Annotated in this window: 53 protein-coding genes and 1 tRNA gene (1 of these 54 running past the window's edge); 26 read left to right on the forward strand and 28 right to left on the reverse strand. The window is 42.5% G+C overall.

Going from position 1 to position 57,671, the window contains the following annotated elements:
- Nucleotides 1-581: 581 nt before the first annotated feature.
- Nucleotides 582-1,451, forward strand: coding sequence for a nucleotidyltransferase domain-containing protein (locus tag QT327_RS07010; protein WP_289552440.1), 870 nt, complete (start codon nt 582-584; stop codon nt 1,449-1,451).
- Between the two features lie 2 nt (nt 1,452-1,453).
- Here the strand turns inward: QT327_RS07010 and QT327_RS07015 are convergent, their stop codons facing one another.
- The gene (locus QT327_RS07015) at nt 1,454-1,699 is read right to left on the reverse strand and encodes a helix-turn-helix domain-containing protein (protein ID WP_289552441.1); all 246 of its coding nucleotides are present in this window, start codon (nt 1,697-1,699) and stop codon (nt 1,454-1,456) included.
- Between the two features lie 407 nt (nt 1,700-2,106).
- Here QT327_RS07015 and QT327_RS07020 point away from each other — a divergent pair, with 407 nt between their 5' ends.
- The 3 genes from QT327_RS07020 to QT327_RS07030 all read left to right on the forward strand — a co-directional run bounded on the left by QT327_RS07020 (nt 2,107) and on the right by QT327_RS07030 (nt 8,091).
- Nucleotides 2,107-3,534: a TlpA family protein disulfide reductase gene (locus tag QT327_RS07020; RefSeq protein WP_289552442.1), complete on the forward strand. Its 1,428-nt coding sequence runs from the start codon at nt 2,107-2,109 to the stop codon at nt 3,532-3,534.
- A 111-nt stretch (nt 3,535-3,645) separates the two neighbouring features.
- Nucleotides 3,646-6,714, forward strand: a complete 3,069-nt coding sequence (locus QT327_RS07025) for a SusC/RagA family TonB-linked outer membrane protein (RefSeq protein WP_013663474.1) — start codon at nt 3,646-3,648, stop codon at nt 6,712-6,714.
- 12 nt (nt 6,715-6,726) lie between these two features.
- On the forward strand, nt 6,727-8,091 hold the full coding sequence (locus tag QT327_RS07030; RefSeq protein WP_013663473.1) for a RagB/SusD family nutrient uptake outer membrane protein: 1,365 nt from the start codon (nt 6,727-6,729) through the stop codon (nt 8,089-8,091).
- Nucleotides 8,092-8,144: 53 nt separating this feature from the next.
- On the opposite strand, the gene QT327_RS07035 is transcribed toward QT327_RS07030, so the two are convergent.
- The gene (locus QT327_RS07035; RefSeq protein WP_013663472.1) at nt 8,145-8,480 is read right to left on the reverse strand and encodes a hypothetical protein; all 336 of its coding nucleotides are present in this window, start codon (nt 8,478-8,480) and stop codon (nt 8,145-8,147) included.
- Between the two features lie 502 nt (nt 8,481-8,982).
- Here QT327_RS07035 and QT327_RS07040 point away from each other — a divergent pair.
- Genes QT327_RS07040 through QT327_RS07050 form a run of 3 tightly spaced genes read left to right on the forward strand, consistent with a single transcriptional unit; the run spans nt 8,983 to nt 12,178 of the window.
- Entirely contained in the window at nt 8,983-9,552 is a 570-nt protein-coding gene (locus QT327_RS07040) for an RNA polymerase sigma factor (protein WP_013663471.1), read from the forward strand.
- A 24-nt stretch (nt 9,553-9,576) separates the two neighbouring features.
- Entirely contained in the window at nt 9,577-10,917 is a 1,341-nt protein-coding gene (locus QT327_RS07045; RefSeq protein WP_013663470.1) for a FecR domain-containing protein, read from the forward strand.
- A gap of 52 nt (nt 10,918-10,969) precedes the next feature.
- A complete protein-coding gene (locus QT327_RS07050; protein WP_013663469.1) occupies nt 10,970-12,178 on the forward strand; it encodes a hypothetical protein in 1,209 nt (402 codons plus the stop codon).
- 322 nt (nt 12,179-12,500) lie between these two features.
- Here QT327_RS07050 and QT327_RS07055 read toward each other — a convergent pair whose 3' ends face one another.
- The 11 genes from QT327_RS07055 to QT327_RS07105 all read right to left on the reverse strand — a co-directional run bounded on the left by QT327_RS07055 (nt 12,501) and on the right by QT327_RS07105 (nt 21,513).
- Nucleotides 12,501-12,671: a hypothetical protein gene (locus tag QT327_RS07055; protein ID WP_157622160.1), complete on the reverse strand. Its 171-nt coding sequence runs from the start codon at nt 12,669-12,671 to the stop codon at nt 12,501-12,503.
- Between the two features lie 349 nt (nt 12,672-13,020).
- A complete protein-coding gene (locus tag QT327_RS07060; RefSeq protein ID WP_289552443.1) occupies nt 13,021-14,256 on the reverse strand; it encodes a DUF418 domain-containing protein in 1,236 nt (411 codons plus the stop codon).
- A gap of 149 nt (nt 14,257-14,405) precedes the next feature.
- Entirely contained in the window at nt 14,406-14,882 is a 477-nt protein-coding gene (locus QT327_RS07065; RefSeq protein WP_041387001.1) for a nuclear transport factor 2 family protein, read from the reverse strand.
- A gap of 479 nt (nt 14,883-15,361) precedes the next feature.
- A complete protein-coding gene (locus QT327_RS07070; RefSeq protein WP_289552444.1) occupies nt 15,362-15,517 on the reverse strand; it encodes a molybdenum cofactor biosynthesis protein MoaE in 156 nt (51 codons plus the stop codon).
- A complete protein-coding gene (locus QT327_RS07075; RefSeq protein ID WP_289552445.1) occupies nt 15,453-15,803 on the reverse strand; it encodes a molybdenum cofactor biosynthesis protein MoaE in 351 nt (116 codons plus the stop codon). The genes QT327_RS07070 and QT327_RS07075 overlap by 65 nt, the downstream gene beginning before the upstream one ends.
- Nucleotides 15,804-15,805: 2 nt before the next feature.
- On the reverse strand, nt 15,806-16,009 hold the full coding sequence (locus QT327_RS07080) for a MoaD/ThiS family protein (protein WP_289552446.1): 204 nt from the start codon (nt 16,007-16,009) through the stop codon (nt 15,806-15,808).
- A complete protein-coding gene (locus QT327_RS07085; RefSeq protein ID WP_013663463.1) occupies nt 16,006-16,509 on the reverse strand; it encodes a hypothetical protein in 504 nt (167 codons plus the stop codon). Before QT327_RS07085 ends, QT327_RS07080 begins: the two co-directional genes overlap by 4 nt.
- 22 nt (nt 16,510-16,531) lie before the next feature.
- The gene (locus tag QT327_RS07090) at nt 16,532-17,260 is read right to left on the reverse strand and encodes a sulfite exporter TauE/SafE family protein (RefSeq protein ID WP_289552447.1); all 729 of its coding nucleotides are present in this window, start codon (nt 17,258-17,260) and stop codon (nt 16,532-16,534) included.
- 3 nt (nt 17,261-17,263) lie between these two features.
- On the reverse strand, nt 17,264-19,261 hold the full coding sequence (locus QT327_RS07095; RefSeq protein WP_289552448.1) for a TonB-dependent receptor plug domain-containing protein: 1,998 nt from the start codon (nt 19,259-19,261) through the stop codon (nt 17,264-17,266).
- 132 nt (nt 19,262-19,393) lie between these two features.
- Nucleotides 19,394-20,383 carry a GTP 3',8-cyclase MoaA gene (gene moaA / locus QT327_RS07100; RefSeq protein WP_289552450.1) on the reverse strand — a complete coding sequence of 330 codons (990 nt, stop codon included), beginning with the start codon at nt 20,381-20,383 and terminating at the stop codon, nt 19,394-19,396.
- Nucleotides 20,380-21,513, reverse strand: a complete 1,134-nt coding sequence (locus QT327_RS07105; RefSeq protein WP_289552451.1) for an XdhC family protein — start codon at nt 21,511-21,513, stop codon at nt 20,380-20,382. Before QT327_RS07105 ends, moaA begins: the two co-directional genes overlap by 4 nt.
- 488 nt (nt 21,514-22,001) lie before the next feature.
- Here QT327_RS07105 and QT327_RS07110 point away from each other — a divergent pair, with 488 nt between their 5' ends.
- From QT327_RS07110 to QT327_RS07125, 4 genes are read left to right on the forward strand one after another with little or no spacing between them, the layout of a single operon-like run.
- Nucleotides 22,002-22,457 carry a (2Fe-2S)-binding protein gene (locus QT327_RS07110; RefSeq protein WP_289552453.1) on the forward strand — a complete coding sequence of 152 codons (456 nt, stop codon included), beginning with the start codon at nt 22,002-22,004 and terminating at the stop codon, nt 22,455-22,457.
- Nucleotides 22,458-22,475: 18 nt separating this feature from the next.
- A complete protein-coding gene (locus tag QT327_RS07115) occupies nt 22,476-24,734 on the forward strand; it encodes a xanthine dehydrogenase family protein molybdopterin-binding subunit (RefSeq protein ID WP_289552454.1) in 2,259 nt (752 codons plus the stop codon).
- A gap of 46 nt (nt 24,735-24,780) precedes the next feature.
- Nucleotides 24,781-25,233 carry a nuclear transport factor 2 family protein gene (locus QT327_RS07120; protein ID WP_289552455.1) on the forward strand — a complete coding sequence of 151 codons (453 nt, stop codon included), beginning with the start codon at nt 24,781-24,783 and terminating at the stop codon, nt 25,231-25,233.
- Between the two features lie 40 nt (nt 25,234-25,273).
- The gene (locus QT327_RS07125; protein ID WP_289552456.1) at nt 25,274-25,723 is read left to right on the forward strand and encodes a nuclear transport factor 2 family protein; all 450 of its coding nucleotides are present in this window, start codon (nt 25,274-25,276) and stop codon (nt 25,721-25,723) included.
- Nucleotides 25,724-25,817: 94 nt separating this feature from the next.
- On the opposite strand, the gene QT327_RS07130 is transcribed toward QT327_RS07125, so the two are convergent.
- From QT327_RS07130 to QT327_RS07145, 4 genes are all read right to left on the reverse strand, one after another.
- Nucleotides 25,818-26,747 carry a helix-turn-helix domain-containing protein gene (locus tag QT327_RS07130; RefSeq protein WP_289552457.1) on the reverse strand — a complete coding sequence of 310 codons (930 nt, stop codon included), beginning with the start codon at nt 26,745-26,747 and terminating at the stop codon, nt 25,818-25,820.
- Between the two features lie 132 nt (nt 26,748-26,879).
- Entirely contained in the window at nt 26,880-27,632 is a 753-nt protein-coding gene (locus QT327_RS07135) for a LytR/AlgR family response regulator transcription factor (protein ID WP_289552458.1), read from the reverse strand.
- A gap of 7 nt (nt 27,633-27,639) precedes the next feature.
- Nucleotides 27,640-28,626, reverse strand: a complete 987-nt coding sequence (locus QT327_RS07140; RefSeq protein ID WP_289552460.1) for a sensor histidine kinase — start codon at nt 28,624-28,626, stop codon at nt 27,640-27,642.
- Nucleotides 28,627-28,770: 144 nt separating this feature from the next.
- Nucleotides 28,771-29,664 (reverse strand): helix-turn-helix domain-containing protein, encoded by an 894-nt coding sequence (locus QT327_RS07145; protein ID WP_289552461.1) that lies wholly within the window; start codon nt 29,662-29,664, stop codon nt 28,771-28,773.
- 164 nt (nt 29,665-29,828) lie between these two features.
- Between QT327_RS07145 and QT327_RS07150 the strand changes: the two genes are divergently transcribed.
- From QT327_RS07150 to QT327_RS07190, 9 genes are all read left to right on the forward strand, one after another.
- Complete coding sequence (locus QT327_RS07150; protein WP_289552462.1) at nt 29,829-30,680, forward strand: aldo/keto reductase; 852 nt, start codon at nt 29,829-29,831, stop codon at nt 30,678-30,680.
- Between the two features lie 19 nt (nt 30,681-30,699).
- A complete protein-coding gene (locus QT327_RS07155) occupies nt 30,700-31,683 on the forward strand; it encodes an aldo/keto reductase (RefSeq protein ID WP_289552464.1) in 984 nt (327 codons plus the stop codon).
- Nucleotides 31,684-31,694: 11 nt separating this feature from the next.
- The gene (locus tag QT327_RS07160; RefSeq protein ID WP_289552466.1) at nt 31,695-32,807 is read left to right on the forward strand and encodes an alpha/beta hydrolase; all 1,113 of its coding nucleotides are present in this window, start codon (nt 31,695-31,697) and stop codon (nt 32,805-32,807) included.
- 56 nt (nt 32,808-32,863) lie between these two features.
- Nucleotides 32,864-33,514 carry a flavodoxin gene (locus tag QT327_RS07165; RefSeq protein WP_289552468.1) on the forward strand — a complete coding sequence of 217 codons (651 nt, stop codon included), beginning with the start codon at nt 32,864-32,866 and terminating at the stop codon, nt 33,512-33,514.
- 13 nt (nt 33,515-33,527) lie between these two features.
- A complete protein-coding gene (locus tag QT327_RS07170) occupies nt 33,528-34,172 on the forward strand; it encodes an NAD(P)H-binding protein (protein ID WP_289552469.1) in 645 nt (214 codons plus the stop codon).
- A gap of 64 nt (nt 34,173-34,236) precedes the next feature.
- A complete protein-coding gene (locus tag QT327_RS07175) occupies nt 34,237-35,850 on the forward strand; it encodes a carboxylesterase/lipase family protein (protein ID WP_289552470.1) in 1,614 nt (537 codons plus the stop codon).
- 284 nt (nt 35,851-36,134) lie between these two features.
- Nucleotides 36,135-36,857 carry a carboxymuconolactone decarboxylase family protein gene (locus tag QT327_RS07180; RefSeq protein ID WP_289552472.1) on the forward strand — a complete coding sequence of 241 codons (723 nt, stop codon included), beginning with the start codon at nt 36,135-36,137 and terminating at the stop codon, nt 36,855-36,857.
- 5 nt (nt 36,858-36,862) lie between these two features.
- On the forward strand, nt 36,863-37,924 hold the full coding sequence (locus QT327_RS07185) for an alpha/beta hydrolase (protein ID WP_289552473.1): 1,062 nt from the start codon (nt 36,863-36,865) through the stop codon (nt 37,922-37,924).
- 10 nt (nt 37,925-37,934) lie between these two features.
- Nucleotides 37,935-38,423: a (R)-mandelonitrile lyase gene (locus tag QT327_RS07190; RefSeq protein ID WP_013663442.1), complete on the forward strand. Its 489-nt coding sequence runs from the start codon at nt 37,935-37,937 to the stop codon at nt 38,421-38,423.
- Between the two features lie 340 nt (nt 38,424-38,763).
- On the opposite strand, the gene QT327_RS07195 is transcribed toward QT327_RS07190, so the two are convergent.
- On the reverse strand, nt 38,764-39,297 hold the full coding sequence (locus QT327_RS07195; protein WP_289552474.1) for a hypothetical protein: 534 nt from the start codon (nt 39,295-39,297) through the stop codon (nt 38,764-38,766).
- A gap of 523 nt (nt 39,298-39,820) precedes the next feature.
- Here QT327_RS07195 and QT327_RS07200 point away from each other — a divergent pair.
- The 3 genes from QT327_RS07200 to QT327_RS07210 all read left to right on the forward strand — a co-directional run bounded on the left by QT327_RS07200 (nt 39,821) and on the right by QT327_RS07210 (nt 41,578).
- Complete coding sequence (locus QT327_RS07200) at nt 39,821-39,985, forward strand: hypothetical protein (protein WP_198140301.1); 165 nt, start codon at nt 39,821-39,823, stop codon at nt 39,983-39,985.
- Nucleotides 39,986-40,013: 28 nt separating this feature from the next.
- Entirely contained in the window at nt 40,014-40,223 is a 210-nt protein-coding gene (locus tag QT327_RS07205) for a recombinase family protein (protein WP_289552475.1), read from the forward strand.
- A gap of 68 nt (nt 40,224-40,291) precedes the next feature.
- A complete protein-coding gene (locus tag QT327_RS07210) occupies nt 40,292-41,578 on the forward strand; it encodes a recombinase family protein (RefSeq protein WP_289554414.1) in 1,287 nt (428 codons plus the stop codon).
- Here QT327_RS07210 and QT327_RS07215 read toward each other — a convergent pair.
- The 8 genes from QT327_RS07215 to panB form a co-directional block, all read right to left on the reverse strand.
- Nucleotides 41,541-41,613, reverse strand: a tRNA-Glu gene (locus tag QT327_RS07215). The genes QT327_RS07210 and QT327_RS07215 overlap by 38 nt on opposite strands.
- A 139-nt stretch (nt 41,614-41,752) precedes the next feature.
- Nucleotides 41,753-45,601 carry a malto-oligosyltrehalose synthase gene (gene treY / locus QT327_RS07220; protein WP_289552476.1) on the reverse strand — a complete coding sequence of 1,283 codons (3,849 nt, stop codon included), beginning with the start codon at nt 45,599-45,601 and terminating at the stop codon, nt 41,753-41,755.
- Nucleotides 45,522-45,980 (reverse strand): alpha-amylase family glycosyl hydrolase, encoded by a 459-nt coding sequence (locus QT327_RS07225; RefSeq protein WP_289552477.1) that lies wholly within the window; start codon nt 45,978-45,980, stop codon nt 45,522-45,524. Before QT327_RS07225 ends, treY begins: the two co-directional genes overlap by 80 nt.
- Before the next feature lies 1 nt (nt 45,981).
- Nucleotides 45,982-47,811 (reverse strand): malto-oligosyltrehalose trehalohydrolase, encoded by a 1,830-nt coding sequence (treZ, locus tag QT327_RS07230; protein ID WP_289552478.1) that lies wholly within the window; start codon nt 47,809-47,811, stop codon nt 45,982-45,984.
- Between the two features lie 15 nt (nt 47,812-47,826).
- Nucleotides 47,827-49,752, reverse strand: coding sequence for a glycogen debranching protein GlgX (gene glgX, locus QT327_RS07235; protein ID WP_289552480.1), 1,926 nt, complete (start codon nt 49,750-49,752; stop codon nt 47,827-47,829).
- Nucleotides 49,749-49,952 (reverse strand): hypothetical protein, encoded by a 204-nt coding sequence (locus QT327_RS07240; protein ID WP_289552482.1) that lies wholly within the window; start codon nt 49,950-49,952, stop codon nt 49,749-49,751. The genes glgX and QT327_RS07240 overlap by 4 nt, the downstream gene beginning before the upstream one ends.
- A gap of 259 nt (nt 49,953-50,211) precedes the next feature.
- The gene (locus QT327_RS07245; protein WP_289552484.1) at nt 50,212-51,690 is read right to left on the reverse strand and encodes a S10 family peptidase; all 1,479 of its coding nucleotides are present in this window, start codon (nt 51,688-51,690) and stop codon (nt 50,212-50,214) included.
- A 113-nt stretch (nt 51,691-51,803) separates the two neighbouring features.
- A complete protein-coding gene (gene panB, locus QT327_RS07250; protein WP_013663630.1) occupies nt 51,804-52,619 on the reverse strand; it encodes a 3-methyl-2-oxobutanoate hydroxymethyltransferase in 816 nt (271 codons plus the stop codon).
- A gap of 58 nt (nt 52,620-52,677) precedes the next feature.
- On the opposite strand from panB, the gene QT327_RS07255 reads away from it, so the two are divergent.
- Nucleotides 52,678-53,334: a metal-dependent transcriptional regulator gene (locus tag QT327_RS07255; RefSeq protein WP_013663631.1), complete on the forward strand. Its 657-nt coding sequence runs from the start codon at nt 52,678-52,680 to the stop codon at nt 53,332-53,334.
- A gap of 16 nt (nt 53,335-53,350) precedes the next feature.
- Nucleotides 53,351-53,800: an SsrA-binding protein gene (smpB, locus tag QT327_RS07260; RefSeq protein ID WP_013663632.1), complete on the forward strand. Its 450-nt coding sequence runs from the start codon at nt 53,351-53,353 to the stop codon at nt 53,798-53,800.
- A 48-nt stretch (nt 53,801-53,848) separates the two neighbouring features.
- Here the strand turns inward: smpB and QT327_RS07265 are convergent, their stop codons facing one another.
- A complete protein-coding gene (locus tag QT327_RS07265; protein ID WP_130857893.1) occupies nt 53,849-54,505 on the reverse strand; it encodes a protein-L-isoaspartate(D-aspartate) O-methyltransferase in 657 nt (218 codons plus the stop codon).
- A gap of 159 nt (nt 54,506-54,664) precedes the next feature.
- Here QT327_RS07265 and QT327_RS07270 point away from each other — a divergent pair, with 159 nt between their 5' ends.
- Complete coding sequence (locus tag QT327_RS07270; RefSeq protein WP_130857892.1) at nt 54,665-55,396, forward strand: hypothetical protein; 732 nt, start codon at nt 54,665-54,667, stop codon at nt 55,394-55,396.
- Here QT327_RS07270 and priA read toward each other — a convergent pair.
- Nucleotides 55,393-57,671, reverse strand: the 3' portion of a protein-coding gene (gene priA, locus QT327_RS07275; RefSeq protein ID WP_289552486.1) for a replication restart helicase PriA. 211 nt of this gene lie beyond the right edge of the window; only the last 2,279 of its 2,490 coding nucleotides appear in the window; the start codon falls outside the window, past its right edge; it ends in the stop codon at nt 55,393-55,395. The two genes, QT327_RS07270 and priA, sit on opposite strands and share 4 nt — an antisense overlap.

A 57,671-nucleotide genomic window follows, 5' to 3' on the forward strand; every position in this document is an offset into this window, starting at 1 on the left:
GCGTTATGGTTAAAGCACAACTGCTCTGCAAAAACATGTCGGCTTTTAATCATATCGTACTTCAAACGTTTAATGAGTTTTTCCGTTTCCCCTGCAAGATGAAGCCAAAAGCTAAATGTTATGATACTTTAGCTACCCCATTCGCTTTCGTAAACTGCTTTCTTTTCAGATAGCCTAACGCAAAACGATGATGTATATTCCAAAAGCGGTGCTATCTCTTCGGGAAAAAGCTGATGTATCAGCTTGGCTTTATCCGTGTTTGTTAATTCATCTATCGATTTCATATAAAACCGCGCCCTTAGTACGGTTGCGCCTCCGCTTAAGTTAAAACATTAATTCAATGCAGCTGCACCCGCCTGTGCAAAGCTATTGCAAAGATTAAAGGCCGTTGGTGTCTGTTGCTGGGAAATTCCCCACATAAGGGACTTTAGTTTGTTTTCTCCATCACTGTAATTTTGCACGTTCTGAAAACAACTGCTCACAGCAATCACCAAAGCATAAAATGCTTATATAACGCCTAGAACAACAGTAGATGGCTAGATTATTTCCAAGCCTGCTACTAAATTCTTAAATTTGTTATTATGAAGAAAAAACTACCCGACAACCTACCTGAAGCCAAAAAGACAGAAATCGCCCAAATAGTAGAAGTAATTAAGGAGTTTGTCAATCCCGACAAAATCGTTCTTTATGGAAGTTATGCGACCGGCAAGTATGTAGAGCAAGTATACATCAAGGAAGGTATCAGGTATTTTTACATCAGTGATTACGATTTAATAGTCATTACCGATAAAACAGAAATAAAGGAATATGAGTTGGCCAATGAGCTGGAAAAGCGGCTAAAAACTAAGCCCGATATCAATTTCTTTATGTATGACATCAAATACCTCAACAATGGGCTAAAAACAGGAAATTACTTCTTCATACCTGTCTATAAATATGGTGTCCTGTTGTATGATGCAGGAAAAACAAAATTGGTTAAACCAGGACCGCTATCGAAAGAACAGATATATAAAAACGCTAAATCTTACTATGATTTTTGGGTTATTAATAGTCAACGGTTTTACAAGCATGCTCAAGTAGAATTAGCTGACGCATTAAAAGGCGAGACAAGACCGAGCTTAGTGTTATGGTTCTTATTCCAAACGATCGAATCCTTGTACAGCACTTTATTATTGGTTTTCATGGGCGATAAACCAAAACTGCACAACCTCAATAAATATAGACGTTCTGTTTCATCGCTTTCAGAAGAATTGAATGCTATCTTTCCTGACATAAAAGATAGCTACGAAAGAAGATTATTTGATCTTCTTAACCGAGCGTATATCGGCGGAAAATATAAGATGGACTTTGAAGTGGATATTGAAGATGTACAGGAACTGAATATAAGAATTGCTAAGATGATTGAAATAACTAAAAAGATATGCATGCAGCGCATCCAAGAATTAGAATAATTTTATTCTTCAAAAGAAACCAATTCTGACAGACTTATTCCAAGCGCTTTAGCCAATGCTTTCAATGTAAGTAAAGAAGGTGCTGTTCGCCCTTTCTCAATGCGGTGGATTTGACTGTGATCTACTTCAGCTAACTGTTCCAATATTCTCAAGCTGATTTTACTTCCGATTCTTACCTTTTGCCCCTCACGGATTGCTTTGAGATGCTTTCCAAAGGCTTTTAAAAATTTCTCCTCCTCTTGAGTCATATACAAAAAGAATATTTAATTAAAAATTTTATGTAGGACTATTTGCGTACATAAATCGTTTGCATATATTTACACCGTACTATTGACATACTCCTCTCTGAGCCTAAAGAACAAGAAACAGTAATTGGAGATATGTCTATTAAAAACCTTATATGGACCAAATTGGGTGTGGGTTTTAGTTTATTCACTCGGGCCGGTTCTTTAGTGCTCAGTAATGAGGACAATAAACCTGCACCTACTTTTGGTTCGCTTAACCGCTCTTTTTGCTTTCCATTCCGGATAAAAGGTTTTTGTGATCTTTTCGTTTTAATTATATCGGCGCCCGAATAGATTTGGCTTGATAAAAAAACATCTCTATATATCATGTTGTAATTCTGTTACTATTCCCATCAACTTAACTAAAGAAAATGAACCTAGATTTCATAAAGGAATTGTTATGCCTTTTTCATTCTAACCATATTGTAAAATTAAGCGAGAAATCTCCTACAAAATATAGACGTCGAACTGCTTTAAGCATTTCGCTCTCCACCTTCTTGTTCTGTGTTTGTTTGGCCCACGCCAGGCAGCAGGGATTAGGCGCCCCTGCTGCCAACGGCGTGGCTTTATCCGCAGATTCTATTACGCCTTTGCAAATAGGAGATACCATCCCTGACGCTTTATGGAATCTACCTTTACAAGTGGTGAACCATCCCCAGGGCAAGGAAACAATAAAGCTTGCAGACTACAGCGACAAGTTAATCATACTGGATTTCTGGGCTACCTGGTGCGGTAGCTGTATCAAAAATTTCCCAAAATTAGCTGCTTTGCAAAATGACAACGAGAAACACGTAAAGACACTATTAGTTAACAGCAGATCTACAAGAGATACCCGAAATAAGGCAGAGCAGTTTTTATCCAAACGCCAGAAGGAATATAACCTGACATCCATCGTTGCGGATACCGTTCTTAAAAAGCTGTTCCCGCACCGCTCGATACCTCACTATGTATGGATAAATGGAGGAAGGTACCTTGCTGCAACTAACGGCGAAGATCTAACCGATGGGAATGTTCAAAACACGTTTGACGGTAAAGATATACAGACATCGTACGTACCTGAAACCGAGTATAACATCCGTCAGCCTTTGTTTGAAAACGGCAACGGAGGGGAAGCACCTAAATATATATACAAGTCGATCTTGGCCCCATTTGTCAACGGACTGAAAAGCTCGTTTAGTACGGATAGAGATAACAAACGATTGATATCAAGAGTAGCATTTACAAATGCCCGTCTTTCGATGATATATTCATACGCTTACCCTGAAATTCAAAATCTGTCAAAAGCTAGGTTGGTTATTGACGTTGAAAATCCCGAACCGTTTGAAAGCGGCAATACTTCACTAAATTGGAAGCATAAAAATCTATATAACTACGAGGCGCAGTTTCCACCTACTTCGGAACAAAATGCGAAGAAAATCGTCCGGCACGACTTACAAAAATTCTTTGGATACATCCTTCGATCAGAAAACAGGGTACTGGATTGCTGGGTGGTTAAATCCGGTAACGGTTCCATCGCGACCGATTTTCCGAACAACCTGAAAAGTGAAACAAATTTATACGACAATGATGGGACAGATATTTATTTCAACAACTACCCACTTTCCAATTTACTAAACGAATTGGAAAGGTTGTATGGCCAACCATTTTTGGATGAAACGGGAATCGGCACACCGGTAAAACTCAATCTGCCAGCCGACCTTCTTCAAAAGCACGAAGTTCAGACAAGTCTTTTAAAGCAGGGCATCATATTGACCAAAGAGAAGCGTGAGCTACCGGTGGTTATTTTATCAGATAATTAAACTAAACCTAAATGAACCGTCCACGTTTAAAATTTCATTTTCATCACACAGGGGAATGTAAATTTTAAACATGGTAAGCTCCATCTGACCGATGGATAAAATTATTTACAGATGAAATATATATACCTATTAATAATAACTCTTTTACCTGTTGCAGCTTATTGCCAGCAGGTGAAAGGCCGTGTTTACAACACCGAAGGAGAGACGTTACCCGATATTTCCATTCGCGTTAAAGGTTCCGGCGCTGAAACAAAGACGGATTCACAGGGGAATTTTATAGTTAATGTACCAAACTCGAATAACATGCTCCTATTTTCGGGGATCGGCTACCAACCACTGGAGGCAAAGGCCCTATTCGGGATCGACATGCAGATCCATCTGAACCCAGATATAAGCATTCTGGATGAAGTACAGGTCATTGCCTATGGAACAACGACCAAGCGATATAATCTTGGATCTGTGACAACAGTGAAATCCGAAGATATAAGGAAACAGCCTGTAACCAATCCATTGGCAGCATTACAGGGAAGGGTTCCCGGGTTAGCGGTAACCAGTACAAGTGGTTTACCCGGTTCAAACTATAATCTGCAGATAAGGGGGCAGAATACTTTAAACAGTACACTGGCATCGGTAGTCCCGATAGACAACCCCCTATTTATCATTGACGGTGTCCCTTTTTCACCACAGAACCGCAATGTCAACCAATTGGCATCCGTTCAGTCTCCCGGGAACAGTGTTGTGTCCAACAATCCCTACGGAGGTTTCAGCCCATTCAACAGTATCAATCCCTCAGATATTGAAAGCATTGAAGTACTGCGGGATGCCGATGCAACAGCGATTTATGGATCAAGGGGCGGTAACGGCGTCATACTGATTACGACAAAAAAAGGAAAAACCGGTAAAACAGATTTTCAGATGGATTTATCACACGGAATAAGCTCTGTTGGCGAAACCATGCGCATGATGAATACACAGGAATATCTTATGATGAGAAAAGAAGCCATCGCCAATGGCGGTCTTGAGCCAAATCTGACACAGGACAGCGAGGGGTATGCTCCCGATCTTTTACTTTTTGATCCGAATAAAGAAACCGACTGGAAAGAATATTTTTTGGGAAACAACGCAAAAAATACGATTGCAAACCTATCTCTGTCGGGAGGAACAACGAATACACAATTCAGGATCGGAGCAGGATTTAACCGGAATACGTATGTATATCCGGGAGACTTTGGGGATCGCAGGGCCAACTTTCTGGTGAATCTGAATCACGCATCCAACGACAAAAGATTCCGCATACAGTTTTCTTCCAATTATTCTTACTACAAGAATAATTCATCCGGGAACCGGAACCTCCTTGAGGCTTTTAAGCTTGATCCAAATTATCCCGATCTTTTAGATGACAACGGTAACCTTGTCTGGACATACAGAGGAATACCCCTTGGAAGGGGCGGAACACTGGCCAATCCCCTAAGTTATCTGAAAAACAAATATCATGTACGGAACAACAATCTGACAGGTAACCTGCAATTCAGTTATGAGATTATAAGCGGATTGAAAGCCGGAGCCAGTTTTGGTTACAATACGCTATATACTGACGAATATTCAGGGACCCCCAAAGCTGCAATCAATCCCATTCTCAATACGCAGGCTTCCGCAAATTTTGGCAAAAACAACTTCAGTACATGGATTATAGAACCACAGATCGAATATCAAAAAAGCATCCATAGACATTCTTTTAATTTTCTCGTAGGTTCAACACTCCAGAGAGACATAAATGAACGGACGATGATTACGGGCACGGGCTATATAAATGATAATCTTATAGAATCTATCTCGACAGCGACGACGAGAAATGCTTCCGACGGATTTAATGAATACAAATATGCAGCAATGTTTTCAAGACTTCATTATAGATTTGATAACAGGTATTTGCTCAGCCTTAATGCTAGACGTGACGGCTCAAGCAGATTTGGCCCCGGTAGACAATTCGGAAACTTTGGTTCCATAGCATTAGGCTGGCTATTCAGTGAGGAAAACATTTTTAAAGACAAATTGCAATTTCTTTCTTATGGTAAGCTACGGGGATCGTATGGCGTAACCGGAAGTGATGCCACTTCAGATTATCAATATCTATCAAGGTGGCAGACGACATTGTATACATACGATGGCACTTTAGGCTACATTCCGCAAAATCTTTTCAACCCGTCGTTAAGTTGGGCTTCAACAAAGAAGTTTGAAGCAGCCCTCGAGCTAGGGTTCGTACAAGATAGAATCTTCCTGACCACCACCTATTACAAAAACAGGTCAGAAGACCAATTGGTGTCATATAATTTACCTACTATGACCGGGTTCTTTAACATCGCCGCAAATTGGGAGGCTAAGGTTCAAAATTCGGGAATAGAATTGCTATTACAATCCACCAATGTCAAAAACGGTCAATTTACCTGGTCTTCCTCCTTTAATCTTTCCATTCCCAAAAATAAATTACTGTCATTTCCCGGTCTCGAATCGTCGAGCTATCTCACAAGGTACGTTTTAGGACAGTCCCTGAATACCGTTTTGGGCTTTAAATATGCGGGAGTAAGCGAAGAAACGGGAGTGTTCCGGTTTTATGATGCGGAAGGAAATGTCACCGATTCTCCGAGGCGGCCTTCTTCAGGAAAACTGAATGATTATCAAAATCTGGGAGATCTTGATCCGGAGTTCTTTGGCGGTTTTCTCAATAGTTTCTCCTACCGCAATTTTCAGTTTGATATATTCCTGGAGTTCAGGAAACAAATGGGCGTTAACTATATGCAGCAGGTGTATAGCTATCTTCCCGGTAGTCAGATGAATCTTCCCGCCGTTCTTTTGGACAGATGGCAATCTCCCGGAGACCGGGCGACCCATCAAAAGTATTCTACGCAATATACCGATGTGTACAATGCGGCGAGCAATTTTGTACGTTCAGATGGAGCCTACTCCGACGCTTCCTACATAAGATTTAAAACGATTTCTCTGTCTTATAACTTACACAATGAATTGTTGCAGCGTATCAAGGTTAAAAATCTGCGTATTTTCTGTAATGCCCAGAACCTCTTTACCATAACAGACTACTTGGGAAATGATCCTGAGACGCAAAGCATATACGCCGTTCCCACCCTTAAAACCGTGGTTCTGGGACTTCAATTAAACCTTTAAAATCAAATCGCCATGAAAAATTCGCTCTCATATGTTATAGTTCCTTTCATCTTAATCTTTACGTCCTGTCAAAAATTTGTGGAAATTGATCTGCCAAAGAATCAGATTGCTACCGCGTATGTATTTGAAGATAGCGTGAATACCAATGCAGCAATAGCGGGAATATACGTGGACATGTTGCAGGCATTCAACCTGGGATTTAGTTCAGGTGGAATTACAGCTTTTACCGGACTATCTTCCGATGAACTGTATCACACCGCAAACAACCAGAACCAGGAATTTTACGCCGTGAATATATTACCGACAAATACTACAAATCTAAATTTATGGACATCCGCTTATAAGTTTATCTATGAGGCAAACGCCTGCATAGAGGGAATACGGAACAGTAACACGTTACCGGAAAACCAAAAGAACCTGTTTCTGGGCGAAGCATTGACAATCCGTGCTTTTTTATATTTCAATCTTACCAACCTATATGGTGCAGTTCCTCTGATTCTGACCACGGATTACGGGAAAAACAGATTGTTGTCCCGAACAGATGAGCATGAGGTATACTCACAGCTGATCGCAGATTTACAGTCCGCGAAGTCATTATTGCCAAAGACCTCCAACTATAATAATACAAGGGCAGGGCACTACGCTGCCTCGGCTTTGCTGGCAAGAGCCTATCTCTATACCAAAAACTACGATGCTGCCAGGGAGGAAGCAAGCTATGTGATCAATTCACAGCGATACGCTATAGAGGCTGATCTGGACGATGTTTTTAAAGTTGGCAGTAAGGAAATTCTTTGGGGATTTGCTCCGGTATATCCGGGCAGGGAAACATGGGAAGGATATTATTTTGTCCCCACTTCCACAACCGCGGTTCCGACTTATGTCATCACGGATGAATTGCTTAATTCTTTTGATGATAACGATCTCAGGAAGCATAATTGGATGCGGATCAATACAAATAGTGGAACCGACTATCCAATACCGTATAAATATAAATTGAACGCAATGCAGACATCGGTAAGTGAAAGGTACAGTGTGCTGCGCTTGGCAGAGCAATATCTAATACGGGCCGAAGCCTATGCTTACCTAAATGAAATTTCCCCTGCCGAAGATGATGTTAACATAATTAAAGGTAGAGCCGGTTTACTTCCGGTGTCCGGGAATATACAATCCGGACTGATCGATCTGATACAGCAGGAAAGAAGACGCGAAATGATGTGTGAGTGGGGGCATCGCTGGTTTGATCTTAAACGGACCGGATTGATAGATGAAACGTTAGCGCCGATAAAGCCAAATTGGAGGCCTACGGCTCGACTATTCCCTATACCCCAGACAGAAATAGACAATAATCCGAATCTGAGCCAGAATAACGGTTACTGAATCGGAACGATTATCAGGCAGGAAGTTATTTCACCACCTTCCTGCCTGATAACTTAATTTTTCAAACTCGCTACACTCTCAGGCATCTGTGAACCGATGATTTGATTCGACGAATTTACCTGATCATCGGTAAACCCTGAAATGCATTGATACTCAGCCCCTCCACACCCTGTTCCGGGTGGCGGAGTCGGACTTTGCCCTATATAGGTCACGTCCGCTTGAGTAAGCGGTTGATCAGGCTCCCTTTCGGTGTTTACCTGAAACCAATGTAGGTCCTCTTGCCTGTTCTCAACCTTACCTTCACTTTTATTAATAAAAGCAAATGACATTGTGACTAACCCGGTTAGTACGAACAATGATAAAACTGAACCAATCAGTAGTTTTTTCATCTTTTTAAATTGTTTTTTAGCGATGATGAAGCTATCAGATTTATTCATTCCCCTGCGTGGCTTGAATAAATCATGATGGTTTCATCTTTTTAATTTTTAAAGAGTTTTTATATAGTCTTTTGGCCGACCAGCCCTCGGCGGTCCCTCCCTTTGGGGGTGCCGCCTCGATGTAATTTCCCTGATTGCTAATTCATCCTTTCCGGATTATCTCACCTGTTTTAGGCAACATTCAGGCAAAATAAGGCCACCCTTCCACGGAATTACCTATGGTGTTCGATGAAATCGGCTAATTTTTCCTGAACTGTCTAAAAAATTATAATGTTTTTGTTTTTTTATGTAGGTTTGTATTATTCCATCAATACAAAACCTTTCTCTTTATATCTAACTTGCATAGAAGCGGGTTTGGTACCATATAAATTTTAATTTTTTTCATATAAAACTGAAAACCAAGTGGATAAAATTCGTTGATTGGTGTTTCAGGCCATCCCAAATCGATGAGCGCATGGGAGCTAAACGCAGATATAACGATGTTGAACTTTTCAGGCAACTGGTGAACCGACCGGACACGGCGCTTGAGGCCATTTACAGCCGTTATGGCGGCTTGCTGGCTACCTACCTGCGGAATTTCATCCGTAACGACGATGACCTGATAAAGGATGTGATTTCAGAGGCATTGGTGGTGGTCTGGAAAAAACGGGAGGAAGCCGCGGGAAAGAAGAAACCCCTGGAATGGATGATGCGCGTGGCACATAACATCGCCCTGTACAGGATAAGGGAGGAAACCAGACGTGGCACCGAAACGCTGGATGGGGATGCCGGAGTGGCAGATGCAAACCGTGCCGACAGCGAACTGGAAGGCAGGGAGCTGGACAGGCTTATCCGACAGGCCGCCGATACGCTGACACCGAAAGAGCGACTGGTCTTCCTGCAGGTCAAGATGGACGGCATGACCAACAGGGAAGTGATGGAGCGGAACGGTATGGCCGAACAGACGGTAAAGAATCTATTGGTCCGGGCATTGAAGAAGATCCGCAGGAGGCTGAAGGGAGTACTGGGCATAATTTTTATTTGAGGGATTATTATAAAAGGAAATGACATGATTCACGATCCGGAATATGTGAAAGAACTGATAAAGAAGCAGGTGGAGGGTACGCTCACACCGGTGGAGGCCGAGCGGCTGAAAGGCGCACGGAAGATCTACGACGACGGGGAATTCCTCCGGATGGCGGGCGAGGTGCTGACGGCACTCGAGGGAAAACTGTCGGAGGACCCCCTGAAGGAATGGAAACCCGACTTTGAAGCGATACGTTCAGGTGCCTGTCGCAGTTATGGAAAGGGCAACGGAAGGCTGATGGTATCGCTGAGACTGGGAGGTATAGCCGCGGCCGCAGTATTGCTGGTTATGCTGATTGCCTATCTTGGCCGTGACAGACAGCCAGATTTTTATCTGTCTGCGGGTGAATGCGGAGATGTGCCACCGGATAAGGAAATCCCCGCATCCGAATTTGCCTGCACGGTACGTTGGGGCGACTCCTCCGGAAGACGGGTCGGTAGTAAGGACAGCGGGCAGATCATCCGTTTAGGACAAATAGCCGTCATCAAGGACAGTGAAGGGATAATCAAGTTGATGCAGTCCCCAAATGCCCCGGCCGCCGACACGGGCATCCTTGATATCTCTGTGGTTACCGGATCCAGACAGCAATGTATCGTGGAGCTGCCGGACGGTGTACGCATACGGCTGAATGCGGGGTCGAAGCTGCACTTTCCGCTCTCCCATGCTGACGGCGAGCCTCAACGGGTGAAGCTGATGGGCGAGGCCTACGTGAAGGTCCCACTGAGGGATGGAAGGGTACGGTCCGTCATGGAAACGTTCAACAGCCTGATAGAGTGCGGCAATGGGGACTTTAGCGTCATGGCAGTGAAGGGCTATACCAGAACGGTACTCATGGGCGGCAAGCTATCGCTAAGGAGCCGAACGGAAAAACGGCAGCTCGAACTGGATTGCTATGGCGCACTGGGCATCGTGGCAAGCTACCGGCGCATGGCTACGACCGTTCCAACAGACTCCCTGACCTATTCACCGCATGGCAATCCGGACAGAGAACTGACCTGGACAAAGGCAGTACGTACATACAGGGATGTACCCTTGCGGCAATTTGTGGCCGAGGCGAGCCGCTGGCAGGGTTTCCGTGTGGAAAACATCTACTGCATCCCGGCTGATGTGCGCATCAGCATATCGGTATGCTACAAGGCTCCGGTGAACGAGGTGCTGGCAGCAATACAGGAGGAAGGTGTGACGATGTATGAACGGGAAGGAATGGTAAGCTTCTGCAGGCCGAAAAAAGAAAACCATGCAGCATTGGCAGAGGTTTCCAGTCGGGCAAAAATTGCATGCTGTACCGTGCGTAAAGACGACCGCCGAGGATACAACAGGTAGTTCTGCCGATCGGGCCCGGGGGCATCCACATAAACATTCATACTGAAGTGATATGAAAAGAAAAGGGAGGAAAAAGCCGTTAGCCAGGGATACAAAGTTGACACAACGGAAAGCATTCTATGTACGTATCCGTACCATCTCCGAAAAGATGGTAGGCGCGGGTTACTTTGACCTATTTCCCGAAAGAAGTCTACGCCTGATGTCTGCCCGCCGATACCCGCCCATCAAAGTCGTGCTGGATGGTAGACGGGTAATGACAGATGAGGAAGCCCTGAGATACAGGCGCTCTCTGGTGGAACTGTTTTCCAACAGGTACGTGGAGACATTCATGGGCGAGCGCATTAGCTATACCCGATTCCTCACCGATGCGTTGGTCCTCATCCACCATGTACAGTATGGCATAGACAACAGGTTCAGGGGCGCATCAGCACTGATACGGGCTTTCGGCCCTTATTTCACGAATGGCGATTGGTACAGACGGCGGAAAGAGGAGGCATTGCAGCTGATGGGCTTGGCAGACCTGCAGTTGTACGACTTTTACCGCGGGACGGTCAGGAGCCGCGCCGATGGCATGGCCGTGATAAGTCCCGGCCAGCGAAATGTTATCCGTGTGTACCGTCTGCCGCATCAGACCGGCCTGCTGAACATTGACGGGAGGAAGAGAGTGATTACCAAACTTGGTATCCCTAGTCAAAAGGAGATAAGGGTCTTCGACTGGCCTTTGCTACGTCCAAGTGATTTGGGTTTTGAGGGGATAAATGACAGCGTGGCCATGCCCCTCTATGCGCAGCAGCATGCGTTCAATCGCTTCAAGGAGCGTACTTCTTTCCCATCCGGCTATGTGCTGACAATTTTCACAAACCTGTTCACGAACGGTAAACCGCATTTCCGGCATTATGAAGGCCGTTCTCTGCTGGAATGTTACATCGGCAAACATAAAGTGGGCTATTTCGTCATCACGCCTCATGACGGCAGGTGGGTGGTGCGCACCTTCCTGTTCCTCACCAATGACGGTACTCCAGAAGGCCGTAAGCTAGCGGACCTCACCAACTGGCAGCGTATGGACAGAAAGTACCTGATGGTAGACAGGATGGATGCATTCCTTGCCTACGATATTTCGGGCGACGCAGGATTGCGTAAGCTGTTCGTCAAGGCAGGCTGTGGGTCCCTGCTTCGATTTGCAGACGAATTGACTGCCCTAGCAGGAATAACGCCCGAAAGTGCTAATTACATTTATAAGTACATGATCAGGATGACGTGACTTTTGAAAGGTTATTATCTTTGGGAGCTATTAAATGAACAGGATACCGTAAAACACAAAAAGCCTACAAATCAAATGATCGTACGCTTTTTATTCTGCTTATAGGTACGGGTGGTTTTAAGAGCAAAAAAAGCCCGTTCTGCCTTTACGAGTTCCGAGTAAAGTCCCCGGCCTCAAGGACGGCAAAGATGTTTTCGTATACGAAAATACATCTTTGCTGCCCACCCACGTGGGCCATAACTGACCTACCGGAACGTAGTCTAAACTTGAATTATCTGTTAATGGATTGTTTTATCTAAACCTATTTGGTCATACCTCAATTTCAGTAAAGAGGATCAATGTCTTCTACTCCTTTGGTTGGATGGCGCGGAATAAACGAACGTAATAATTGCCTGATATCTGTTCGGGTATTTCGCACAGGTTTAATGTTTAGCTGTAAGCTCTTTTGAAACTCGGGTGCTTTTGTAAGCTTTTTTCTTATAGTCTTCTTCATGGTTTGACGATAACTTCTGTCAAAGTTGAAAAAGGTTTATTAAGCTGTTTGACAACTTATTGGGGAGTGGTTAAAGATTTAATGCAGATCTAGCGAGTTATCACTTTTAACTGATACACATTCGAGTGTTTGATTGATAAGTGAGCTGTTTAGCTTTGACTCATACCTAATTTTTTGCCTTGTAAGTTCTTGATTAGTATGTTTAACCATTGGAAAGTGTCGACATTATAGCAAAAGGATATATATTATATACCATGATACATTTCGTACAAGCTCTGGAATAAATAAAAAAGCCCCCAAGCTACAGATAACTTGAGGGATATGTCTTGTAAAAACTTCCTAATTCATTTTACTTACGAAATGGTTGCATCTTTAAGTAAGTTGCCGAACGTAAGAACCACTCTAACGGACCATATAAATAATTTTTGAGCCAATACGTACTAAATATCAACTGGAAAATGTATAACACTACGCCTAATAAAAATAATTCAGTCATTCCCCAAGTTTGGAAAATGGGTCCAAATGCCCACATCGAAAATATCAGACATCCGATAACGCTCTGCATTTCATAATTTGTCAACCCCATGCGCCCATAAGGTGAAAAGACATCCAGGTATTTACTGAAATGCCTATTTTGATATAAAAGAGTGAACCCTGTAACTATTGCTCCTGAAAAGGCAACTATTTTTAGATCATTCAACGTCATTACGGTTAGTCCGGAAAAAATGCTTTCCGCTTCACCGTTCATTAACGAACGAAAATTCAAATCGGGAAGTAGACCGACAACAAAGCTTATCAGCACTATAGTAATTACAAAGGCTGAAAAAAGCAAAGCGACTTTTCTTTTCGGTTGCACTCGCTCAAAAAAACCTAAACGACCGACAACCAGGCCGATTATGAACAATGCCAATGTGATATACCCTCGCCCAAATAAACCGAATTGATAATTTAACTTTCCTTGTAACCCTCGAGTAAAATTGTGCTTTATCGAATTAATGAAAGATGGCTTGTTGGCCTCTGCATCGATCTGAGCAGCTTGGCGTTGCCTAATTTCTTGCCGAGGATTTTCTGTCTGTTCTGTTTTCAGGAAAGTGTTGTAACTGACCTGCATAATCCGCGGCGTCCCAAGAAGTAATAAAGCTGCAATCGCGATCAAAATCCACGATTTTACACGGTAGAGCAGAACCAAAATTGCTCCGAAAACGGCGTAAAGAGAGATGATCTCGCCGCTGTAAAAGCAATTGCCGATTAATCCTATGACCAACATGACAACCATCCTCCAAATGAAGCGTCCCCTGAAGTCAATTCCCTTTTTAGCTGCACGATCGAGTTGAATAAAAAAACTCAACCCGAATAAAAAAGCAAAAATATTTATGAACCTACCCATGATAACATTTTGCCCAATCCACTGTACTGTTTCGTCAATGGCTGGGAATAGTGGTTTGCGAGCATCGGGAGAGAATGAGAAAATACTGAACTGTTGAAGCATGTGCATCAGTATCACGCCCAATAAAGAAAAACCCCTTAGCGCATCAAGTAATGTAACCCGGCTTAATGGGGTCGACAATGTTTTGTTTTGCTCCATATTAATGTGTTATGCTTGATTTATCTATTTTAATTTTTAATGGAATACACTTCCGGGCAATGCCCGGAATAAACCATAATGCCCAATCCCAATTTGATTTAACATTCGCGTGAGACGGTTATGCAAATAAGTTGCGTAACCGAAAGGCTTTAGACAGGACTAATCTGAAAAAGGATGAGTTTCCAGTCGTTACTAGATTTTTTGTATACTTCAGTGACGTATTTAATTTCCGACTCCTTCCGACCTAGAAAGTTAAACTCAACCTTAGTTAGCAGCGTTGAAATATTATCAACGATTTGGATATCAGTTTCTAGAATGTTTATGTGCTTGTATCGAATATTTCCGTTTTTTATGGCATCGAGCTGACCTGCTTTATCCATTCTTATTTCTGGTTGCCTGGAAACAATGTTCTCATCAAATAGTACATGGAGCGAGTCAATTTGCCTGTCCATCATCCACTTCCATTTTTTTTCGGATAGCGAAAGGATTTCATCCCTTTGGTCTGACACCGTTTCCTGTCTAATTTTAGCATTTCCAAGCGAATAACAAAAAGATAGCAAAAGGATGATGCATAGTGTGCCGAAAAATAAGCTGACCTTTCCATTTTGTTGTGTATATAAACCCATATAGACAAAAGTAGATGATACCCCACTACAAAAAGTACCATCATTACAGGATCTGCTACCATTATTACTGATGCTCGAATTATGAGAAGGGAAAAATGGAGTTTAACTTTAAGATATTTAGCTGCGTTTCTTGAAAAAACCACTGCATGCATTACTTTTTTACAGTAGTCGAAGTTTTTCGAATTAGTTTAATCGCTATCCTTACCCAAGGAGATTTGTGAAAAGTCACCATTGCCGTGTCGGACCGTTCCACCTATTCGGCAACGGTCAGCAGGCTGCATGTGCTAATAGTGATGGGTTTAAGTGGCTTAGACGGACGTTCTTCCGTATGGTTCAGCCTAGGGAGATTCACAAACAAAGAAGAGATCGCTAAAACTATTGAAGCCGTCGAGCGTACGGCAAACCGATTGAGAACGACTCTTTAGCTTACACAGGAGGTTTCCCCCGATTTAAAAGATCAGTACCACCATTCCTTCATATTACTTATTTACTTTCCACTGATGCGTGTCGTTCTCAAAAATTTCCTTCCCCCAGATGGGCAGCTCCGTTTTTACGCAGTCGACGAGCTCTTCACATGCTGCGATCGCCGCTTTCCGATGGCTGGAAGAAACGAATACAAAAAAAGCATATTTCACCAACCTGCACTGTGCCGGTACTATGATATACATGCATACAGGTCAACGGATATTTTTCAAAGATGGCTTCCCTGATTTCCGACATTTTAGTGAAGGCAAGGTCTTCATAGGTCGTGTATTCAATTGCACGGATCGTCTTGCCGTCGATCTGATCGGCCCTAATCTGTCCGAGGAAGATGCTGTGTGCGCCGATATCCGTCTTAGAGGAATGCTTTGCAATACTATCGGCAATCAAGTGTGGTGGAATGGCACCCTCTACAAATATGTTCTTTCTCTTTTTATCCATTATTATTTGTTTTCAACGCGACCTTCCTGTAAAACTATGTTCTTCTGTACAATTGTATTATTCACGGCTACTAATAATTCGCGTCCGTCTAACCGGGCACGCTGTTCTATAACTTTGGTAAGCAGTCCGTCCACATCCAATGCATGAGACGACTCTTTGTTGAGTAGCTCGATTAGCGAACGAAAGATCTGTATTTTTACTTTCATATTTTTACGCGCAAAATTTTAATTGTCTGTAATTGTTTTACGTATCGCCTTCCAGTGGCCTTGTCTTTTGGCGAAAGCAACGCGAGTTCATTTTCCTGTTCTCCATTTGTCGCGGCCTTGATATTAGTAACGACCAATACACTGTCCCCGATGGGCGTGTTGAACAGTTCATTCCATGACAGGACCACTTTATACCCATCTGTTGCGATACATACGATGTAATATTCGCTCAATACCTTCGGTGATTCTTCACCGAAGGTAATGTCCTTCAATATATCTTTCAGTAGTATACCTTTTACCGCTTTCAGCGTTGAACGGTACACTCCTGCATGGTTATATATACGCAAGCTATCCAGCGAATGAACCTCAAAGGTGGCTGTCTCTTCAAAAGTAAGTGTTGTCTTTTTGTTGTCAGGCGTAATAATGTCAAGATTCTTCATGTCCTGCGCACGAAGAAATACAGCGGATAAAATCAAAAAAGTTGTAAGAATCGCTTTCATATATTCTAATTTGTATATTTTTTTAAGCTGTTGTGAACAATAATTTATAGGCAGCCACCAAGAGCACCGTTGCCAGTACATATTTAAGGCCATCCTGATTCAGTTTTTTCGATCCTAGATAAGCCCCCATCAGACCTCCACCAAATGCAACGGCAATGTAAATGTACATATCGCTATTGAAGGTGATGCCCTGGGTGAGCATACCGCCCAATCCCGATAGCGAATTTACAAAAATAAAGGCTGCACTAATGGCGGCGGTCTGTTTCTGGTCCGTCCATTTCAACAGTATCAACAGCGGAGACAGGATAATCCCACCACCAATGCCGATCATACCGGATAGCAGGCCAACAGTAGCACCGATTGCAACGGCTCCAAAAATATTATAAGGCTTCAGTTCGTGCGCACCGGGACTTCTGAAAAAGAAAAACCGGGTAATGGGAAATAGCAGCAGCACACCAAGTACACGTTTATACAGATTATCGTCCAGCGTGATCGACCCTCCGATAAAGGCCAAGGGTATGGACGCTGCGGCAACTGTCAGAAAGAGGTCCCTTTTGAAAAAATGCCCCCTGTAATACTGAATAAAGGAGGTCAGGGATACAAACAGGTTCAATACGAGTGCAGTCGGCTTCATTTCCTGCGGGGCTATTCCGTACAGCGCCATCAATGCCAGATAGCCGCTTGCCCCACCATGTCCCACGGAAGCATAGAGGAAAGCGACAAAAAAAAGCATAACGTAAAACCATTCCATAGCTTAGAATTTGTAGACAAGGTTACTGTAAAACACACGGCCTGGTTCATAAAAACCTTCGGTCAGTGTATAATTTTTATCGAACATGTTGTTTACGCCGCCTTCGAGCGAGAACCACTTCCAGACCTTAACGCCTACACTGGCGTTATAAAGCGTAAAACCCGGCGATTCCGTACCATAGGAAGTACTGTAACGTTTCGAGTTATGTTCCATATTCGCCTGCACCCGAAAGCGGTCGTTCAGCTCGTAACCGGCCATGAGCATCCATTTGTGACGCGGCACATCCATGAGATAGATTTCCGGGTTACTGATATTGTTTCTTTTAATGAAGGTATAGTTCGATCCAACAGTAAAATCTGGACAGACGAGATAACTGGCAGCAAGCTCAAATCCCATGTACTCGCTGTCTCCGGTATTCTGCAATTGGCTGAGCCGCATGTCAGCACCTTCATCGTATTGTACATTGTTTACCATGAGAATGGTCCTGCTGATTTTACTGTAGAACAAAGAGCCATCCAGAAACAAATGATCAAACAATCTGTTGCTGTAGGTCAGATCATAGTTGACAGACTGCTCTGCCTTCAGATCCGGATTGGGGATGGCCGTACCCATCCGGTAGGAATAGCGGTCTTTCGGGGTAGCAAATCTCGTTTTTTTGCCGATAGAAAGGTTTAGCTGTTGATTGGGTGTCAGCCGATACTGTAATGCTCCTTGTATATTAAAAGCATCATTGGAATTGGAGGGGTAATTACCGACTTCGTCCGCATCGGCATTATAATCTTGCGCTTTTAAGCTTTTGCGGTTGTTGTAACTCACCCCGGCGGTAAGATCCAATGCTTCCGTGATTTTAAAACGATCTTCCACAGCAAGGGTAAAGTTGCCGTCATTCATATTCCGTTGAGGCTCACCAACGTTATGTTCCCGGTGGACATCCTGTTTATATTGGATGGAGCTTGAAAGGAGATTGCGCTTTCCCGTCCGGTAGTCATGCTGTACGATACCGCCAATGGTATAGTCGTGGTATACACTGGCAAAGGCATAACCGCGGCCCATAGTTGTAAAGGAGGCATCATCCCACGAGTTTAATAGGTTTTTGAATAAGTCGTAATAGATCCGTGTTTTGAGAAACTGCTTTTCGTTGATAGCCGTATTGGAAAGGAAATATACACTCTGTTTATCCCAATTTGGCCATTCCCAATATCGAGGCCTGCTGAACTGGGCATTCTTGGTATCGGTTCCCGTATAGAAGGGATTTCCCTTACTCCCCCGCTGATAGCTGTAGACAACAGCATACTCTGAGTTTTCCGTTGGTGTGAAAGCGACTTTGATATGGTACTTCCGGTCATTCTGATAGGAGTTGTCCCGCCTCCCGCCGTCCTCAGCGTCCGAAGACGTGAATTTCTTAGACATCGGGAAGAAGTCCCGGTTCAGTTGGGAAAAAGATGCCTGCACGTAAAAGCGATCCCATTTGGTTCCGACATTGAAATTGGTCCGGTATCCCCCGGATATGTATCCTGTAGCCCCTTGGATTTCCAAAGATTTTTGTGGTCTTATGGTAATGATATTGATCGCGCCGCCGAGAGCATTCGGTCCATAGAGTACTGAAGCATTTCCCTTTGATACCTGAACTTCCGAGACGTCAAAGGTGGTGAACCGCCCCAAATCAACCATTCCGTCATAGGGAACATATACCGGGATGCCGTCAATGAATAGGGGTACCTGACGTAGGTCAAATCCACGAACATTGACCACACTTTCGTTTCTGGCCCCGATAGAAGTGAGTGTTACGCCCGGCAGCAGATTTAATGCGCCGGCCACGTCGTTTTTACCGAATTTTTCGATCTGCTCTGCATTGACAGCATTTATGTTTTTTTGACCAATGATAGTTACTTCTCCCAGCTTAAAGACGTTCTTTATACTATCTGTTTCTGTTTTGGTTTGTGCCCACGATTGCTGGATCGAAAGACATAAAAAAGTGAGGGAAAGAAATTTTAGATTCATGTATAATGTACTAGGATTTTAAAGTAAATAAGCTTCAGCCTCTTCACCGGTCAAAACCGGTTCATCATCTTTCCGAACAATGATCAGACAGTTTGTGTGCAAAAGATAAGCGTCCTATACCTGTCCTTTTTGTCATCCGCCAATAGTAATCATGCTCCGGTTCATTAAAGAATCAACTTCTATCTCTTTATAGTTTTCAGTTAATTGTCCTCCCAAAGATTTCGCTTTGGAGTGTATGCTTCGCTGTATCAACGGTAGGACATCTTCACCATTCCTCAATACTGATAGTAGGTCCGTTTCCTCTTTTGAAAAAAGACAGTTCTTTAATTTTCCATCGGATGTCAAACGTATACGATTACAGCTTTCACAAAATGGGGCCGTCATGGTGCTGATGATAGCTATTTTACCAAGGTGACCAGCTATGGCAAAAGGTCTTGTGGTGTCATTGGATTTGGGAGAGATGGGCTCTATTTGATAGACTCTTGCTATCCGTTCCAATATTTCGTTTAAAGTAAGCACCTGATTGCTTGACCATCGGTTTCCACTGAACGGCATAAATTCAATAAAGCGTACTTCAACAGGATACAACTTGGTAAGTCCGACAAAATCCAATATTTCATCGTCATTTAAACCTTTCATTACAACCACATTTATCTTCGTATGTATCTGCTCTTTAATGAGCAGGTCGATGTTGTGACGTACTCGGTTAAAATAGTCTCTCCGTGTAATTCGGTTAAATTTTTCCCGTTGCAAAGTATCTAGACTGACATTGATACTGCTAAAATTCGCTTTTATAATCTGCGGTAACATATCATTGATCCTGATTCCGTTTGTTGTCATGGTCAATTCTACCGGTAGCTTGGAAAGGATTTCAATAATAGCCGGAGCATCCTTCCTTACCAAGGGCTCACCACCGGTCAAACGGATCTTTGTTACGCCGTGGTCTACAAAAATCTTTGCCAGCTGGTCGATTTCATGCACTTGCATGAGCTTGGCATGAGGCGTAAAGGCATGGTGCTCCTCTGGCATGCAATAAAAACAACGTAGATTACAGTTATCCGTAAGCGATATCCGCAGATAGTTATGTAGGCGCCCGAACTGGTCTATGATTTTATTTTTCATGGAATTATCGGGATATCTTCATGTATTTTTGTTTTCAGAAACTTAAGTGGGCCGCCACTCCTCCTTCTCAAAATAGCCTTTACTTCCGATACCACGGAGATGGCAATTTCTTCCGATGTTTCTGCTCCAATATCCAATCCCATAGGCCCATATATCCGTTCTTTCTGCCTTTCGTTCAGTACTATTCCCGCTGTTTCGAGATCGTCGAACATACGTTGCAGTTTTATTTTGGGACCAAGAACGCCAATATAGGGTGTGACTGTCCCGATTAGCAATTTCAATACCGCCAGATCATAATGGTAATTATGGGTCATCAGCACAAAGACCGTAAAAGAGTCTATTTTCACAACACTTGCAACTTGATCTGCTGTTGATAAAATAACTTGCTTCGCTTTGGGAAATCGCTGCAAAAGGGCGTGCGTTGCTCTGCCATCAATAATGGTCGTGTCCCAGCCTAAGAGGTCAGCTGCTTCTACCAATGGTTTCGCATCATTTCCTGCTCCAACAATAACAAGGTTAATCGCGGGGGCGACATATTCGATAAGAGCCTCCAGCTCTTGTCCCTGTCGAATTAGTTTTTTTAGGTAATGTTGTTTTTCTTCTCTAGACCTATGAATATCTTCTTCCAATACCGAGAGATCAATGTCAGAGGATGGATCGAAAACGTTTCCTCCCTTATCCGCCAGCAAAATAGTTCCTCTTTGCATGTCCCGATGTTTGGTTGAAAAAAGCGTAACAATAACGGCTTCCTTTCTGTCGGCCTGTAGTTTTTTTAACAAGGCTACCGGATTGTTTGCATTATCGGTATCGATAAATTCAAACAGGATATGGACGATGCCATTACAACCTAGCTGCACGCCAAATTCGGTATTATCTTCATTGCTTGTATCGTAGGTGATTAATTTATTCTTCTGCTGATGGATGGCTAGTAAGGCTTTTCGTAAAGCATCGCCTTCCAGACACCCACCGCTTATCGCACCTGTTAAATTTCCGTCTTCTGTTACAAGCATACGTGCGCCGGGTTGCCTATAAGAGGAACCCTCTACCTTGACAACCGTGGCAAGAGCCATACTATAGCCGTTTTGCAATGCTGTTTCGTAAGCTCGGATTATATCGTTTATCTCTTTCATTAATGATCCGTGATTTGCCTATAAGCAAAATCAGTTAAATTTATAAGATCGTCATACTCTGCTTTAAAGTGGAGGCTAATAAATTAACCTGATAATCCAAATTTAAGCGATTCACCTCTTATTAATTATTTCATCAGTAATATTGGTAGTTAAATCAGTAATTTGTATACAGCAGATTACTCTTTTTATGACATTTTTGTAATGTGCGCATTATGAGAAGAAGGAGGCATCATTAGTAGCGGCAGAACAATTTTACCAATTATCGCAAAATCCGATGAAAAAAACATCAAACGGAATAGAGGTTCATTTTGTAAAAAAGGATATTGATCCAAGAGGCTTGAGCGAGTCAAGCCTTCCTCCCATATCTGCGGCCCTTGCCGACGCATTTTCTAGCGTTACCCACCAAGCCTTCATTAACAAGCTAAACAAATCTAGTCGATCAAAATAGCTGATAATTAAGTTAAAGAAATCGTATAAATAATAGTACCATGACAGCGACTAAACTAAACATCAACAAAAAAACGCATACCCTAGAGGTTGATCCTTCCACACCGCTCCTGTGGGTATTACGTGAACATCTTGATTTAGTAGGAACCAAATATGGATGTGGTGTGGCATCTTGCGGTGCGTGTACCGTACTCCTCGATGAAACAGCAGTACGGAGTTGTTCATTGCCGATTTCTGCGATTGGTGATAAAGCGATTACGACTATTGAAGGTCTATCGGAAGATGGAGACCATCCATTGCAACAAGCATGGGAAGAGCACGATGTCCCCCAGTGTGGCTATTGCCAGGCCGGACAGATTATGAACGCAGCAGCGCTATTGAAATCCAAGCCCAATCCTACTGACGACGATATCGATGCAGCTATGACTGGTAATCTCTGCCGCTGCGGTACTTACCTGAGAATAAAAGCAGCGATTAAAACGGCGGCCAATTATTAATTGTAAAAGCAAAAGACGATGACCCTAATAAAAACTACCGTAAACAGACGATCCTTTTTGAAAGCAGCGCTACTTGCAGGCGGCGGTATGGTGCTGCATTTCAGTTGGCTTGCCAGCTGCAAGCCCGCAGGAAAGAAAGCGCTTGAAATGCCTGAGGAGTGGTTCGAAATGAACAGTTACATAAAGATCGGTGACAATGGTGTGGTTACCTTATTCAATCCAAACCCTGAGTTTGGACAGAACGTAAAGACCTCCCTGCCCATGATACTGGCCGAAGAGCTGGACATCGATTGGGAACAGGTTATCGTGGAGCAGGCAGATTTTTATCCCGAACGCTATGGAAGACAATTTACCGGCGGGAGTCAATCTGTCCGACAAGCTTGGTCTCCTTTACGAACGGCGGGCGCCACGGCAAGGCAGATGCTGATCCTGGCAGCTGCAGGGCAATGGAATGTTCCTGCTTCGGAAATTACCACCGAACGTAGTACGCTATTGCATAAAAGCAGTGGAAAAAAAGCTGGATATGGCGAGATGGCTTCCACGGCAGCCAAGATACCGGTACCAGAACTGGTAAGGCTAAAAAATATTTCCGATTTCAAAATTGTAGGCTCTTCCAAAAAAAATGTGGAAACCAAGAATATTCTCAAAGGAAAATCTTTATTCGGGATTGACTATAAGACAGAGGGCATGCTTATCGCGATGGTGGTACATCCTCCAGCATTTGGCATGCGGTTTAAATCGATGGATGATAGCGTAGCGAAATCTATGCCCGGGGTGAAAGCCATATTTACAATTGACTCGCTTACCGGAGATATTGTACAGAACTTTTTCGACACGACCAGCTTCACGAAGTTTGCCGTAGTGGTTGGTAATACCACCTGGGAGGTTTTGCAGGCTAAAAAAGCCTTAAAAGTGGAATGGGAACAAGAGCCGGAACGTACTTTTAAGATGGGATCATCGTGGACTTCAGGCGCTAAAACTATAGAGGCGAAATATCCTTCGGGTTTGGAGAGTACCGAAATGCATCAAACCAAGATGAAAGAGTTTAGTAAAAAACCGGGAAATATCATCCGCAGAGATGGAGACCCGGAAAGTGCTTTCAGATCGGCCACAAAAATCCTCGAACGCACCTACACTGCTCCTTTTCTGGCACATAATACCATGGAACCCGTGAACTGTTTTGCACATGTAACGGCAGATAAAGCGGAATTATATGGACCTATACAAGCTCCGGAGTTTATAATAGGCACACTTTCGCAAAGACTTGGTCTGCCAAAAGAGAAAATACAGATCAAACTGGCCCGTATGGGTGGTGGATTTGGTCGCAGAGCCTATGGGCATCATTTCATTGAGGCAGCGGTTATTTCCCAGCAGGTTAAAGCTCCTGTTAAATTAGTTTACACACGTGAAGACGAGATGACCGCCGGTATTTACCGCCCTACCTACAGTGCTACCTATCGTGCGGCGCTGGATAAAGATAACAAGCTCATTGCTTTCCATGTAAAAGCAGGAGGAATTCCCGAAACACCCGTACATGCCGATCGTTTTCCGGCAGGTGCCATAGATAACTACCTTGCTGAGGGATGGCAAATCCCTTCTAATATTACCATCGGGGCTTTCCGGGCGCCACGTTCCAATTTTATTGCTTCCGCAGAACAGTCCTTTTTGGATGAACTGGCGATGGAAATGGGTAAAGATCCGATAGATTTCCGTCTGGAGCTATTGGAACGGGCAAAGACAAATCCTGTTGGCGAAAAGAATGATTACGATGCTGCACGCTATGCGGGTGTATTGGAACTGGTACGTGAGACATCTAAATGGAAGGAAACACCGCAGGGAGTGCACCGTGGTGTATCGGCCTATTTTTGCCATAACTCCTATGTCGCAGAGGTGGTTGATCTGGTGATGAACAACAATTCGCCAAAAGTAGAAAAAGTGGTAGCTGCTATTGACTGCGGAATTGTGGTTAATAAAGATGGTGCTACTAATATGGCTGAGGGAGCCATTATTGACGGCATTGGAAATGCTCTCTATGGAGAACTTCCGTTCAAGGATGGTGTACCGCAAAAGAATAACTTTACAACATACCGGTTGATAAGAATGAACGAGGCACCGAAAACGATTGAGGTGCACTTTGTAAAAAATGAGGAAGATCCTACAGGAATGGGAGAACCTCCATTCCCACCAGCTTTTGCTGCCGTGGCAAATGCACTTTATAGGGCTACCGGAAAACGCTTTTATAACCAGCCGTTCATCAATGAATTGAAATCAACCTAATCGGTATAACAGTAAATCTCCATAAGAATTATTTAAACAAAGAAATATGAAAAAATGGATCATCGGATTATTATTAATCATAGTGGGTGTACAATTGTCTTTCGCACAAGATTCGGCAATAGAAGAAGAGATCAAGAATCTCTCTAAAACAAAATGGCAATGGATGGCCGATAAGAACGTGGACAAACTGGCTTCGCTCTTCCATGATAAGTCAAAATTTGTTCACATGAGTGGAACTTGGAAAAAGGATGAGGAGCTCGATATTATTAAAACCGGAAGCATTTGGTATAAAAAAGCAGATGTTCACGATGTGGCAGTCGAAATTGTTGACGATGTTGTCGTCCTATGGAACCGCATTACCTTGAATGCGGTGGTTAGAGGTAATGATGCAAAAAATGAATTTACGGTTACAGAGGTCTATAAAAAAGATGCGGATGGTTGGAAATTGTTAGCCTTGACATTTAGTACTGTGCGGGATACCCATAGCATTAAACATTAGCACGAATTCAATCCTAAAAACACTTAAAATTTACGTACAGATGAAAACAACAATTCAAGGGCTGATATTTCTCTTTATCAGCATGCAAACTTTTGCGCAAAGTTCTGCCATCGAACAGGAAGTCATTAACCTATCCAAAGAGAAATGGCAATGGATGGCCGATAAGAACGTGGACAAACTGAAAGATCTTTTCGATGATAAGTCTGTCTTTGTACATATGGGAGGATCTTGGGGAAAAGAGCGGGAGCTCCAAGTAATCGAGAGTGGGGGTATCCATTATAAGAAAGCGGATATCCATGACGTATCGGTTGAAATAATCGATAACACAGCTATATTGTTAAACAGGATTACCTTGTTAGCTGTGGTAGGTGGTAATGAAGTCACTAATCCATTTATTGTAACGGAAGTCTACGTAAAGAAAAACGACAAGTGGAGGATGGGATCGCTTTCGTTTACCAAAACAATGACACCGCCGCCAGCAAGAAAGTAAATGAAATTCGCCCTATTTTTTATTTGCCGAAATGAGAAATAATCATCAAAAAGTAGATTATAGTCCTACTTTTGGTGATTATTTCTTGTTGTTTTTATCTTAAACAGGTAGCCCTAAATTCATTAGGACTCTGTCCGACTATCTTTTTGAAGAAACGGGAAAAATGCTGCGGATAAGTAAAACCCAGTTCGTAAGCTACTTCATTAATAGATTTCTTGCCTTCAGAAATCTTATTTTTTGCTTCATCAACTATTTTATGCTGAATGTATTCTAAAGGGGGCTTGCCCGTCTCTTTTTTTATCAAATCGCCAAAATAATTAGGTGATAGATGTAGCCTGTCGGCAAAATAGGACACGGAAGGAATACCCATTTCAGACGGTTTTTCGGTTGAAAAATAGTGATTCAACAATTCATCAAAGCGCTGTAAAACTCCCGTGGAACAATTCTCAGGCAATGGAAATTGACGGCTATAGAAACGCTGGCAATAATTTACCAGACGCTCAATATGAGAGACAATTAGTTTTTTGCTGTGCTTATCCAGCGAGTATTCCAGTTCTAGTGCGATATTGGTAAAACAGTCCGACACGAGTTGACGTTCTTCCGGTAATAGGTGCAAAAATTTATCAAAAAGACAATGACTGAAAAAATTCCATCGGTGGATTGTATTTACCATTGATGTCCCTTGTATCAGATCTGGGTGGAAAACCAATGTGTATCCCTTCGCGTTATCCGCTTCGTTTTTTCGCTTCAGGCCTAGCACCTGTCCCGGTAAGATGAACGATAGCTTTCCTTCCTGGTTCTCCAAATACCGTAATGCTATACCGTAGAGGCCTAAATGCAAATTGAAATCGGCTTTTAATGGTGTCTTTGACCAGTTCACTAAACTGACCAAGGTATGCCGCGTTTCAAATTTATTGAAATCATTAAATGCACGGATCGTATCTATATGAGTATGCGTTTCCTTTGTACAGGAAGTCACATGCTGTTTAAATGTTGTGCTTTGGTGTATATTCCGGATCTCCATAATTATGCTATTGGTACATAGATTCTTATGAAGTAAAATTCAGGAAATTAGTTTATTCCTGGTTGTTGGAACGCACCAAAACGAAAAACACAAGACTAAAGGCGAAAGGGTATTTGCTGGAGACGTATCCTTTTAGCTATCTACGATCCATTCTTTAAACTCTGCAGCTTTGTTTTTGCTGATATAGATCCGTTCCGGCACTTCGGTGTCCAGTGTAATGAAAAGGCGGTTATCAAACCAGACCGTTATATTGTTGACAGCATTTCGCGCAATAATGTATTGTTTGTTGGCCCGGTAAAAATCCCTTGGATTTAGAGACGAAAAGATCTGATCCAATGTTTTGGAATATGGATAATTAATACCCTCCTTTAAACAGATGGATGTGTTCTTATCAGTTGTATAGAAATAAGAAACGTGCTGTAGGTCAATGGGCAGTAATTTGTCTTTGATAGGTATTAAAATTTTGTCTCTATACCTTCCCGCAGGGTTTAGATTGGCAAGCTTCGACAAATATGCTGTAATATCCACATGTGACCATTTGCTGAATTTATGTAATGCCCGCTGGAGATCGCTGCTTTTTATTGGCTTCAGTAAATAGTCAATACTGTTTACTTTAAATGCTTCGATAGCGTATTCATCGTAAGCTGTCGTAAAAACAATAGGTACTTCGACCTCCACGTGGTCAAATATCAAAAATGCCGAGCCATCAGACAAATGAATATCCATTAATATTAAATCGGGCGCAGGGTTCGCCTTTAACCAGTTAAGGGTTTGACCAACGCTCTCTGTATTACCTACGACCTGTATTTTGGGGTCAATCTCTTTTAAAATTTCCACCAAGCTTTCATAAGCTGCTGTTTCATCTTCTACAATCAGTACCTTCATAAAATGATCACTTTAACGGTAAATAAACGGTAAATTTTATGCCGTCGTTTTCGACTTTGATAGGTTTACTCATCAATAACAGAAAGCGACTTTCTAGGTTTTTCAAACCGGTTCCATTGGTTAAGGGCGCACTTAATTTAGGGTAAATGGGGCTGGAAACCACCAGTTCGTTCTGCTCGTTCAGATATATATCAATGACCATCTTGTGATCGCTATCAATCATGTTATGGACTACCACATTATCTAAAAGCGGAAGGATAGAAAGTACAGGTAAACTAGATGCTAACTTGCTGCTGTCTACATTAATATGGTATTCCAGCTTATTGGCAAAACGGACTTCCATCATGTATCGGAAGGAATCGACAAAGGAAAGCTCTTCTGCTAAGCTAACAAGTCCTTTCTTATCACTCTGTAGAATGTAACGAAAAACATCCGAAAGTTTGTCGACATAAGCTAAGGTGATTTCATCATTCTTCTTGCGGATCAGGGAAGTCAGGCCATTGAGCGAATTGAAAAAGAAATGCGGATTGATCTGATTGGTTAGTGCATCATACCGGCTCTGTAGGTGCTGAAGTGTTAATTCCTTAATCTGCTTCTCTTTTTTTCTTTTTTCCGAGTAAAGCATCACAATATGCCCCATAAGGGAGCTCAGGACAGAAACGATAAAAAATTGAAAAAGTACAAGGCTGCCAAAATGCCTGACCTTGGTAAAGGCCAAGAATGAAATCGCTCCGTAAAGCGCATAGGCAAAAACCGAGATCAATATACTGTATCCTAGTCTCTTTTTATAGGAAAAGTTCTTCAGATATCGGAGATTACTCGTGATCAATATAAAAATCAGTCCGATAAAAAAGGTGTACCGGAACAAGAAAAATACGATGTGACTTGTCTTGTCTGCATTACCAAGCCATTTTAATTCAAAGGGTAACCAGGTTATATCTGGGTATATAACAAAAATTGCAGATAGGGCACTGACCAGCAGCAGTTGCCACAAATTGTATTTCTTTAACAAATTACTCCTTTATCTTTCACGGGATAACAAAAACTTACTTCGCAAAGGTACAGTACGAATTCCTAAGAACGTCTTGCACCTGATTAAAGCGAAAAAACAAATGATCAAAACGAATTTCAGCGCTGATCAATTCAGATGCCGATATTCTTTTGGCGTATAGCCGACCCGGTTTTTGAACAACCTTGCAAAATGCTGCGGATATTTAAATCCCAGTTCATAGGCTATTTCATTGATCGTCTTACTAGTGTCGAAAATTTTATCCTTCGCTATATCAATGATTTTATTCTGAATGTAATCCTGTGCTGATTTTCCGGTCTCTTTCTTAATCAGGTCTCCAAAATAGTTCGGGGATAGGTGGAGTTGCTCGGCAAAATAAGCGACGGAGGGTAAACCAGAATTATAGGGTTTTTCGGATTCAAAATAGTTATTGAGCGATTCTTCGAATTTTTCCAGAATTCCCCTGTTGACATTGTCCCTTGTAATAAATTGACGATCATAAAACCGTTCGCAATAGTTTAGGAACAATTCGATATTGGAGACGATCAATTGCTTGGTATGTTTATCAATGTTGCGTTTCAGTTCGAACTGAATTTTCTCCAAGCAATCCAGAATGATCTTTCGTTCCTGCTCGGACAAATGCAAGGCTTCGCTGACGGCATAGGAAAAAAAAGTGTAATCGGCCATTTTCTTGCCCAGTGAGGTGCCATGCAAAAGATCGGGATGGAAAACGAGCGCTGTGCCCTGTGGCTGATAGTACTCTTCCTTGTATTCACCTATAACCTGTCCGGGAGCCAAGAAAATCAAGGTTCCCTCTTCGTAATCATAATTTTTTAAGCCATAACGGAGGTCGCCACATTTTACGCTCTTTAAAAAAATAGTATAGAAATCGTATTGCAAACGGCGAAATTGACGTGGTTCGGCTTTGCCCAGGTCAACGATGCTGACCAAGGGATTCAACGTCTCATTATTATTGAACGCGTTGTATTGCTTGATGTTTTTAAAATTTATGATATCATCCATAAAGCTAATTGTTTGTTCTATACAAAACTAATAAATGGTAAGCTATGTTCTTTACGTATTGCCTGGGAACAGTAATATTGGTATCAAAAACAGTAATCTGTATACCAAACCGTTATAAATCTCTCCCGACATTTGTAACATAACCTTAAAAAGTTAAAAACAAGATGAGAAATTTAGTTTTGAATAATGGAATAGAAATGCCAATCCTTGGGTTTGGGGTGTTTCAGATACCGGATGCGAGAGAATGTGAAAGGGCTGTTAAAGATGCGATTGAAACCGGCTATCGCCTAATTGATACCGCAGCCTCTTATCTAAATGAGGCGGCCGTAGGTAATGCCATTAAAAATAGCGGAATTCCGAGAGAGGACCTATTTATAACGACCAAACTATGGGTACAGGATACAGGTTATGAAAAAACAAAGACCGCATTTCAAAAGTCTTTGGACAGATTACAGCTCGATTACCTGGATCTTTATCTCATCCACCAGCCCTACGGCGATGTTTTCGGATCGTGGAGGGCTATGCAGGAACTATATCATGAAGGAAGGGTGCGGGCTATTGGCGTTGCTAATTTTCACCCCGATAGAATAACAGATCTGATCATAAACAGCGGTTTTACACCGGCGATCAACCAGATTGAAACGCATCCCTTCCATCAACAAATGGAGACACAAAAGTTTCTGCTTGAAAACGAGGTACAGATACAGTCTTGGGGGCCTTTTGCAGAAGGGAAGAACAACATCTTTCACAATGAAGTATTGTCGGCTATCGGCGAAAAATATGATAAATCAGTAGCGCAGGTTATCCTTCGCTGGCTAATACAACGAGCTATTATTGCCATTCCTAAATCGGTTCGAAAGGAACGAATGACCGAAAATTTTGAAATTTTCGATTTTGAACTTTCTCAAGAGGACTTGCAAAGCATCGCGGCTTTGGATAGCGGATCAAGCTTGTTCTTTGATCATAGGGATCCGGCAATGGTAAAATGGTTGAGTGAACGAAAACTGGACATATAGTCTAAAAAAAAACAAAATAATGGAAAAACGTAAACTGGGAAATAGCGGATTGGAAGTATCTGCGTTGGGGTTGGGTTGTATGGGACTGAGCTTTGGCTATGGTCCGGCTACTGACAAACAGGATGCTATACAATTGATCAGGGCAGCATTTGATGCTGGCATAACTTTTTTTGATACCGCCGAATGTTATGGGCCATTTGACAATGAAGCGTTATTGGGTGAAGCGCTAGCACCCTTTCGAGACAAAGTGATAATTGCCACTAAATTTGGATTTGAGGATGGGGATTCGAAAAAAGGACTGGACAGTAGCCCTGCAAGGATAAGAGCAGTGGCAGAAGCGTCTATGAAAAGACTTAAAACCGATTACATTGACCTGTTTTATCAGCATCGGGTTGATCCGAATATTCCTATTGAAGAAGTTGCCCGAACTATCGGGGAGCTGATAGGCGAAGGAAAAATAAGGCATTGGGGCTTATCGGAAGCAGGAGCAGACACTATCCGCAAAGCACATGCTGTTCAACCGCTTGCCGCCCTACAAAGCGAATATTCTCTGTTCTTCCGTGAGCCTGAAAGGGAAATTATTCCTACACTGGAAGAACTAGGGATAGGTTTTGTGCCGTTCAGTCCTTTAGGCAAAGGGTTTTTAACGGGAGCCGTTGACGATAAGACAAAATTTGACCCTACAGATTTTAGGAATATTGTTCCCCGTTTCTCGGAAGAAAACCGTAAAGCCAATCAGTCATTGATAGATTTAATAAAGTCTATTGCTGCCGGCAAAGGTTCAACGCCCGCTCAGACAGCACTTGCATGGTTACTTGCTCAAAAGCCCTGGATCGTGCCCATTCCGGGAACAACCAAGTTGCACCGTTTACAGGAAAACATAGGAGCGGTGGATGTCCGTTTAAGCGAGACTGAATTGAACAATATAGAAGCAGCACTGAAAAATATTGAAATAGTGGGTGCGAGATATCCTTCGCAATTACAGGACAGAGTTGGTAAATAAAATATAACAGTATGGGAAATAGACGTAATAACAGAAAAGTCTGGGCTTTTGCAGTGTCTTCAATATTGCTCGGTACCGCCTTTTGCCTTTCATCTTGTACCACAACCAAAGAAAATAACAGTAACAGCTTGGTTATTAAAGAGCAGGGTAGTTTTATGGTTGGCGGCACAAAAACCACTGAAACAGGCACATTCGATCTGGACAGCGCTTTGAAACCACAAGGACAGACCTTTCACGGCGATCATGCCTATGCGTTTTATCAAATTCCCGAAGAGGCTCATAAACTTCCATTGGTTTTTCTGCATGGAGCTGGACAGTCCAAAAAAACATGGGAAACAACACCTGATGGACGGGAGGGCTTTCAGAATATTTTTCTCCGAAGAAAGTTTTCAGTTTACCTACTAGACCAGCCGAGACGTGGCGACGCGGGAAAGAGTTCTGTGGAAGCAACCATTAAGCCTACGGCAGACGAGCAATTCTGGTTCACACAATTTAGGCTTGGCAATTATCCTGACTATTTTCCAAATGTTCAGTTTCCTAAAGATACTGCTTCGCTTGAACAGTTCTTTAGGCAGATGACCCCCAATACGGGAAGTTTTGATACCGGTGTTATTTCAGATGCCGTTTCCACCCTGTTCAATAAGATAGGTGATGGTATTCTGGTGACGCATTCACAGGGAGGTGGTCCAGGTTGGATGACAGCTATCAAAAATGATAAAGTCAAGGCAATCGTAGCCTATGAACCGTACAGCGGTTTTATGTTTCCCGAGGGGGAATTACCGCAACCGATAAATTCAACAGGACTTTTCGGTGCATTAAGCGGTGTGGAAATACCCTTGGCGGACTTTGAAAAACTAACCCAGATGCCGATTGTGATCTATTATGGAGATAACATCGCAAAGGAACCAACTAAGGTATGGAACATGGACCATTGGCGCTCCGGCCTTCAAATGGCAAGGCTCTGGGCAGAGGCAATTAATAAACACGGAGGGGATGCTAGCGTAGTACATCTCCCGGAGGTGGGCATTAAGGGTAATACCCATTTTCCTTTTTCAGATCTGAACAATGTAGAGGTAGCCGATGCATTGTCCAAATGGTTAAAGGATAAGAGGCTCGACAAGTAATAGGGATACAAAAAAATGATAGCAACTGGAGAATTGCATATAAAAAGAAAGACGAGATGAAAAGTTTAACAACACATTGGTTAATGTTATGTACGTTCTTGTTTGCAATAACATCCTGTTCGGCAACCGAGCCGCCATCAGCGGCAAAGGAAGAGCCATCAATAGAAAAAGATGATTCTCTGCAAGATAAGAAAATATTGATTGTTTATCTGTCACGTACAAAAAACACCAAAGCTGTTGCACAGATCATCCAAAAAAAAGTGGGTGGCGACTTGGTAGCGCTTGAATTGGAGACGCCGTATCCGGAACATTATCAAACAACGGTGGATCAGGTAGCAGATGAAAATGCCAGAGCTTATCTCCCACCATTGAAAACGAAGATTGACAATATAGCAAATTATGATGTGGTCTTTGTAGGATTTCCTACTTGGGGGATGCAATTACCACCACCCATGAAAAGTTTCCTTAGTCAATACGATCTAAGTGGAAAAACGGTGGTTCCCTTTAATACGAATGCCGGTTATGGTGTCGGTAGCAGCTTTGAAACGGTAAAAAAATTATGCCCACAAAGCAACATTCTTGAAGGCTATTCAACTAAAGGCGGGGTGGAAAGGGATGGAATTTTATTCGTGATGGAAGGGGACAAAGAGAAAGAGGTGCAAGTTGAGGTACAGGACTGGCTAAAGAAAATAGATTTGATCAAGTGATAACTTAAGCAAAATGAACATATTGATATTAGGTGCGGCAGGTAAAATCGGGAAATTGCTTGCAGCAGAAGTTCTTGCCCGGACTCCCTATGATTTAGTACTTTATGCCAGAAATGCATATTCGCGATTAAATGCAATAGATTCCACGCAGGTAAAGATATTCGACGGCGATTTCAGGGATATAGGTACATTAACCGAAGCAATGATAGGTATTGATGTTGTTTATATCAACGATATGGGGGATGATCAGGCTACCAATATAATTATAGAGGCCATGAAAAAAGTCGGAGTGAAACGGGTGATCGGTGCTTCTGTTCTCGGTATATACGATGAAGTGCCTGGAGCCTTTGGCCGGTGGAACAAAATGATGATCGGTGGTTCTCCCCGAATGCAAGCACAGATAAAATCGGCGCGTGCCATAGAGGACTCGGGCCTGGACTATACCTTACTTAGGTTAACATGGCTTTATGATCAGAAAGATAACAAGGATTATGTGATTACCATGAAAGGAGACCCGTTCAGGAGTACACAGGTCACGAGGGAAGCTGTTGTCCAACTGATCATTGATATTATCATGGCTGAGGACGAGCGATTTATAGGGAAAAGTTTAGGTGTAGGCGAACCTGATACCGAATGGGATAAACCTTCATTTTATTGACAGAGGTAAATGGAACGATAGGTATATAGCGGCATGCTGCTTATTAATCTTTATACATATCTATATGAAAAAAATATTAACAGGACTAGCGATCATGATCTGCTTTAGTTTGCATGCACAGCAAACTGGCCATATTGGTTCGCTTGGAGAACCGACAGTTCGTACAGTGTCGGGAATGGTCCGCGGCGTGACAGACGATAGCGTTGAAAGCTTCAAGGGGATTCCATATGCGGCAGCTCCGGTTGGTGAATATCGCTGGCGGCCGCCACAACCTGTCGCAGCATGGGAAGGGGTACGTGATGCCAGTAAGTTTTGTGCTGATTGCGCGCAGGCGGGTTGGCCTCGCACTACCAGAACGATCAGGGAAAATACGTCGGAAGATTGCCTGTTTCTTAACTTGTGGCGACCGACGGGAGCAAAAACGGAAACGAAATTACCTGTGATGGTCTGGATTTATGGCGGTGGTTTCGTGGGAGGAAGCAGTTCCCAGCCCGGAACGTGGGGGAACCAATTTGCGAAACAGGGTGTCATTCTGATAACGTTCAATTATCGTCTTGGCCGTCTCGGTCATTTTGCATTCCCTGCATTGTCTAAAGAATATCCCCAAGAACCAAAAGGCAGCTACGCTTACATGGATCAGATTGCTGCACTCAAATGGGTTCAGCAGAACATCGCAGCATTTGGAGGCAATCCTAACAATGTTACCATTTTTGGTGAGTCTGCCGGTGGTGTTTCTGTACATTCGCTACTGACCATGCCTTGTGCAAAAGGCCTTTTCCAGAAGGCAATCATCGAATCCGGTGGTGGCAGAGATGGTGTATTAACCGGAAGGCCAATAGATAAGGAAGATGCCGATCCCCATTACTCCGTTTCAGCAGAAACGATTGGAATAAACTTTGCCCGTAAACACGGGATTGAGGGTGTCGATTCCGCCGCACTGGCCAAGTTACGTTCGCTGAGTGTGGAGGAAATCGTAGATAATGGACAGGAAAGTGATGGCCCAGCGGGCTTACCTATTTATTCAGGGCCGATCCTGGACGGTAAACTGGTTGTAGAGACAGCCGAGAGCGCTTACAAAGCAGGCAGACAGACACGTGTTCCACTTATTATTGGATCGAACAGTGCGGAAGTGCCTGCCGGTTTTGTTAACGCCACCTCCAAAGATGAATTACTCTCTCAGTTCGGACTGCTGAGAGAAGAAGTGACTGCTGCCTACGATCCGGATGGCACTATTGAATTCGCTGAAATGCTTACCATGATCAATACGGATAAGGTATGGGCAGAACCTGCCAGGTTCACCGCGAGGTCCTTTGCTGCGGGCGGTAATCCTGCTTATATTTATCTTTTCTCCTACGTTTCCGATGCCATGAAGGGACGGATGCGTTATGGTGCAGCCCACGCATCCGAAATCCCTTATGTATTTAATAACCTTAACATCCGGAATGGAGTCGCTGTTGCTCCGAAGGATTATGATATTGCCAGGAAGATGAACACCTATTGGACGAACTTCGCCAAAACCGGTGACCCTAATGGTAAAGATCTTCCGAAATGGCCTGTTTACGATTCTAAAAAAGGTGAGATCATCGAATTTCGTGGGGATGGTTCCATTGTTGGTGGTCCTGACCCCAAGAAAGCACGTCTGGACGTTATGGAGAAGGCGGCCGAAAAAGAGAACTAAATTTCCGATCAGAAGAAATTAAGAAATAAAGGCCATCGTTTTCTACACGCTGGAAAGCATGTTTATGCGTTACGAAAGCCAGAACGCGCCTTTCATCTTCGAATCTGAACAATGAAGCGGTAACAGATTTTATGTTTGAATGGCTAAAAGTAACAGAACTAGGTAAGTAATATTGGTAGTAGAAACCGTAATCCGTATAGCTATTACCGTTATTTAATCCTGAACTTTGTACTGTTAATCCGAAGTATAAAATATACGGAGTTAGTTAAAAAAGAATACCAGTAATGATACGCAAACTTTTTAAATCAATACTATTTCTCCTAGCAGTAAGTGTTACAATGAGCGCCAATGCCCAAACAAAGGCAGCTCAGGATTTAGATCCCAAGCAACAGGCAATTATCCGCATTGCAGCCCTCACCGGCAAAGGCAGTCTGGAGCAATTAAAAGAAGAGCTGAAGGCAGGCCTTGAAGCAGGATTGACAGTCAATCAGATCAAGGAAGTCATTGTCCATGTCTACGCTTATGCCGGTTTTCCTCGCAGTATCCGTGGGCTACAGACTTTTATGACCGTGCTCGACGAGCGCAAATCCAGGGGTGTAAATGACGTGATGGGGAATGAAGCTTCTCCTATAAAAAATGACTGCAGCAAATACGATCGGGGCAAAGCTATTCTGGATACACTTTTAGACACTCCCCAACGTGGTCCCCAAACAGGCTACTCGGCATTTGCACCCGTAATTGAGATATTTCTGAAAGAACATCTGTTCGCCGATATTTTTGAGCGGGATGTGCTAACATATAAGGAAAGAGAATTGGTAACGGTTTCTGTGCTCGCTGCTATCGGCGGTGTGGAGCCTATGTTACAATCACATCTGAAAATCTGCATGAACGTAGGCTTAACGGCAGATCAGCTGCAACAGTACGTTGGCATTATCAAAACATCCATTGGTAAAAAAGAGGCGAACTCAGCACAGTCCGTCTTGAATGGAGTATTAAAAAGCAAATAAATCTTATGAAACGACTATCATTAATAATTGGATTGGCAACTTCAATAATAACAACAGATATGGCAAATGCACAATCAACTAAGAAAAGGTATGAATCAAATCCTTTTACGCTGGTATATGACGGTGCCATTACTAAAAATGAAGAAGGAAAAGTAAACATCCATCCGGTAAAATATAAACTGAACGGTATTGAAATCGCCGCCAATGTCTACACACCGGCAAATTACGATCCGTCAAAGAAATACCCCGCGGTAGCGGTAGCACATCCTAACGGGGGGATAAAGGAGCAGACTGCCGGATTATACGCACAGCGTCTGGCAGAGGCTGGTTATATAACCATTGCTGCCGATGCAGCGTACCAGGGAGCGAGCGGCGGTGAGCCACGCCATACAGATAAACCTCAGTACCGGACCGAAGATATTCATGGCATGGCTGACTATATTTCACGATATCCAGGTGTTGATGTCGAGCGCTTAGGTGTTCTAGGTATTTGCGGAGGCGGTGGGTATACTTTAAAAGCAACCCAATCGGACAAACGGTTTAAAGCCGTTGCAACCCTGAGCATGTTCAATTCGGGGGAGGTAAGACGTAACGGATTTCAGAATTCTCAATTGAACACCGTTCAGGAACGCTTAAAACAAGCATCGGACGCGCGCGCCCAGGAAGAAGTAGGTGGTAAACCGGCATATTCAGGTGTGGCAAGCATCACAGATGAAGAAATCGCAAAAACGCCGACCGACCTGTACCGCGAGGGATATGAATACTATTACAGAACCCATGCCCACCCCAATTCAACTTTCCTATATACCACGGCGAGCTTAATGGATCTAATGACGTGGGATGCCACCGATCAGATCGAATTAATTACACAACCTCTACTTATGATTGTAGGAAGCAAAGCTGATACGAAATATATGACAGATGAGGCATTTGCCAAGGCAGCCAATGCAAAAAACAAGGAGCTATTCCTGATCGACGGTGCTACGCACATTCAAACCTATTGGAAACCAGAGTATGTTTCACAGGCTGTAAATAAATTACTTGAATTTTATAAAACTAATCTATAAAACTTGGAAGATGAAGCATAATCTTAAATACTTTTTGCCGCTTGTAATTGTCTTTTTTTCGGCTTGTAACAACAATAAAGAAAACGAAGTTCCAAGACAACAAAATACACTTATTTTCCCTCAGGGTAATAAAAATACAACGGATAATTTCAAGGGAGAAGTATGGGTAGCGCCATTGATAGAAGCAGATAGCTTAAATCAAACAGCGGTCGGAAATGTAACCTTTGACCCTGGAGCCAGAAGTAAATGGCACACGCATCCTGCGGGACAAATATTGTTGGTAACAGATGGCGTTGGCTACTATCAGGAAAAAGGACAGCCAAAAAAGATATTGCGAAAAGGCGATGTTATCAAATGTCCACCAAATATTCCCCATTGGCACGGTGCTAGTGCAGACACCGCTTTCGTTCAGATAGCTATCACGGGAAGAGAAAAGGGACCTACGGTATGGCTGGAAGCTGTTACTGATGAGGAGTATCATAGTGGAGATAAAGATTGAAGGTCTAGAAAGCGACAACCTCAGCACTCGCCGGTTTGCAAAATCAAAACCGCCTCTTGTAAATATCTGTTGCGTTTAAGATAGCTAATGCCCTCTATTCATCTGTCGCAATAGATTGTATGAATGCTTTTTGTTAATGGTAACCAATGACCGCGTGTTAAAACGGCCATTGGCTCCATACTAAAACAACAATAAACAGCACGAACGGTTCTAACACAGCAATTGGGTAAAGATGACGCGTCGTACTTAACTTTAACTGTCCCATAAAATTATGGACATACAAATAGTCAATTAGCACATATCGATGAAGAAATATATGTTTATCGAATAGAATACCTAACTAAAAAGCCTCCATATTACTTATTTCGGTAAAGCTCCTGCCTTCTACCAGGACTTCCTTGAATCGCTTATCCTTTTGCAACTGCACGATATAACTCTCTCCTGCCTTATCACAGGAGGTAATCTTCTTACTACGAAGTATTTTGTAATCCACATACTTGGCATTCAGTATAAGAGAAACTTTTGGAGGTATGTAATTCGGCTGATAATGTTCAATGGTATGTTTCCAGCTACCGTCGATAGTATAACTGACCAAATAGGAAACTTCATTATCCGAAAATTTTACTACAATCCCATCGCTTACAACGAGCCAAGTAGGCATATCGATATCCGGATGTCTCTTTCCAAAGTCTTTTATTAAGCGTTTAAGCGCATGTTCCGAAACGCCTGGCAGAGCAGTAACACGAATAACATTCTTCGACACCTTTTTACCTATAACATCCTGGTCTGTCTGACACCTGCCGACTGCCTCTGGATGATAACTAGCGAGCAAACTGGTGATCACTAAAAGACCTATCTGCCTGATTTTTTTCATTTTCAATGCGATTTTCCTTATCGAATTCAATACTCACAAATTTCGCAGCCTGAAAAGCAGGTTTCGTATACATTTTACGGATTATATTACCACTATTACTGATATTTAAGCACCAAGCGAAAGAAAATGGTATTGAGACGACATGTTCATGTTGACATTAAGTGGTTTATCGCATCATTCACATTACGAGTATCGTTTGCAATAGAATATAATTGATTTTAGTCGAGCTATCCACTGACGGCCTGCAACAAATCGACTAAGCTTCTTATCTAACTAACAAGCTTAGTTTTTCAATAACATATTTCCCGAGTTAAGACCCGACAGATCAGTTGTCAGAGAGCAGTTCCATCCGCGAGGTGATTTTGCAGCAAATTAATTTAAAGAAGGCCAGTGGTCTTTTACTTTTTAGTCATTGATTTCTTGATACTTCAAACAGAATATTATTTTTGACTACTCCCCAAGAGGTTGCCAATAGATGATTTACATTCTTAGCACTATTGTCCTCAACATATTTAGAGAGGATATGGCTAAAGGACTGTTGGAAAAAAGAAACGTCACCCCTGAGCAGGCGGTAAAAATTTTAAGAAAAAAGGGTGTTGAAGTCAATGAAAGCCAAGCCAAAGTAATTTTGGATTTCTTATATATTTTAGCTAAATTGACAGTAAATCAATACTTTAAGAATAAGTAACATATTTTATTACTGCAAACATTTCGCCATGATACCAGCGTACCTTTATATTCGAGTGAGTACCGATGAACAAGCCAGAAGAGGTTATTCTTTACGTGAACAGGAAGAAAGACTTTCGCTCTATTGTACAACGAATCGAATAGAAGTACTGGGTATTATAAAGGAAGATTACTCTGCCAAGACCTTTAATCGGCCAGAATGGAAAAAAACTTTTGGTCACGCTCCGAAAAAAACGTAAAAACCGCCGTACAGATACTCTGTGTCAAATGGGATAGATTTAGTCGCAGTATTGAAGCAGCTTATGAAATGATTGGCATTTTAAGAAGTTTAAATGCGAGTATCTATGCCATTGAACAACCGATAGATGTTTCTATACCGGAAAATAAAATGATGCTTGCTATTTATCTGGCTGCGCCGGAAGTGGAGAATGATAGACGGGCCTTAAATGTGTTCTATGGCATGCGTAAGGCGAGAAGAGAAGGAAGATGGATGGGAACAGCTCCTACGGGTTATATCAACAGAATTACTCCCGACGGAAATAAGTATATTATGCCCAAACAACCGGAATCTGATATTATGAAATGGGTGTTTGAGGAACTTGCGAGGGGAGTTTATGCTGCTGAGCAGGTTCGCAAAATGGCCAATAAAAAGGGACTGAAATGTGAGCGTAATAATTTTTGGAAACTCATACGTAACCCGATATATTGTGGCATCGTCGTTGTTCCTCCTTATAAAAATGATGAGATAGAATTTGTAAAGGGGCAGCATCAACCAATAATTTCGGAAGCACTTTTCTATCGTGTCCAGGATGTGCTGAATGGTAATAAACGTTCAGTTGCAACAAAAGTGATTTCCAAAGATATGTTACCGTTAAGGGGATTCCTCCAATGTCCCAACTGTAACAGAATGTTAACCGGAAGTGCTTCCAAAGGACGTCATCAGTATTATTATTACTATCACTGTTCTTCTTCGGTATGCGGCAGCAGGTTTAAGGCAGAGGAAGTGAACAGTTATTTTGAAAGGGAACTGTTAAAGTTTAAACTCATGCCTGAAACGGGGGAGCTTCTTAAAATGGTTGTAATGGATGAATATAAATCCTCTCATCGTGAAGAACTGGATGAGCGGGCGATACTTTACAGACAGATACAAGAACAAGAGCTGATAATGGCCAATGCCCGAAAAAAATTGATGATAGATGAAATCGATGGCAATGACTTTAAAATTATCAAATCTGAATGTAATGAGAAATTGAAAAAATTAGAAGCTCAATTGGAGAACCTTCCAAGTAGATCAGAAAGTTTAAAGACAATTGAATCGCTACTTGATATAGTTGTAGAAAAGTATTCAAGAATAGATAAACATTACCAAGACGCAGATATAGAAGGGAAGCGTAGAATCATTGGTTCGATGTACCCAGAAAATTTGTGTTTTGACGGTAAGGGACATCGAACCGCTCGACTTAATGAAGCGTTATCGCTTATCTTGCTGATCAACAGTGAATTAGAAGCAATAAAAAAGGGGAAAGATTCGTTTAATTTGAATCTTTCCCCTGAGGTAGCCCGTAGGGGAATCGAACCCCTGTTTCAAGAATGAAAATCTTGACGTCCTAACCCCTAGACGAACGGGCCATCATTGCTTTCTCCGTTTCGGGACTGCAAAAATACATCTAAGATTTATAATTCAAAAAAATTTAAATTATTTCCAAACCTTCGCAATAGCCCACTTATTATCAACGATTTATTTTTCTCCTGCCTAATATTTGCACGCTTACCGGGCGTATGTTTTAGCAAGTTCTCTGAGCCATTTAATATGCTTTGAGCGGAATTGATTGTCTAAAAGCCGCCACTTCCAATTTATTCCTGTTGTTGCCGGTGTATTCATTCTTGCCTCTTTGCCCAAGCCAAGCACATCTTGCATAGGGATAATAGCCAGTTTAGCGACAGAGGCATAAGCCATTCTGATCATTTCTTCATGGATGTTAGCGCCCTTAACCTTATGACCTTGATAATACTGCAAGCGGTCTTGTCCTGCTCGATCAAGCTCTTCCTGGTACCAGCCAACGACCGTGTTGTTATCGTGTGTGCCTGTATAAACAACACTGTTTATCGAATACTGATGAGGAATATGAAGCGAATAAGGCGCATCCTCTCCAAAAGCGAACTGTAAAACCCGCATCCCCGGGAGACCAAGCTGGTCTCGCAGTTCGTAGACGCCTGGACTTATATCGCCCAAGTCTTCAGCTATTAACGCAACGGCTCCAAGCTTTTCTTTCAAGAATTTAAAGAGTTTCTCACGTGGCCCGATTTTCCAAGTGCCCTCCACGGCATTTTCTTTAGATGCCGGGACTTCCCAATAATCATAGAAAGCTCTGAAATGATCTAAACGGATAGAATGATACCACTCGAGATTTTTTTTAAATCTGGCTAGCCACCAAGCATACTTCTCTTGCTCGTGGGCTTTCCAGTTAAAGGTTGGCATTCCCCATAGCTGTCCTTCGGCATTAAAGTAATCGGGAGGTACGCCGGCAACTCCGAGCAAGTTTCCGTTCTCGCCTAAACTAAACAGGTGCCGGTTGGTCCAAACATCAACTGAATCGTAATTAACATATATCGGAAGATCACCCAACAATTGGATTGACAATGCTTCGCATTGCGCTTTCAGAGCTTTCCACTCGTTAAAAAATTCATATTGTTGCCATTTCAGCTCCAAGAGGTCCATCTTATACTTCTTTGCAAAATCAGCGAGGGTTTGTCTATCTCGTAATTTCAATTTATCGGGCCACTTATACCAAGGTTGTCCCTCTTGCTGTTTTTTCAGTAAGAGATACATTGCAAAATCATCTAACCAATCACGCTCAGTCCGCATGAAACGCTCAAAGCCTTCCTGATAGCTATTTCGTTTCCCTTCAATAAAGCGTAAAAATGCTGCATGAAGCAGCTTTTGTTTGCTTGCTGAAACTTCATCATACGAGACTTGGGAATGCATAGGTAGCCTTGCATCTGCCAATTCCTTAACCGTTAGTAAGCCTTTTTGAACCAATACTTCCGGGCTGATTAAAATCGGGTTCCCTGCAAATACCGAATAAGCGCTGTAAGGAGAATAATATTCCTTCGCTCCGGTAGGATTTAATGGAAGTAACTGCCAAAAGCGTTGGCCCGCACGCGAAAGCTGTGAAGCAAAGCGTTGAGCCTCTGGCCCTAAATCGCCTATACCGAACGCAGAGGGGAGAGAAGTGAGCGACAACAAAATGCCAGCGGCTCGCGTTTTCTCACTTCCATTTACATGCAAAACTGTTAGCGGCAAACGGTTCCTAAACAGATCAGCCAAATGCAGCGCCCGCTCTACTTGTCCATTTTCATTATTTAATACATCAACAAAATCGATGGGAATATCTTCAGGCCAGTCGATCCTGGTGTCTTTCCAGTTAATATCCTCAATTGGACAAGCTTGATCTATACATAACTCAGCGATATATAAAGGGATAATGGCAATACTCCATTGTTGGCCGAATCGACGACAAAAAGCTAGTATATGATTCCGATACCGCCCTCTAACCTTCAATGGCAAATAAAGTCCTTGCTCAAACAACTTAGCGTGCTGTGATCGATAATGGAGCAGCTTTACGATCATCGCCATTTTTATATTGCCATTGGGATGTTCGCGCCAATATGTGAGCAAATCAATATCTTTCTTCTCAATCGACTTTAAAAATCGGTAGCGTAGCTTGTAGTCAACCTTGCGTCTGTTGTCGGGATCAACAAAACTAAGGTCTTGGTATTCCGCACCTTGGTAAAAATCCGGGACTCCCGGAGCTGTTGTTTTTAACAATACCTGTCCCAGTGAATTAAGCATTCCATACCTATCCACTTCTTCCAATAGCGATGCCCATAGCGGCCATAAACCTGCTTCCTCATCGAGCATGGAAAGAGCAAAATTAATACACTTTTCTTCGTATTCCTGATCTGGTTCCGCCCAATCGCTATGCACTTTCCCTTCTCTTAGTGCCTTTTCCAGATAGGCTGATAACCTTGTAGGATAATCCTCACGTTCTTCTTCAATGAGTGGATAAGTCGCCAATAACGTTTGATAAATAAAATAGCGGTCATTCACTTCAGGAACGACGATCTGCCTTGACTTTACCGCATTCTCCAGATTCGATACCGTTGTCTGCCATTTTTTGGGCAAACAGCTCAATGCTTGCAGTCTAGCCCGCGCATCCTCTCCGCGCTTGGTATCATGCGTGGCTGTTCCGTTCATGGCCAGCGGCCAATGTCGCTGCCGTTCTTCCATCTCCATATGGAAAGCTTTCTTTGAAAACCCGAAAGTTGACAACGAACTCCCCACTTCATTGTGGCCGATAAAGCGGTTATACGTATACATCAGCGTATCTTCCACACCTTTTGCCATCAAAGGGCCGGAAAACTGCATGAGTCGTTGATAAAAATATAATAGCCGCTCGTTAAAACGTTTATTATTGTTTTTCGGCACTGTCAACAGGAGTTCTTCCAAAACGTCAAGCGCAGCAATGAGATTTGGCTTGTTAGCTCGAATAGCCTGAAAAAGTGCTTTTAATTGCTTTCTTTCGCTTGACTCTAATGGAAAGCTGTTACCATAAAATCTATAGACTGGACAAAAAATTAGGATGGAAGAGATCGCTTCTTTCAGCAGGGTAACATCAAGCGATTCGAGTTCCACATCCGATAAAAACTTAGACCGTCGAAAAAATTCAAATAGATTGGCGGCCTCACCCTGCATATGTTGGTGCAAAATATAAGACTTCTTTTCTATCGTCTGTTGACAAATATCATCGTTATGACGACCAACCACTTGGTTGTAAATTTTATTGAAAGCACGTTCCCTGTCTGCGGTGAAAAGTTTGTTTGAAAGGGCTAAATAATCGTAGCCGGAAGTCCCTTGGATAGGCCAGACGGCCGGAAGCTTCTCCTTATCCTCAAGAATCTTTTCAACAACAATGTATACCTCGGGTCCTACAAGCTTTCTTAAATCGTACAAATACTTTTCCGGATCGAAAAGCCCGTCAATATGGTCTACACGCAAGCCTTGAAAGCAGGCCTCGTCAACCATTTGTTTTATGAATTGATGTGTTAGCGTAAATACATCATCTCGTTGCACTTGTGTGCAGATCAAACTATTAACTGTAAAAAAACGACGATAATTAATTTTTAAATCCGTTTCCTCCCAGCTGCACAGGCGGTAGTATTGCTGCTCACATACCGCGATGAGTGCCTCCTGGTCATGATTTATCTGCTCAAGTAAACGTTTCAATCGGCTTTGCACTCCCGGCGCTTGCGTATATTTATTCCATTCATCCAAAAAGTTCAGCCATGATGTTTCAAACCCCGACGCACTCCCTTTTCTTGTTTGTTCTGCTTTATCCAAAGCACTTTTCGCTGATTTTGCTTCATTTGGACTGCGTTTGAGTAAACGATCCATTATTGCTCGATAGGCATTCAAGTTTACAGGATAAAGCTGATCATAGTAAGCTAACCATAATTTGCTTTTCTTCCATACCAATTTAATTTCCTTTTGATCGATGGCTTTTTCTAAAGTCGACCCTAAGAAGGGCACCATAATAGCTCCCTGAAAAAAAAACATTACCGAGCCCGGTATCAAACACATTGGCAAAGGGCGAGTTAGTCCCCTTTTCCATAACATCCATTAGCCAAGTGTTTGCATCATGAAAAGCCATATGATTAGGAACAATATCTTGTATCCACGCAAGTCCATGCGCTTTACATTTTGCCGTGAGTGTTCGCAATTCATCGAGCGTTCCTATTTCCGGATTTACTGTAAGCGGGTTTATGACATCATATCCATGGGTACTTCCAGGCACCGCTTCGAAAATGGGAGATGCATAAAGACTTTTTACACCCAAAGCTTGCCAATAAGGAACTAATTGCAGTGCATCTTTGAAGGTAAATCCTTTATGGAACTGAACACGATAAGTAGCTACAGGATTAAAAACAGTATACATGTTATTTGCTTGTTTGGTAATAAATAGATGCGCTCTGCGGAGCTAAGTGCAAAATTGGTGGGCTTGGTATTACAAAATCGTTCTGGAAGAACCGGGAATCAGAAGTATCAAAAATTTTAGCACTGGGATATTGCAGAAAGTGATCCTTTCTTTCTTGGATCTTATCACTGAAATTAAAATAAAAAAATAACGACTCCCGATCGGTCCATCGATTTAACAGCAAAACACCTGAATCGCTGCAGACCTCAACATTTATATGCTTACGGTCTAATCGATGCCATGCTTCGTATTTCTTTCTTAATTGAATTAATCGTTTATAAAAGGTAAAAATTTCCCGATGGTTCGATTCATCTAAGGCTGACCAGTTAAGTTTCGACTGTTCGTAGGTAGCCACGGCCATTGGATCAGGAGCATCTTCTTCGCCATGAAAGTCCTTAAATTCAGCACGTCTACCCTTTCTTACGGCCTCTGCAAGTTCTTCATCAGTATGACTGACGAAATATAGGAAAGGTTTTTTCTCCCCATATTCTTCCCCCATAAATAACATAGGAATATAAGGGGACGCCAACACAGCAGTAGCCATTACCTTCTGCAATCCCTCACTGTATAAGGCACTACTGCGTTCGCCCAACATGCGATTGCCAATTTGATCATGATTTTGAGAAAAAACGACAAACTGACTTCCACTAGCTTCGGACGCTTTATTGCCGAATGTTTTTTTTCGATGAGGTGAATACGTCCCGTCATAAACATACCCATCGCGAAAAGACTTTGCCAAGTGAATTAACGGTTCGAAATCGGCATAGTATCCGTTTCGGGGCTCGCCCACGGTAACTCTCAAGGCATGATGGAACTCATCGATCCATTGCGCATGCAGTCCATAACCGCCCTCGTTTACCGGAGTTATATAACGGACATCATTTAAATCGCACTCGCCGATAAGGTAATACGGCTTTCCACTGACGGCTGAAAGCTCATCCAGCTGTTCACGCATGGCTGCCAAAATATGCTTTGCTCCGTAATCCTTGATAGCATGTACGGCATCCAGTCGAAGTGCGTCAATATGAAAATCGCGAAACCACATCCGCATATTCTCAAGAATAAATTGCCGTACGCCATCGCAATAAGCATCATCCACATTGATGGCTTTTCCCCATGGCGTATGGTATTTATCGGTAAAAAAAGGCCCATATGATTCGAGATAATTCCCTTCCGGTCCGACATGGTTATAAACGACGTCTAGAATAACGGCTATCCCTTTGCGATGACAGGCGTCAACTAAGCGTTGCAAAGCGCGCGGCCCACCGTAACTTGCTTGGACAGCAAAAGGAAAGACACCGTCATAGCCCCAGTTTCTTTCACCGGGAAATTGGGCTACCGGCATGATCTCAATCGCGTTTACACCTAATTCAATTAAGTGATCAAGCTTGCCGACAACCCCGTCAAAAGTTCCATCAGAAGTAAACGTACCCACATGAAGCTCATAAATAAGATAGTCTTCCAATGCCAGGTTATGCCATTGTTGGTCTGACCAATTGTGTTTGCTTAGGTCGATAGCCTGAGAATACCCATGGACGCCCTGAGGCTGAAAACGAGAGGCAGGATCCGGCAAAGCGGATTCCTGATCTAAAGCTACCTTGTATAAGGTACCATCTTTTATTTTTTCGGTATTGGCAGACCAAAAACCAAAGCCGGCCTCCTTCAGGTCGATTACGTCACCATTTTCGACATGTACGCGGACTTCCTTACTACTCGGTGCCCATACTCCTATTGTGGTTTGACCGGTATGAATATCTACTCCAAAAGCATTAAAATTAAGTGATCGGCTCATAATATAATCGTGAAATTAATCCTGTAAAGGAGCATGAAAAAGAACAACGGAACGCCCGGCCACTTTGATGACATCACCCGGTTGATAACCATTCTCATCTTCTAGCTGAGCGTCATCGGTATTTAATACTTTAGTCCACTTACTTCCATATTTTTCATTTGGAAGCTTATAATCAATCGGCTCATGATGAGCATTGAAGATTACATAAAAATGATCGTCGTTAATTTTATTGCCTTTAGGGTCTACCGACCTAATCCCTCTACCATCTAGATAAACCGCGAGCGATTTAGCAGTATCATTATCCCATGCTTCGTCCGGCATAATATTACCTTCCGGCAAAAACCAAACGATATCTTCAACACCGGCACCCTTTATCTTCTGTCCCATGAACCATTTTCGGCGGCAAAAGGTTGGATGGCTTTTTCTTAAGTTTATTAACTTTTTGGTAAAGGCTAACAAGTCCTGATCTGCCTCTTTCCAATTATACCATGATATTTCATTATCCTGGCAATAGCCATTGTTGTTCCCTTGTTGTGTACGTCCCAATTCATCGCCACCCAATAACATAGGAATACCTTGAGATAAAAACAAGGTGGTTAAAAAATTCCGTTTTTGTTTAGACCGCAACGCCAAAACTTCCAAATTATCAGTTGGACCTTCTTCTCCACAGTTCCAAGAGCGATTATGGCTCTCACCATCGTTGTTATCCTCGCCATTGGCTTCGTTATGTTTTTCGTTATAAGAAACCAAATCATTCAGGGTAAAACCGTCGTGCGCAGTAATAAAGTTTACACTGGCTGTGGGTGTTCTGTAATCATCCCGATACAAATCGGAGCTACCGGTAAATCGAGAGGCAAATTCACCTAATTTACTTTCCTCTCCGCGCCAGTAATCGCGTATACAATCACGATATTTTCCATTCCATTCCACCCAGCCTGCAGGAAAGTTACCTACCTGGTACCCCCCTTCTCCGATATCCCAAGGCTCTGCAATCAACTTTACCTGCGAGATAATTGGATCTTGGTGGATAATATCAAAAAATGCGCTCAGCTTATTTACGTCATGAAACTCGCGCGCTAACGTTGATGCCAAATCAAAACGGAAGCCGTCAACACGCATTTCTAAAATCCAATAACGAAGACTATCCATAATCAGTTGCAGCACATTTGGCAGATTGGCATTCAAAGTATTTCCGGTACCGGTATAATCTACGTAATAACGACCAACTTCAGTAAGCCGATAATAAGAGCTATTATCAATGCCACGAAAACTTAGCGTTGGCCCTAATTCGTTGCCCTCAGCTGTGTGATTGTATACTACATCTAAAATCACTTCGATACCTGCTTCATGTAGATTTTTTACCATCTGTTTAAACTCTGTAACCTGCTCACCATTCATGCCACTGGAGCTATACTTTACATCAGGTGCAAAGAAACCTATCGTATTGTAGCCCCAATAATTGCTTAGGCCAATATCCTGGAGATGCCAGTCATTTACAAAATGGTGAATGGGCAAGAGTTCTATGGAAGTAATTCCAAGATCTTTTAGATATTGAACAGTTGTGGGATGACCGATAGCTGCATAGCTACCTCGGATATTATCCGGGATATCGGGATGTGTATAAGTGAACCCCTTAACATGTGCTTCATAGATGATGGTCTGATGGTACATAACATTAGGCTTTCGATCGTTCCCCCAATCGAAGGAATCATCGATAACAACCGATTTGGGAACATATGGGGCACTATCTTGTTCGTTAAAACTTAGGTCTTTTTCACCATCTTTGATATTGTATCCAAAAATAGACTCGTGCCACTTGATAACACCGGCTATTGCCTTGGCGTAGGGATCCATCAAAAGCTTATTTGGATTAAAGCGATGTCCTTCATCCGGTTTATAGGGGCCATGGACCCGATAGCCGTATTTCTGTCCGGGTTTCACATCCGGAAGGTAGATATGCCAAATATCATGGTTCTTTCTTTGATAGGTATTCGTTCTTCATTGGCATCTGATTGATCTGAATCAAAGAGGCAAAGTTCAACGCCTTCTGCGTGTCTGGCAAATAAAGCGAAGTTCGTTCCTTTGCCATCATAGGTGGCCCCTTGCGGATAGGGACTACCAGGGTAGACTTTTCGTTCCATAGTTTTTAAATCTCATTATATCTGTAACAAGGATTCTGCGTAAGCTTCTTCGATATCCTGCAAATAATTGCCGTGGTGACGAACTTCTTAAGATATCGACTCTCATTGAACAAGCGTATCGGGCTTTTGTTTAGGGAATACGGACTACTGGGGCGCTTTTTTTTTTCAACTCCCGAAAGGTGTTCAATTCTATATCACCTTCAAAAAAAAACGCCTGAACAGCATGTTCAGGCGTTTTGTATTATTTTTAATAATATTATTAATATTTTGCAGGAACGCCGCTCTTTACGGTCGACTTAGCAATAAATTCCCGCAGATCATCATTTGCTTTTTCTAAATCCACCTGCCGCATGTAAATCATATGCCCTGTGCGATATCCCTTAAAAGACATTCTATCCTGAAACTTCCCGGCAGGATCCATTTGCCACAAATTATATTTAGCATTAAAATAGTCGCAAGCACCGTCATAATAGCCGGATTGCACCATGACATGCAGATAAGGGTTTTCTGCCATGGCCTGTTGTAGATCGTTGCCTGTATGATCATCACTACGATCCCAAGGATATACAGAACCAAAGACATTATACTTTACGTCGGTTTTGAAATTCAGTTCGTTGCGAACATAATAGTTGATTGCGGGAGTAAAGGAGTGCATCCAGGAGCTAAGCTCAGCATTATAGTCCGGCCGCTCGCCCCCATCTTTTTTATCTTTACCAAGATAGCGCGAATCCAAACGTCCAATGGTTAAACCTCTATCACGCAACAGTTCTTTCCAAAAAAACTGAGTAGATATGTCGAAATTATTCTGAAGTATTAACTTTTCTGATATCCCTGCATATCGCGCCATTTTCGACGCAATTTGTTGTTTCTCGGCCATCGGTACCGAACCACCTCGCGTTACCGTGGGCAACAATTCGTTTACGGTGAATTCTTCAACTTCAGGCAGTAATTGATCCAAGTCTTTTTGCTGCATATCGCTTCCAAGCGCCTTATGATACCAAGCCGTAGCCGCAAAATAAGGGAGCCGCAAGGCAAGGTCTACCGGCCCTTCTCTTTTTAATCCGAGGTCGGTTGGAGACACCAAAACGACTCCATTAAGATACATCCATTGCGCATCCTGAAGCTCAAGTGCCAAGCCCGATACACGCGTTGTTCCGTAACTCTCTCCAATTAGATATTTGGGAGACTGCCACCTATTGATTCTGGTAACAAAGGTATTCAACCAGGCAGCCAAGTATTTGATATCGGCATTTACTCCGAAAAACAGTGACTTATCTGTTTTTTTATCCAGAATTCTTGAATAGCCGGTGTTTACAGGATTAACGTAAACGATATCGGCTACATCTAAAATAGAATAGGGATTATCGCGCATCTCTCCATATGGCTGCACCGGATAGCCCTCATCATCCAAAGTCAGAATCCGCGGTCCTGTATAACCAATTTCCATCCATAAGGACGCCGAACCGGGCCCTCCGTTAAACGAGATCACCAAGGGTCGATGCTTTTTGTCGTTTACGTCCGATCGTTCATAATAGGTATAGTTGACCGTTGCAATGGCTTTGCCTTCGTCATTCCATATCGGCTGCATACCGATGCTTGTATTATAAGCAATTTTGCTCCCTTTAATGACGGTGGTATGCTTCGTGGAGATAACCGTATCGGCCGGTGGATCCGGTTGCGCAAAGGATTTACTAAAAAATAGATACAGGCATAAAGCAAGTAGACAGATTTTTTTCATGTAAGCTGATTTGATTGCTATAAAAATAGCGATTAGTTCAAAAAGGCTGTGTGTTCTACAACAATATTACAAACTATCTTAACACCTTTGGTTACGAAGCAGCTTATTCATACTTAATACTGCTCGCTATCATTCGGAAATTCTACGGCCTTTACATCTGCGATGTATTGTTGAACCGCAGAGGTAATCAGTTGATCAAGTTGCAAATATTGGCGAACGAATTTTGGTTTAAAATGCTTATTCAACCCTAATAAGTCATGAACAACCAGCACTTGTCCATCCGTTGCCGAACCTGCGCCTATACCAATGGTTGGTATACGCAAATGATCCGTTACTTCTTTCGCCAGTTTGGCGGGAATTTTTTCTAACACAACGGCAAAACAACCCAACTCATGCAAAAGTTGCGCATCTGTATTCAATTTATGCGCTTCATGTACACCGGTCGCCCTTAAACCGTAACCACCATACGTGTTTATCGACTGAGGCATAAGTCCGAGATGTCCCATTACCGGTATACCGGCATTGATAATTAATTTGATAGCTTCTTTGATTTCTATCCCACCTTCCAGCTTAAGGGCATGGGCGCCCGTTTCTTTCATAACCCGTACGGCTGCTTTTAGAGCATCATATGGATCCCCCTGGTAACTTCCAAAAGGTAAATCAACCACCAGCATGGCTCGTTTGATTGCTCGGGAAACTGAGGCGGCATGGTATATCATCTGATCTAAGGTTATTGGTAACGTGGTATCGTAACCTGCCATTACATTGGCAGCCGAGTCACCCACTAAGATTATATCAACACCCGCTGCATCTAAAATACTTGCCATGGTATAATCATAAGCCGTTAATACCGAAATTTTTTCACCGGTAGCTTTCATCTCTAAGATGCTATTTACCGTAACTTTTCTAACTTCTTTATGTATCGACATATAGCAAAGGTAATAATAGGTAGGTATAGTTGACCACTTTTTCTTTACCTTTGCCCCTATGTTATCGATTACTGAAGAGAATTATCTGAAAGTATTGTTGCATATTGCAGAGGACAGCAATGGCCAACAAGAAGCTGGCACGAATCAAATTGCCTCACAGCTTCACGTGCGACCTGCTACCGCCACAGATATGCTAAAGAAATTAAAGGAAAAGGGCTTAGTAGATTACCAAAAATATGGCAAAATCTCCTTAACGGATCAAGGACGCGCTCATGCAATTGCCGTGGTGCGAAAACATCGCCTTTGGGAAACGTTTTTATTTGATAAATTAGGGTTTAGTTGGGACGAAGTACATGAAGTTGCTGAACAACTTGAACACATCAAATCTGAAAAACTGATTGAGCGATTGGACAAGTATCTCGGTTGTCCACAATTTGATCCTCATGGTGATGCAATTCCCTCTGCTAAAGGGGTGCTGGTTACAGAAAAAAGAAAGACCCTGGCAGAAGCCACGTTGGGAAGCAAGAAAAAGGTAAATGCAGTGAAAGATAACAGTCCTGAATTTTTACAATATGTCTCTCAACTGGGCATAGCTATTGGTGACCCCATCCTGATCAAGAAGCGCTTCGCTTTTGATGGATCAATGGAGATTGAAATAGATGGGAAAACGACTACCATTTCGCAAAAGGTTGCCGAGAACATTTTTATTAAATAGATTAAGATAAAGAGTTATGTCTAACGACATTAATATAAGGAATAAAAAGGCTTATTATGAATACCATATCCTTGAAAAGTATATTGCCGGTATTCAATTATTGGGAACCGAGATAAAATCGATCCGGCAGTCCAAGGCGAATATAGGGGATGCGTTTTGCGCGTTCTTAAATGATGGCTTGTATATTCGGAATATGCATATAGCTGAGTACTCACATGGCTCCTTTTATAATCATGAATCAAAGCGCGACAGAAAACTTCTGTTGACCAAAAAAGAGTTAGCTAAATTAAAAGTTAAAGGGGAAGAAAAGGGCTTCACGATAATTCCGCTAAAGATTTTCGTAAATGAGCGGGGGTATGCGAAAGTCGAAATTGCACTTGCTCAAGGGAAAAAAGATTACGACAAAAGGGAAAGTATCAAAGAACGGGATACAAAAAGGGAATTGTCACGAACTTATAAGCTGTAACATCGGCAACCACGCCTTTGCATCCTGACGGCGCACAGGATGTAAAACCTACCAGGCCTGATCGCCTACAAGCGGAACGAATCGAAAGGTATCAAGTTCAATCTTCTCAAAATCTTGTTCACCTGTACGAATAACCGTCACCATTTTTTGTGTCTTTGCATCACCTACCGGGATAACCAATATACCTCCAATGGCTAATTGTTTTAACATGATTTCGGGCACAAAGGGTGCACCTGCTGTTACAATAATTTTGTGATAAGGAGCATATTGAGGCAATCCTTTTGAACCATCTCCTAAAAAAAAGTGGGCTTGGTATCCCATGTAGGGAAGCACTTTAATAGTCCTATTATAAAGATTAGTTTGCCGTTCAATGGTAAAAACTTCGGCTCCAAGTTCGAGTAAAATACATGTTTGGTAACCTGAACCCGTTCCAATTTCAAGCACCTTATCCCCTCTCCTAATATGCAACAGCTCCGTTTGATAGGCTACCGTGTAAGGTTGAGAGATTGTCTGTCCGTCGCCTATAGGAAAAGCGATGTCTTTGTACGCTTGTGTCCAAAAGGTCTCATCAAAAAAAAAGTGGCGTGGCACCTTTCCAACAGCGCTCAATACTGCCTCATCAGCAATACCTCTTTTTCTTAATGTTTCAACCAGTTGCTTTCTGGCACCTTTTTCCCGATAGTTGTCTACAAATTTATAAGCCATTACTCTTCCAAAAATACGTTTGTTTTGGCATTAAAAGAAGCTCGTTTGGATGGTCTAATCCTAATTAATTCAGGACTTGGGTATTATTTTTTACTTTTTTGGCGCATTCGACAAATCTTCATATCTTTCTAGCGTCTTTGGATCGTTAAATGTAATAACATGAGGAAAGTACTTTTGGCCTTAGTATTCTTTAGTATAAGTTTTCCATTGTGTGCGCAAATTACACGTATTGATACGCTAGCATACAAACCGATTCATATCCCCCAAAAGCAAGGACCTCGTTTTTCCGAGTTTTTATATTCAGTTGGATTACGAGCCTTCGCCTACGAACAATTCCCCAAAATACTGGACCAAACTACACGTGAACATTTTTATTCATCGGCATTTAATGGTTTATTTTTCAAGTTTAATGACAACCAAATAAGCTACCGAATCGCCGGCTCGTATTTCGACAAAGATGTTTCGCTCAATGGCAATTGCATCAATTGCAGTGGCAACGGAAACTTAAAAAACACAACCATCAAGATTGGGTTTGAAAAAAATATAACCTATACGCGTTTACAGCCTTACTTTGGTCTGGATCTCGGTTATACATACCAGAAATACAAAGGCTCATACATGAATGGCAGCGATATAAACGTTACAAATGATGCTGTTATCGATCGGAAAGATGCAATATTGGCGTCACCCTTTATCGGCCTAAAATTTAATATTATCCCTACAGTGACCATAGCCGCCGAGAGCAACCTAACCGTTGCTTACAGTTTTCAAAAAATAGAAATTGCCCACGATGAAACGACTGAAAAAAGACCAACTGAAAAAGGTTGGGAGTATTATTTCGGCCCTGTTGGCATCCTGAGTGTACAATTTAATTTTGGCAATCTATATTAATAAGGATCCACGTCCAGTTGCACAAAAACTCCTTTATTTGCCTTGTTACTTTCAAAAGTGATGAGTAGCTGGCGAAGAGCCGTCTTTACTTTTTGTATACTGGTTCCATCACGTTCGACTTTAATCAGCAGGGTATTAATAAAATAATTTCTGATGCGCGAAATGAGTGGCGTTTCAGGACCTAAAACCCGATTACCGAAGGCCTCCTTCAGTAAGGTACCCAAACGTTGGGCAGCATTATACGCCTCGTTTTGATCTTTGTGTTTTACGTCAATCTTAATCAATCGATAAAAAGGTGGGTAAGCATAATGTTTCCGCTCTTGAACCTCAGTCATAAACATCCCTTCATAATCATGATTTACGACCTGCTCGAGTACGCGATGCTGGGTTGCGTAAGCCTGTATAATAACATTTCCTGCGGAACTTCTCCTTCCGGCACGACCGCTTACTTGCGACAACAAAGAAAAGCTTCTTTCAAAAGCTCTGAAGTCGGGATAATTAATCAAGGCGTCTGCATTGATAATTCCAATAACGGTAACCTTACCAAAGTCCAATCCTTTTGCTACCATTTGGGTACCAACAAGCACATTGAACTGCTGCTCATCGAAGTCGGTAATTATCCGTTCGAAGCTATCCTTCCCCCTTGTGGAGTCCAAATCTAGACGGCCGATTTTGGCTTCCGGAATCAACATGGACAGTTCCTCTTCAATCCGCTCCGTGCCAAAACCTTTATTTTCTAAGTGCGTGGATCCGCAAGCAGGGCATACCTGTATCTGCTCTTCTTTAAATCCACAGTAATGGCAATGTAATTTGCCCGTACTCTTATGAAAAGTTAAACTAACATCACAATTTGTGCATTTCGGAGTATATCCACAAGTGCGGCACAACAGCATCGGGGTATACCCCCTTCTGTTCTGGAAAAGAATTACCTGCTCTTTATTATTTATTGCCTGCTTAATCTCATTTAATAACACTTCACTGAAATAAGACTGCAGTCGCTTATCACGACCTTCTTCCTTTAAGCTCACAATACGGATCGTCGGAAGCTTAGATTCACCATATCGTTGCGACAGAGTCACTAATCCATATTTGTTTGACTTGGCATTGTAATAGGTCTCAATAGAAGGTGTAGCAGACCCTAACAGCACTTTTGCATGATGTAAATGTCCAAGATAGACCGCCGTGTCCCTGGCATGATAACGAGGGGCGGGATCGAATTGCTTAAAAGAAATTTCGTGTTCTTCGTCTATAATGATCAAGCCCAGGTTTTGAAAAGGTAAAAAGACGGCCGATCGAGCACCTAAAATTACTCTAATCTCGCCCTTTAAAACTTTTTGCCATACTTCTGCCCGCTCATTATCATTAAAACGGGAATGATAGACCCCCACTTCCTGTCCGAAGTATATCCGGAGACGTTCTACTATTTGTGAAGTTAAAGCGATTTCGGGTAGAAGATACAGGATCGTGTTTCCTTGTGTAAGCGCCGCTTCAATAAGGCGAATATATAGCTGGGTCTTACCGGAAGCGGTAATACCGTGAAGTAACACGACGTCTTTTTCTAAAAACTGACGCTGTATTGATTCAATCGCCTCTTGCTGCGCTGCACTTAAATCAAAACCGGACTCCACGAAAACATCTTCACCATATAACCGGCTTACAACGCGCTCCTCAATGATAAAAACGCCTTTATCTATCAAAGCCTTTAAGGCCGACTGCCCACAGCCGCTTGCTTCCAATAATTCACTCTTTGCTATGTGCTCTTGTCTTTTACGCAACTGTAAATAAGCTAATACGGCATCTTGCTGTTTAGGGGCACGCTCTAAACTATCCAAAAGCAGATGCCGCTCCTCGCCCTGATCAAAAAAGGAGCTGAGAACGACGAACGCCTTTTTCTTTGGCTTGTAACGTTCCCGCAGCTCTTCAGATATGACAATGGCATCTTTATTAAACAGGCTTTTTAATATAGGGAACACCGTTTTTTGTCCTAACAACTTCATGATGTCGCTCACCTTCAGCTCGCCGGCCAAATCAAGAGCATCCAATATTAGAAATTCTTTATCATTCAGGGAAGTTCTGTCTACCAAAGCCAATCGATCGGATGCCATTACTTTCGTCTCGGAGGCCAGTTTGAAAACGGCCGGCATGGCAGCCTGCATGACCTCGCCTATATGACACATGTAATAGTCGCTCACCCAATCCCAAAGCTTCAACTGATCTGCAGTAACGACCGGTGAATCATCTAAAACATCCAATATATATTTCGCCTCATAGCGTT

It is taken from the genome of Olivibacter sp. 47, from assembly GCF_030372825.1.
Classification (GTDB): Bacteria; Bacteroidota; Bacteroidia; order Sphingobacteriales; family Sphingobacteriaceae; genus Olivibacter; species Olivibacter oleidegradans.

Excerpts from the sequence above, each read along its gene's own strand:
- QT327_RS07270 (WP_130857892.1), top strand. The coding sequence starts at position 54,665 with ATGAGGAAAGTACTTTTGGCCTTAGTATTCTTTAGTATAAGTTTTCCA.
- QT327_RS07255 (WP_013663631.1), top strand. The coding sequence starts at position 52,678 with ATGTTATCGATTACTGAAGAGAATTATCTGAAAGTATTGTTGCATATT.
- QT327_RS07020 (WP_289552442.1), top strand. The coding sequence starts at position 2,107 with ATGAACCTAGATTTCATAAAGGAATTGTTATGCCTTTTTCATTCTAAC.
- QT327_RS07015 (WP_289552441.1), bottom strand. The coding sequence starts at position 1,699 with ATGACTCAAGAGGAGGAGAAATTTTTAAAAGCCTTTGGAAAGCATCTC.
- QT327_RS07265 (WP_130857893.1), bottom strand. The coding sequence starts at position 54,505 with ATGGCTTATAAATTTGTAGACAACTATCGGGAAAAAGGTGCCAGAAAG.
- QT327_RS07120 (WP_289552455.1), top strand. The coding sequence starts at position 24,781 with ATGAAAAAATGGATCATCGGATTATTATTAATCATAGTGGGTGTACAA.
- QT327_RS07130 (WP_289552457.1), bottom strand. The coding sequence starts at position 26,747 with ATGGAGATCCGGAATATACACCAAAGCACAACATTTAAACAGCATGTG.
- QT327_RS07200 (WP_198140301.1), top strand. The coding sequence starts at position 39,821 with ATGGCTAAAGGACTGTTGGAAAAAAGAAACGTCACCCCTGAGCAGGCG.
- QT327_RS07030 (WP_013663473.1), top strand. The coding sequence starts at position 6,727 with ATGAAAAATTCGCTCTCATATGTTATAGTTCCTTTCATCTTAATCTTT.
- QT327_RS07055 (WP_157622160.1), bottom strand. The coding sequence starts at position 12,671 with ATGAAGAAGACTATAAGAAAAAAGCTTACAAAAGCACCCGAGTTTCAA.
- QT327_RS07065 (WP_041387001.1), bottom strand. The coding sequence starts at position 14,882 with ATGGGTTTATATACACAACAAAATGGAAAGGTCAGCTTATTTTTCGGC.
- QT327_RS07045 (WP_013663470.1), top strand. The coding sequence starts at position 9,577 with ATGATTCACGATCCGGAATATGTGAAAGAACTGATAAAGAAGCAGGTG.
- QT327_RS07025 (WP_013663474.1), top strand. The coding sequence starts at position 3,646 with ATGAAATATATATACCTATTAATAATAACTCTTTTACCTGTTGCAGCT.
- QT327_RS07145 (WP_289552461.1), bottom strand. The coding sequence starts at position 29,664 with ATGGATGATATCATAAATTTTAAAAACATCAAGCAATACAACGCGTTC.
- QT327_RS07010 (WP_289552440.1), top strand. The coding sequence starts at position 582 with ATGAAGAAAAAACTACCCGACAACCTACCTGAAGCCAAAAAGACAGAA.
- QT327_RS07185 (WP_289552473.1), top strand. The coding sequence starts at position 36,863 with ATGAAACGACTATCATTAATAATTGGATTGGCAACTTCAATAATAACA.
- QT327_RS07110 (WP_289552453.1), top strand. The coding sequence starts at position 22,002 with ATGACAGCGACTAAACTAAACATCAACAAAAAAACGCATACCCTAGAG.
- QT327_RS07075 (WP_289552445.1), bottom strand. The coding sequence starts at position 15,803 with ATGGATAAAAAGAGAAAGAACATATTTGTAGAGGGTGCCATTCCACCA.
- panB (WP_013663630.1), bottom strand. The coding sequence starts at position 52,619 with ATGTCGATACATAAAGAAGTTAGAAAAGTTACGGTAAATAGCATCTTA.
- QT327_RS07060 (WP_289552443.1), bottom strand. The coding sequence starts at position 14,256 with ATGGAGCAAAACAAAACATTGTCGACCCCATTAAGCCGGGTTACATTA.
- smpB (WP_013663632.1), top strand. The coding sequence starts at position 53,351 with ATGTCTAACGACATTAATATAAGGAATAAAAAGGCTTATTATGAATAC.
- QT327_RS07190 (WP_013663442.1), top strand. The coding sequence starts at position 37,935 with ATGAAGCATAATCTTAAATACTTTTTGCCGCTTGTAATTGTCTTTTTT.
- QT327_RS07225 (WP_289552477.1), bottom strand. The coding sequence starts at position 45,980 with ATGTATACTGTTTTTAATCCTGTAGCTACTTATCGTGTTCAGTTCCAT.
- QT327_RS07175 (WP_289552470.1), top strand. The coding sequence starts at position 34,237 with ATGAAAAAAATATTAACAGGACTAGCGATCATGATCTGCTTTAGTTTG.
- QT327_RS07050 (WP_013663469.1), top strand. The coding sequence starts at position 10,970 with ATGAAAAGAAAAGGGAGGAAAAAGCCGTTAGCCAGGGATACAAAGTTG.
- QT327_RS07245 (WP_289552484.1), bottom strand. The coding sequence starts at position 51,690 with ATGAAAAAAATCTGTCTACTTGCTTTATGCCTGTATCTATTTTTTAGT.
- QT327_RS07240 (WP_289552482.1), bottom strand. The coding sequence starts at position 49,952 with ATGGAACGAAAAGTCTACCCTGGTAGTCCCTATCCGCAAGGGGCCACC.
- QT327_RS07210 (WP_289554414.1), top strand. The coding sequence starts at position 40,292 with ATGATTGGCATTTTAAGAAGTTTAAATGCGAGTATCTATGCCATTGAA.
- QT327_RS07205 (WP_289552475.1), top strand. The coding sequence starts at position 40,014 with ATGATACCAGCGTACCTTTATATTCGAGTGAGTACCGATGAACAAGCC.
- moaA (WP_289552450.1), bottom strand. The coding sequence starts at position 20,383 with ATGAAAAATAAAATCATAGACCAGTTCGGGCGCCTACATAACTATCTG.
- QT327_RS07115 (WP_289552454.1), top strand. The coding sequence starts at position 22,476 with ATGACCCTAATAAAAACTACCGTAAACAGACGATCCTTTTTGAAAGCA.
- QT327_RS07090 (WP_289552447.1), bottom strand. The coding sequence starts at position 17,260 with ATGGAATGGTTTTACGTTATGCTTTTTTTTGTCGCTTTCCTCTATGCT.
- QT327_RS07180 (WP_289552472.1), top strand. The coding sequence starts at position 36,135 with ATGATACGCAAACTTTTTAAATCAATACTATTTCTCCTAGCAGTAAGT.
- QT327_RS07155 (WP_289552464.1), top strand. The coding sequence starts at position 30,700 with ATGGAAAAACGTAAACTGGGAAATAGCGGATTGGAAGTATCTGCGTTG.
- QT327_RS07165 (WP_289552468.1), top strand. The coding sequence starts at position 32,864 with ATGAAAAGTTTAACAACACATTGGTTAATGTTATGTACGTTCTTGTTT.
- treY (WP_289552476.1), bottom strand. The coding sequence starts at position 45,601 with ATGTTTTTTTTTCAGGGAGCTATTATGGTGCCCTTCTTAGGGTCGACT.
- treZ (WP_289552478.1), bottom strand. The coding sequence starts at position 47,811 with ATGAGCCGATCACTTAATTTTAATGCTTTTGGAGTAGATATTCATACC.
- QT327_RS07160 (WP_289552466.1), top strand. The coding sequence starts at position 31,695 with ATGGGAAATAGACGTAATAACAGAAAAGTCTGGGCTTTTGCAGTGTCT.
- QT327_RS07135 (WP_289552458.1), bottom strand. The coding sequence starts at position 27,632 with ATGAAGGTACTGATTGTAGAAGATGAAACAGCAGCTTATGAAAGCTTG.
- QT327_RS07125 (WP_289552456.1), top strand. The coding sequence starts at position 25,274 with ATGAAAACAACAATTCAAGGGCTGATATTTCTCTTTATCAGCATGCAA.
- QT327_RS07095 (WP_289552448.1), bottom strand. The coding sequence starts at position 19,261 with ATGAATCTAAAATTTCTTTCCCTCACTTTTTTATGTCTTTCGATCCAG.
- QT327_RS07195 (WP_289552474.1), bottom strand. The coding sequence starts at position 39,297 with ATGAAAAAAATCAGGCAGATAGGTCTTTTAGTGATCACCAGTTTGCTC.
- QT327_RS07150 (WP_289552462.1), top strand. The coding sequence starts at position 29,829 with ATGAGAAATTTAGTTTTGAATAATGGAATAGAAATGCCAATCCTTGGG.
- QT327_RS07035 (WP_013663472.1), bottom strand. The coding sequence starts at position 8,480 with ATGAAAAAACTACTGATTGGTTCAGTTTTATCATTGTTCGTACTAACC.
- QT327_RS07170 (WP_289552469.1), top strand. The coding sequence starts at position 33,528 with ATGAACATATTGATATTAGGTGCGGCAGGTAAAATCGGGAAATTGCTT.
- QT327_RS07080 (WP_289552446.1), bottom strand. The coding sequence starts at position 16,009 with ATGAAAGTAAAAATACAGATCTTTCGTTCGCTAATCGAGCTACTCAAC.
- QT327_RS07040 (WP_013663471.1), top strand. The coding sequence starts at position 8,983 with ATGGGAGCTAAACGCAGATATAACGATGTTGAACTTTTCAGGCAACTG.
- QT327_RS07105 (WP_289552451.1), bottom strand. The coding sequence starts at position 21,513 with ATGAAAGAGATAAACGATATAATCCGAGCTTACGAAACAGCATTGCAA.
- QT327_RS07085 (WP_013663463.1), bottom strand. The coding sequence starts at position 16,509 with ATGAAAGCGATTCTTACAACTTTTTTGATTTTATCCGCTGTATTTCTT.